General features: G+C 63.6%; 59 protein-coding genes and 1 tRNA gene (2 of these 60 running past the window's edge). 33 read left to right on the top strand and 27 right to left on the bottom strand.

The genetic code is table 11. The features are described from left to right. The 4 genes from VSR68_RS26965 to VSR68_RS26950 all read right to left on the bottom strand — a co-directional run. Positions 1 to 231, bottom strand: partial view of an acetoin dehydrogenase dihydrolipoyllysine-residue acetyltransferase subunit gene (locus VSR68_RS26965; protein ID WP_342942752.1) — the start only. Its footprint begins 882 nt before the window's first position; only the first 231 of its 1,113 coding nucleotides appear in the window; the start codon lies at positions 229 to 231; the stop codon falls past the left edge of the window. Between the two features lie 36 nt (positions 232 to 267). Next, positions 268 to 1,272, bottom strand: coding sequence for an alpha-ketoacid dehydrogenase subunit beta (locus VSR68_RS26960; protein WP_342942751.1), 1,005 nt, complete (start codon positions 1,270 to 1,272; stop codon positions 268 to 270). A 41-nt stretch (positions 1,273 to 1,313) separates the two neighbouring features. Then, a complete protein-coding gene (locus VSR68_RS26955; protein ID WP_342942750.1) occupies positions 1,314 to 2,288 on the bottom strand; it encodes a thiamine pyrophosphate-dependent dehydrogenase E1 component subunit alpha in 975 nt (324 codons plus the stop codon). 139 nt (positions 2,289 to 2,427) lie between these two features. After that, entirely contained in the window at positions 2,428 to 3,549 is a 1,122-nt protein-coding gene (locus VSR68_RS26950; RefSeq protein ID WP_342942749.1) for an ATP-NAD kinase family protein, read from the bottom strand. A gap of 458 nt (positions 3,550 to 4,007) precedes the next feature. Between VSR68_RS26950 and VSR68_RS26945 the strand changes: the two genes are divergently transcribed. Continuing rightward, positions 4,008 to 5,960 (top strand): sigma-54-dependent Fis family transcriptional regulator, encoded by a 1,953-nt coding sequence (locus tag VSR68_RS26945; RefSeq protein WP_342942748.1) that lies wholly within the window; start codon positions 4,008 to 4,010, stop codon positions 5,958 to 5,960. A gap of 132 nt (positions 5,961 to 6,092) precedes the next feature. Here VSR68_RS26945 and VSR68_RS26940 read toward each other — a convergent pair whose 3' ends face one another. Beyond that, complete coding sequence (locus tag VSR68_RS26940; RefSeq protein WP_342942747.1) at positions 6,093 to 7,064, bottom strand: YafY family protein; 972 nt, start codon at positions 7,062 to 7,064, stop codon at positions 6,093 to 6,095. A gap of 93 nt (positions 7,065 to 7,157) precedes the next feature. Between VSR68_RS26940 and VSR68_RS26935 the strand changes: the two genes are divergently transcribed. The 8 genes from VSR68_RS26935 (at position 7,158) to VSR68_RS26900 (ending at position 15,237) form a co-directional block, all read left to right on the top strand. Further along, entirely contained in the window at positions 7,158 to 7,544 is a 387-nt protein-coding gene (locus tag VSR68_RS26935) for a putative quinol monooxygenase (RefSeq protein WP_342942746.1), read from the top strand. After that, positions 7,541 to 8,818, top strand: coding sequence for an APC family permease (locus VSR68_RS26930; RefSeq protein WP_342942745.1), 1,278 nt, complete (start codon positions 7,541 to 7,543; stop codon positions 8,816 to 8,818). The genes VSR68_RS26935 and VSR68_RS26930 overlap by 4 nt, the downstream gene beginning before the upstream one ends. 273 nt (positions 8,819 to 9,091) lie before the next feature. Next, positions 9,092 to 9,478 (top strand): DUF2917 domain-containing protein, encoded by a 387-nt coding sequence (locus VSR68_RS26925; protein ID WP_342942814.1) that lies wholly within the window; start codon positions 9,092 to 9,094, stop codon positions 9,476 to 9,478. A gap of 167 nt (positions 9,479 to 9,645) precedes the next feature. Next, complete coding sequence (locus tag VSR68_RS26920) at positions 9,646 to 10,362, top strand: ABC transporter ATP-binding protein (protein WP_342942744.1); 717 nt, start codon at positions 9,646 to 9,648, stop codon at positions 10,360 to 10,362. After that, positions 10,355 to 12,985 (top strand): FtsX-like permease family protein, encoded by a 2,631-nt coding sequence (locus VSR68_RS26915; RefSeq protein WP_342942743.1) that lies wholly within the window; start codon positions 10,355 to 10,357, stop codon positions 12,983 to 12,985. The genes VSR68_RS26920 and VSR68_RS26915 overlap by 8 nt, the downstream gene beginning before the upstream one ends. After that, positions 12,985 to 14,118 (top strand): carotenoid 1,2-hydratase, encoded by a 1,134-nt coding sequence (locus VSR68_RS26910; RefSeq protein WP_342942742.1) that lies wholly within the window; start codon positions 12,985 to 12,987, stop codon positions 14,116 to 14,118. Before VSR68_RS26915 ends, VSR68_RS26910 begins: the two co-directional genes overlap by 1 nt. 156 nt (positions 14,119 to 14,274) lie before the next feature. Next, a complete protein-coding gene (locus VSR68_RS26905) occupies positions 14,275 to 14,586 on the top strand; it encodes a DUF4148 domain-containing protein (RefSeq protein ID WP_342942741.1) in 312 nt (103 codons plus the stop codon). A gap of 456 nt (positions 14,587 to 15,042) precedes the next feature. Further along, positions 15,043 to 15,237, top strand: a complete 195-nt coding sequence (locus tag VSR68_RS26900) for a hypothetical protein (RefSeq protein WP_342942740.1) — start codon at positions 15,043 to 15,045, stop codon at positions 15,235 to 15,237. Positions 15,238 to 15,452: 215 nt separating this feature from the next. Here the strand turns inward: VSR68_RS26900 and VSR68_RS26895 are convergent, their stop codons facing one another. After that, positions 15,453 to 16,808, bottom strand: coding sequence for a TAXI family TRAP transporter solute-binding subunit (locus VSR68_RS26895; RefSeq protein WP_342942739.1), 1,356 nt, complete (start codon positions 16,806 to 16,808; stop codon positions 15,453 to 15,455). A 198-nt stretch (positions 16,809 to 17,006) separates the two neighbouring features. On the opposite strand from VSR68_RS26895, the gene VSR68_RS26890 reads away from it, so the two are divergent. Further along, positions 17,007 to 17,083, top strand: a tRNA-Val gene (locus VSR68_RS26890). A 306-nt stretch (positions 17,084 to 17,389) separates the two neighbouring features. Here VSR68_RS26890 and cyoD read toward each other — a convergent pair. The 4 genes from cyoD to cyoA are packed head-to-tail and all read right to left on the bottom strand — an operon-like array spanning position 17,390 to position 21,261. Further along, positions 17,390 to 17,731, bottom strand: a complete 342-nt coding sequence (gene cyoD / locus VSR68_RS26885; RefSeq protein WP_342942738.1) for a cytochrome o ubiquinol oxidase subunit IV — start codon at positions 17,729 to 17,731, stop codon at positions 17,390 to 17,392. Beyond that, entirely contained in the window at positions 17,732 to 18,346 is a 615-nt protein-coding gene (gene cyoC, locus VSR68_RS26880; RefSeq protein WP_342942737.1) for a cytochrome o ubiquinol oxidase subunit III, read from the bottom strand. Next, on the bottom strand, positions 18,346 to 20,358 hold the full coding sequence (gene cyoB, locus VSR68_RS26875; protein ID WP_342942736.1) for a cytochrome o ubiquinol oxidase subunit I: 2,013 nt from the start codon (positions 20,356 to 20,358) through the stop codon (positions 18,346 to 18,348). Before cyoB ends, cyoC begins: the two co-directional genes overlap by 1 nt. Positions 20,359 to 20,361: 3 nt before the next feature. After that, positions 20,362 to 21,261, bottom strand: a complete 900-nt coding sequence (gene cyoA, locus VSR68_RS26870; RefSeq protein WP_342942735.1) for a ubiquinol oxidase subunit II — start codon at positions 21,259 to 21,261, stop codon at positions 20,362 to 20,364. 510 nt (positions 21,262 to 21,771) lie between these two features. Here cyoA and VSR68_RS26865 point away from each other — a divergent pair. From VSR68_RS26865 to VSR68_RS26855, 3 genes are all read left to right on the top strand, one after another. After that, a complete protein-coding gene (locus VSR68_RS26865) occupies positions 21,772 to 22,272 on the top strand; it encodes an OmpA family protein (protein ID WP_342942734.1) in 501 nt (166 codons plus the stop codon). A gap of 171 nt (positions 22,273 to 22,443) precedes the next feature. Then, positions 22,444 to 22,986: a septal ring lytic transglycosylase RlpA family protein gene (locus tag VSR68_RS26860; RefSeq protein ID WP_342942733.1), complete on the top strand. Its 543-nt coding sequence runs from the start codon at positions 22,444 to 22,446 to the stop codon at positions 22,984 to 22,986. 71 nt (positions 22,987 to 23,057) lie between these two features. Next, positions 23,058 to 23,453 carry a hypothetical protein gene (locus VSR68_RS26855; RefSeq protein ID WP_342942732.1) on the top strand — a complete coding sequence of 132 codons (396 nt, stop codon included), beginning with the start codon at positions 23,058 to 23,060 and terminating at the stop codon, positions 23,451 to 23,453. A 6-nt stretch (positions 23,454 to 23,459) separates the two neighbouring features. Here the strand turns inward: VSR68_RS26855 and VSR68_RS26850 are convergent, their stop codons facing one another. The 4 genes from VSR68_RS26850 to ahpC form a co-directional block, all read right to left on the bottom strand. Beyond that, the gene (locus VSR68_RS26850) at positions 23,460 to 24,659 is read right to left on the bottom strand and encodes a branched-chain amino acid ABC transporter substrate-binding protein (protein ID WP_428983592.1); all 1,200 of its coding nucleotides are present in this window, start codon (positions 24,657 to 24,659) and stop codon (positions 23,460 to 23,462) included. A gap of 290 nt (positions 24,660 to 24,949) precedes the next feature. Continuing rightward, entirely contained in the window at positions 24,950 to 25,162 is a 213-nt protein-coding gene (locus VSR68_RS26845; protein ID WP_342942731.1) for a DUF3079 domain-containing protein, read from the bottom strand. A 179-nt stretch (positions 25,163 to 25,341) separates the two neighbouring features. After that, on the bottom strand, positions 25,342 to 26,934 hold the full coding sequence (gene ahpF / locus VSR68_RS26840; protein ID WP_342942730.1) for an alkyl hydroperoxide reductase subunit F: 1,593 nt from the start codon (positions 26,932 to 26,934) through the stop codon (positions 25,342 to 25,344). Positions 26,935 to 27,130: 196 nt separating this feature from the next. Continuing rightward, entirely contained in the window at positions 27,131 to 27,694 is a 564-nt protein-coding gene (ahpC, locus tag VSR68_RS26835; protein ID WP_342942729.1) for an alkyl hydroperoxide reductase subunit C, read from the bottom strand. A gap of 228 nt (positions 27,695 to 27,922) precedes the next feature. Between ahpC and VSR68_RS26830 the strand changes: the two genes are divergently transcribed. Then, positions 27,923 to 30,292, top strand: a complete 2,370-nt coding sequence (locus VSR68_RS26830) for a DNA polymerase II (protein WP_342942728.1) — start codon at positions 27,923 to 27,925, stop codon at positions 30,290 to 30,292. A 55-nt stretch (positions 30,293 to 30,347) separates the two neighbouring features. Here VSR68_RS26830 and VSR68_RS26825 read toward each other — a convergent pair whose 3' ends face one another. From VSR68_RS26825 to VSR68_RS26815, 3 genes are all read right to left on the bottom strand, one after another. Continuing rightward, positions 30,348 to 31,373 carry a S1C family serine protease gene (locus tag VSR68_RS26825; protein WP_342942727.1) on the bottom strand — a complete coding sequence of 342 codons (1,026 nt, stop codon included), beginning with the start codon at positions 31,371 to 31,373 and terminating at the stop codon, positions 30,348 to 30,350. A 179-nt stretch (positions 31,374 to 31,552) separates the two neighbouring features. After that, positions 31,553 to 31,744, bottom strand: coding sequence for a hypothetical protein (locus VSR68_RS26820; protein WP_342942812.1), 192 nt, complete (start codon positions 31,742 to 31,744; stop codon positions 31,553 to 31,555). Between the two features lie 229 nt (positions 31,745 to 31,973). Then, positions 31,974 to 32,186 (bottom strand): hypothetical protein, encoded by a 213-nt coding sequence (locus VSR68_RS26815; protein WP_342942811.1) that lies wholly within the window; start codon positions 32,184 to 32,186, stop codon positions 31,974 to 31,976. A 398-nt stretch (positions 32,187 to 32,584) separates the two neighbouring features. Here VSR68_RS26815 and VSR68_RS26810 point away from each other — a divergent pair, with 398 nt between their 5' ends. From VSR68_RS26810 to VSR68_RS26800, 3 genes are all read left to right on the top strand, one after another. Then, positions 32,585 to 32,875 carry a hypothetical protein gene (locus tag VSR68_RS26810; protein ID WP_342942726.1) on the top strand — a complete coding sequence of 97 codons (291 nt, stop codon included), beginning with the start codon at positions 32,585 to 32,587 and terminating at the stop codon, positions 32,873 to 32,875. A 66-nt stretch (positions 32,876 to 32,941) separates the two neighbouring features. Further along, complete coding sequence (locus VSR68_RS26805) at positions 32,942 to 33,085, top strand: hypothetical protein (protein ID WP_342942725.1); 144 nt, start codon at positions 32,942 to 32,944, stop codon at positions 33,083 to 33,085. 129 nt (positions 33,086 to 33,214) lie between these two features. Next, on the top strand, positions 33,215 to 33,523 hold the full coding sequence (locus VSR68_RS26800; protein ID WP_342942724.1) for a hypothetical protein: 309 nt from the start codon (positions 33,215 to 33,217) through the stop codon (positions 33,521 to 33,523). Positions 33,524 to 33,556: 33 nt separating this feature from the next. On the opposite strand, the gene VSR68_RS26795 is transcribed toward VSR68_RS26800, so the two are convergent. Further along, complete coding sequence (locus VSR68_RS26795; RefSeq protein WP_342942723.1) at positions 33,557 to 33,934, bottom strand: DUF427 domain-containing protein; 378 nt, start codon at positions 33,932 to 33,934, stop codon at positions 33,557 to 33,559. 523 nt (positions 33,935 to 34,457) lie between these two features. Between VSR68_RS26795 and VSR68_RS26790 the strand changes: the two genes are divergently transcribed. The 3 genes from VSR68_RS26790 (at position 34,458) to VSR68_RS26780 (ending at position 35,912) form a co-directional block, all read left to right on the top strand. Continuing rightward, positions 34,458 to 35,045, top strand: a complete 588-nt coding sequence (locus tag VSR68_RS26790; protein ID WP_342942722.1) for a DUF3331 domain-containing protein — start codon at positions 34,458 to 34,460, stop codon at positions 35,043 to 35,045. Between the two features lie 187 nt (positions 35,046 to 35,232). Beyond that, positions 35,233 to 35,781, top strand: coding sequence for a YbaK/EbsC family protein (locus VSR68_RS26785; protein WP_342942721.1), 549 nt, complete (start codon positions 35,233 to 35,235; stop codon positions 35,779 to 35,781). Next, the gene (locus VSR68_RS26780) at positions 35,778 to 35,912 is read left to right on the top strand and encodes a hypothetical protein (RefSeq protein WP_342942720.1); all 135 of its coding nucleotides are present in this window, start codon (positions 35,778 to 35,780) and stop codon (positions 35,910 to 35,912) included. The genes VSR68_RS26785 and VSR68_RS26780 overlap by 4 nt, the downstream gene beginning before the upstream one ends. A 29-nt stretch (positions 35,913 to 35,941) precedes the next feature. On the opposite strand, the gene wrbA is transcribed toward VSR68_RS26780, so the two are convergent. Together wrbA and VSR68_RS26770 are read right to left on the bottom strand one after the other, a co-directional pair. After that, entirely contained in the window at positions 35,942 to 36,541 is a 600-nt protein-coding gene (wrbA, locus tag VSR68_RS26775; protein ID WP_342942719.1) for an NAD(P)H:quinone oxidoreductase, read from the bottom strand. Positions 36,542 to 36,715: 174 nt separating this feature from the next. Continuing rightward, positions 36,716 to 37,423 carry an MgtC/SapB family protein gene (locus tag VSR68_RS26770; RefSeq protein WP_342942718.1) on the bottom strand — a complete coding sequence of 236 codons (708 nt, stop codon included), beginning with the start codon at positions 37,421 to 37,423 and terminating at the stop codon, positions 36,716 to 36,718. Positions 37,424 to 37,805: 382 nt separating this feature from the next. Here VSR68_RS26770 and VSR68_RS26765 point away from each other — a divergent pair, with 382 nt between their 5' ends. From VSR68_RS26765 to VSR68_RS26755, 3 genes are read left to right on the top strand one after another with little or no spacing between them, the layout of a single operon-like run. Further along, positions 37,806 to 38,174 carry a hypothetical protein gene (locus tag VSR68_RS26765; RefSeq protein WP_342942810.1) on the top strand — a complete coding sequence of 123 codons (369 nt, stop codon included), beginning with the start codon at positions 37,806 to 37,808 and terminating at the stop codon, positions 38,172 to 38,174. Positions 38,175 to 38,188: 14 nt separating this feature from the next. Beyond that, positions 38,189 to 38,557: a hypothetical protein gene (locus VSR68_RS26760; protein ID WP_342942717.1), complete on the top strand. Its 369-nt coding sequence runs from the start codon at positions 38,189 to 38,191 to the stop codon at positions 38,555 to 38,557. A gap of 32 nt (positions 38,558 to 38,589) precedes the next feature. Then, a complete protein-coding gene (locus VSR68_RS26755; protein ID WP_428983595.1) occupies positions 38,590 to 39,084 on the top strand; it encodes a lytic transglycosylase domain-containing protein in 495 nt (164 codons plus the stop codon). Between the two features lie 28 nt (positions 39,085 to 39,112). Here the strand turns inward: VSR68_RS26755 and VSR68_RS26750 are convergent, their stop codons facing one another. After that, positions 39,113 to 39,517, bottom strand: a complete 405-nt coding sequence (locus VSR68_RS26750; protein WP_152755753.1) for a helix-turn-helix domain-containing protein — start codon at positions 39,515 to 39,517, stop codon at positions 39,113 to 39,115. Between the two features lie 643 nt (positions 39,518 to 40,160). Here VSR68_RS26750 and VSR68_RS26745 point away from each other — a divergent pair. The 3 genes from VSR68_RS26745 to VSR68_RS26735 all read left to right on the top strand — a co-directional run bounded on the left by VSR68_RS26745 (position 40,161) and on the right by VSR68_RS26735 (position 41,549). Next, on the top strand, positions 40,161 to 40,553 hold the full coding sequence (locus VSR68_RS26745; RefSeq protein WP_342942716.1) for a hypothetical protein: 393 nt from the start codon (positions 40,161 to 40,163) through the stop codon (positions 40,551 to 40,553). A 67-nt stretch (positions 40,554 to 40,620) separates the two neighbouring features. After that, positions 40,621 to 41,229 (top strand): hypothetical protein, encoded by a 609-nt coding sequence (locus tag VSR68_RS26740; RefSeq protein ID WP_342942715.1) that lies wholly within the window; start codon positions 40,621 to 40,623, stop codon positions 41,227 to 41,229. A 92-nt stretch (positions 41,230 to 41,321) separates the two neighbouring features. Further along, positions 41,322 to 41,549: a DUF2964 family protein gene (locus VSR68_RS26735; protein WP_087738636.1), complete on the top strand. Its 228-nt coding sequence runs from the start codon at positions 41,322 to 41,324 to the stop codon at positions 41,547 to 41,549. A gap of 35 nt (positions 41,550 to 41,584) precedes the next feature. On the opposite strand, the gene VSR68_RS26730 is transcribed toward VSR68_RS26735, so the two are convergent. The 3 genes from VSR68_RS26730 to VSR68_RS26720 all read right to left on the bottom strand — a co-directional run bounded on the left by VSR68_RS26730 (position 41,585) and on the right by VSR68_RS26720 (position 42,994). Beyond that, complete coding sequence (locus VSR68_RS26730) at positions 41,585 to 41,779, bottom strand: YqaE/Pmp3 family membrane protein (RefSeq protein ID WP_087738637.1); 195 nt, start codon at positions 41,777 to 41,779, stop codon at positions 41,585 to 41,587. A 64-nt stretch (positions 41,780 to 41,843) separates the two neighbouring features. Then, positions 41,844 to 42,179 (bottom strand): YbjQ family protein, encoded by a 336-nt coding sequence (locus VSR68_RS26725; RefSeq protein WP_342942714.1) that lies wholly within the window; start codon positions 42,177 to 42,179, stop codon positions 41,844 to 41,846. Between the two features lie 92 nt (positions 42,180 to 42,271). Continuing rightward, positions 42,272 to 42,994 carry a sulfite exporter TauE/SafE family protein gene (locus VSR68_RS26720; protein WP_342942713.1) on the bottom strand — a complete coding sequence of 241 codons (723 nt, stop codon included), beginning with the start codon at positions 42,992 to 42,994 and terminating at the stop codon, positions 42,272 to 42,274. Between the two features lie 212 nt (positions 42,995 to 43,206). On the opposite strand from VSR68_RS26720, the gene VSR68_RS26715 reads away from it, so the two are divergent. The 7 genes from VSR68_RS26715 to rpoD all read left to right on the top strand — a co-directional run bounded on the left by VSR68_RS26715 (position 43,207) and on the right by rpoD (position 52,925). Further along, positions 43,207 to 44,361 (top strand): acyl-CoA dehydrogenase family protein, encoded by a 1,155-nt coding sequence (locus tag VSR68_RS26715; protein ID WP_342942712.1) that lies wholly within the window; start codon positions 43,207 to 43,209, stop codon positions 44,359 to 44,361. Between the two features lie 475 nt (positions 44,362 to 44,836). Beyond that, a complete protein-coding gene (locus VSR68_RS26710; protein ID WP_342942808.1) occupies positions 44,837 to 47,068 on the top strand; it encodes a DUF3141 domain-containing protein in 2,232 nt (743 codons plus the stop codon). Between the two features lie 101 nt (positions 47,069 to 47,169). Further along, the gene (locus VSR68_RS26705) at positions 47,170 to 48,123 is read left to right on the top strand and encodes a phosphate acetyltransferase (protein WP_342942711.1); all 954 of its coding nucleotides are present in this window, start codon (positions 47,170 to 47,172) and stop codon (positions 48,121 to 48,123) included. Positions 48,124 to 48,142: 19 nt separating this feature from the next. Beyond that, positions 48,143 to 49,324 carry an acetate/propionate family kinase gene (locus tag VSR68_RS26700; protein WP_342942710.1) on the top strand — a complete coding sequence of 394 codons (1,182 nt, stop codon included), beginning with the start codon at positions 48,143 to 48,145 and terminating at the stop codon, positions 49,322 to 49,324. A gap of 2 nt (positions 49,325 to 49,326) precedes the next feature. Continuing rightward, positions 49,327 to 50,106: an enoyl-ACP reductase FabI gene (gene fabI / locus VSR68_RS26695; protein ID WP_342942709.1), complete on the top strand. Its 780-nt coding sequence runs from the start codon at positions 49,327 to 49,329 to the stop codon at positions 50,104 to 50,106. A 259-nt stretch (positions 50,107 to 50,365) separates the two neighbouring features. Then, a complete protein-coding gene (locus tag VSR68_RS26690; RefSeq protein WP_342942708.1) occupies positions 50,366 to 50,626 on the top strand; it encodes a hypothetical protein in 261 nt (86 codons plus the stop codon). A gap of 301 nt (positions 50,627 to 50,927) precedes the next feature. Further along, positions 50,928 to 52,925 carry an RNA polymerase sigma factor RpoD gene (gene rpoD / locus VSR68_RS26685; RefSeq protein ID WP_342942707.1) on the top strand — a complete coding sequence of 666 codons (1,998 nt, stop codon included), beginning with the start codon at positions 50,928 to 50,930 and terminating at the stop codon, positions 52,923 to 52,925. A gap of 119 nt (positions 52,926 to 53,044) precedes the next feature. Here rpoD and VSR68_RS26680 read toward each other — a convergent pair whose 3' ends face one another. From VSR68_RS26680 to VSR68_RS26670, 3 genes are all read right to left on the bottom strand, one after another. Beyond that, on the bottom strand, positions 53,045 to 53,485 hold the full coding sequence (locus VSR68_RS26680; protein WP_342942706.1) for a PRC-barrel domain-containing protein: 441 nt from the start codon (positions 53,483 to 53,485) through the stop codon (positions 53,045 to 53,047). Between the two features lie 117 nt (positions 53,486 to 53,602). Continuing rightward, the gene (locus tag VSR68_RS26675) at positions 53,603 to 54,433 is read right to left on the bottom strand and encodes a hypothetical protein (protein ID WP_342942705.1); all 831 of its coding nucleotides are present in this window, start codon (positions 54,431 to 54,433) and stop codon (positions 53,603 to 53,605) included. 418 nt (positions 54,434 to 54,851) lie between these two features. Next, positions 54,852 to 55,389: the final stretch of a fumarylacetoacetate hydrolase family protein gene (locus VSR68_RS26670; RefSeq protein WP_342942704.1), read on the bottom strand. The gene runs 656 nt beyond the window's last position; the window shows 538 of its 1,194 coding nt (coding positions 657-1,194); its start codon lies beyond the right edge, outside the window; it ends in the stop codon at positions 54,852 to 54,854.

The following is a 55,389-nucleotide window of genomic DNA, read 5'->3' as shown; positions in this document are numbered from 1 at the left end:
CACCACGCCCAGCAGCGCGCCGACGGGCAGCGTGTCGCCTTCCTGCGCGATCCGCCGCCGCAACGTGCCGTCGAACGCGCATTCGACACCCGACGCGATCTTGTCGCTCTCCACGTCGAGTACTTCGTCGCCCTTCGCCACCTTGTCGCCTTGCGATTTCCGCCAGCCGTTGACCAGCCCCTGCTCCATCGACAGGCCCCACTTGGGCATCGTGATCATGTGAATCGACATTGCTCAGTTCCTCGCTTGATGCATGTTGATACCGCGTCAATGCTGCGTCTGCTTGACGGCTGCGGCGATCTTGTCCGCCGACGGGATGTAGAGATCCTCGAGCACGCCCGAGAAAGGCGCGGGCGTATGCGGCGCCGTCACGAGCTCGATGGGCGCCTTCAGCGAGCGGAACGCCTTCTGCGCGACGAGCGCGGCGATGTCGGTCGCAACCGAGCAACGCGGATTCGCTTCGTCCACGACGACGACGCGGCCCGTGCGTTCCGCGCTCTCCAGAATCGTGTCCTCGTCGAGCGGCGACGTCGTGCGCAGATCGATCACTTCGGCCTTGATGCCGTCTTTCGCGAGCCTGTCGGCGGCGTCCGTCGCGTAATGCACCATGCGGCCATACGTGACGATGGTCGCGTCGTCGCCTTCGCGCACGACGTTCGCTTCGCCGAACGGAATCGAATACAGCTCTTCGGGCACGTCGCCTTCGCGGCTGTACAGCAGCTTGTGCTCGCAGAAGATGACGGGATCGTTGTCGCGGATCGCCTGGATCATCAGGCCCTTCGCGTCGTAAGGCGTCGACGGGCACACGACCTTGAGCCCCGGCACGTGTGTGAACAGCGACGTCAGCATCTGCGAGTGCTGCGCGGCCGCACGCAGGCCCGCGCCCTGCATCGTGCGGATCACGACGGGCGTCACGGCATTGCCGCCGAACATGTAGCGGAATTTCGCGGCCTGATTGAAGATCTGATCGAAGCACACGCCCATGAAGTCGATGAACATCAGCTCGGCGACGGGACGCATGCCCGCTGCCGCCGCACCCACGGCCGCGCCGATGAAGCCGCCTTCCGAGATCGGCGTGTCGAGCACGCGGCCCGGATACTTGTGGAAAAGCCCTTTCGTGACGCCGAGCACGCCGCCCCATGCGTCCTGTTCGCCGGGCGCGCCCGCGCCGCCCGCGTTGTCTTCACCCATCACGATGACGCTTTCGTCGCGCGCCATCTCCTGACTCAGTGCTTCGTTGATCGCCTGAGAAAACGTGATCTTGCGTGCCATGTCTGTCTCCAGATTCGTTTGAAGAGGGTGATCGCGTTCAATTACGGATACGACACGTACACGTCGGTCAGCAGATCGGCTTCCGTCGGCAGCGGCGCCGACTTCGCTTTCACGACGGAATCGTCGATCAGCGCTTTCACGTCCGCGTCGATCTTGCGCAGATCGTCGGACGTCAACATCTCCGCGCGCACGACGCGCTCTTCGAAACGCTTCAGGCAATCCTTTTCGTCACGCAGCTTCTGCACTTCGCCCGGTGCGCGATAGGTCTGCGCATCGCCTTCGAAGTGGCCAAAGTAGCGCGACAGCTTCACTTCGATGAGCGTCGGCCCGCCGCCGCCGCGCGCGCGTTCGATCGCTTCGCCTAGCGCTTCATGCACCGCGAAGAAATCGAAGCCGTCGACGATCACGCCCGGCATGCCGAAGCCGCTCGCGCGGTCCGCGATGTTGTCCGACGACACCGACCATGTCGACGACGTGGCCTCTGCATAGCCGTTGTTCTCCGCGACGAAAATCGCGGGCAGGCGCCACACGCTCGCGAGATTCATCGATTCGAAGATCACGCCCTGGTTCGACGCACCATCGCCAAAGAAGCACACGCCCACGCCGCCCGTCTTCTTCAGCTTCGCCGCGAGCGCCGCGCCGCACACGAGCGGCCCGCCCGCGCCGACGATGCCGTTCGCGCCCAGCATCCCCTTCGACAGATCGGCGATATGCATCGAGCCGCCCTTGCCTTTGCACACGCCCGTCTGCCGGCCGTAGATCTCCGCCATCATGCCGTGCACGTCGACACCCTTCGCGATGCAGTGACCGTGGCCGCGATGCGTCGTCGCCACATAGTCGCGGTCGTTCAGATGCAGCATCGTGCCCACGGCCGACGCCTCTTCGCCGGCGTACAGGTGTACGAAGCCGGGTATGTCGCCCGTCGCGAACTCGACGTGCAGACGCTCTTCGAACTCGCGAATGGTGCGCATCGACCGATACGCGTCCAGCAGTTTCTCCCTGCTCAACTGACTCATGATGTGTCTCCTTGATGATGTCGATCGTGACTGCAACGGTCGCGGAGTAGCCTCCGCTTGATTGAACGAACTCCCTTTATTTCGTGTGCGCTTGCGACTGCATTTGTGACTGCATTTGTGACTGCGCTTACGTCTGCGCTTATATCTGCGCTCGTGACTGCATGTGTGCATGTGCCCGAGCGATTGCCTGCATCGATGCGCCCGCCATCTCGCGCAACAACTGGCGCGACGCCGCGAAGCGCAGCGTGCGGCTCACGTCGACCGTCAACGGGCCGCTCCAGTCGAGCGAGATTTCATAGCGGTCGTCGCGTTCGATTTCGATTTCGCGCTCGCCGTCGAACGCAAGCGTGCCGCGGCACGCATCGACGGGCAGCCAGTCGCCGACCTCGAACCGCTCGCAGCTGCGCATCGTCACCTGATCGATGCGGCCCGGCGCGATCGGCGCGAAGATGGGCACGCCATCGCCGTTCATCGCGCCGTGCTCGCCGGGCTGCGCGAACGTCAGGTGCAAGCCATGCGGCGCGGTGCGTTCGACGGGCGCCCACGCGCCGCCGATCGACGACAGGCCGATGCCGTCGGGCGAAGCGAACGTGAGAAAGAGCGACTCGATGTCCGAAGGCTCGGACACGGCGCGCGCGCCCACGAAACGCTGACGGCTCACGCACACATCGACGAGCGCGATCTCTTCGCGGCCCCGGTTCGGACCCGCGACGCAACGCACGACGAGCCGCTTGTTGCGCGTCAGCGCGACATCGGGCGGCACGACGCCCGACGCGACGAGCGCGCCCGCAAGACCCGCGACCGTCGCTTCGCGCATGTCGGGAAACGCGTTGTTGGTGCCCGTCGAAAGCGTCAGCAGCGGCACGCCGCCGCTATGCGCGGCCACCGCGCGATGCGTGCCGTCGCCGCCCAGCACGGCGATCAGCTCGACACCTTCGCGCACCATGTGAGCCGTGCCCGCATGCGTATCGGCGACGGAATCGGTGATGGGCAGATCGACGAATTCGACTTCGGGCCAGCGCTCGGCTGAACCCGTCGCCGCATGCGTGTCGAGCGCGCGCAGCAGCAGCGAAGCGACACCCGTTCGATCGCGCAACGTGAGCACGCGATCGACGCCCAGCGCGCCGAGTCCCGCGAGCAGACGCACGACCATGTTGGCCTTCTCGGCTGTCGGGAATACGGACGCATGAGTCGTGAGACGGCGAATGTCGCGACCCGACGCGGGGTTCGCAATCACGCCGACAGTGATGGGCGATGCCACTGGCTTGTCTCCTTGTTGTGCCTGTCGATAGCGGCTCGCGTGTCGTGCGCAAGGGCCGCTTTGAGTGACGGGCATTACCGCAACACGTATGCCAACGTCCCGATGCGTTCGCGCGATGCGCTGAAAGCCTTGTACGGCGAGGGTTTCAGGCAATCGATACCACACCGGCGCAGGCGCGACAGCCGTCGCATGACGCGGCGCACATGACGCACATCGCACCTCCAGCGATGCGCATGTCGTCGCGATGGACCGCGCATGCGTTGCGCCATCGAACGATGCGCGTCTCACGACTGTCTCACGCACAGTTGAGACGTTCGTCTCAGGCGTCTCGTGTGTTGCGATGCAATGTGATCGCGCGGACGGGATGTGCTACAAGAAGGTCCGATCAGCACGATCGACCGATTCGACAGAAACCGTGGGGACGATCCAGAGCGCGTGCCGCTCGCCAGGAGCCGACCATGCCTTACGTCTCTCAAACGCAGCACATCGACCGCGTGCGCGGTGCGATCGAAGGACGCCTGCCCGCGCCCGCCAATTCGTCGCGCCTCGTCTCGTCGTGGCAGCGTTCGTATGAGCAATACCGGCTCGATCCGGGCTCCGTGATCGGGCCGCGCGTGTTGACGTCCGCCGAGCTGCGCGAAGTCCAGGGCAAGGAAGAAGCGTTCTTGCGCGCATCGGGCCAGTGCCTCACGCGCCTGCACGACATGATCCGCGTGGCCGACTACTGCGTGATGCTCACCGATGCGCACGGCGTCACGATCGAGTATCGGATCGACCGCGACCGGCGCGGCGATTTCAAGCATGCGGGCCTCTATATCGGCTCGTGCTGGTCGGAGCGCGAAGAAGGCACGTGCGGCGTCGCCAATGTGCTGACGGATCTCGCGCCCATCACCGTGCACAAGACCGATCACTTCCGCGCGGCCTTCACGACGCTCACGTGCAGCGCATCGCCGATCTTCTCGCCGTCGGGCGAACTGATCGGCGTGCTCGATGCGTCGGCCGTGCAGTCGCCCGACAACCGCGACAGCCAGCGGCTCGTGTTTCAGCTCGTGCGGCAAAGCGCGACGCTGATCGAAGACGGCTACTTCCTCAATCAGACCGCGCAGCATTGGGTGATCTTCGGGCACCAGAGCCGCAACTTCGTCGAAGCGCAACCCGAGGTGCTGATCGCCTTCGACGAATGCGGCAACATCGCCGCGTCGAACCGCAAGGCGCAGGAGTGCATCGCGGGGCTGAGCGGGCCGCGCCATGTCGACGAGATCTTCGATACGTCGGCCGTGCATCTGCACGACGTGGCGCGCACGGATACCATCGTGCCGCTGCGTCTGCGCGCGACGGGCGCGTTGCTCTATGCGCGCATTCGCGCGCCGTTGAAGCGCGCTTTGCGTGTCACGCCTGTCGCTTCTTCCGCGAGCGCCTTCAATGCATCATCATCCGATGCACGCGCGGACACGAATCTCGACGCGATCAGCCGCTTCCTGCACAGCCGCGATTCGCGCATCGCGCGCAACGCGGAAGTCGCGCTGCGGATCGCCGGCAAGCATCTGCCGATCCTGATTCTCGGCGAGACGGGCGTCGGCAAGGAAGTGTTCGCGCAGGCGCTGCATGGATCGGGCGCGCGGCGCGCGAAGCCGTTCGTCGCCGTGAATTGCGGCGCGATTCCCGATTCGCTGATCGAGAGCGAACTGTTCGGCTACGCGCCCGGCGCGTTCACGGGCGCGCGCAGCAGAGGCGCGCGCGGCAAGATTGCGCAGGCGAACGGCGGCACGCTGTTCCTCGATGAAATCGGCGACATGCCGCTCAATCTGCAGACACGTCTGTTGCGCGTGCTCGCCGAAGGCGAAGTGCTGCCGCTGGGCGGCGATGCGCCCGTGCGCGTCGATATCGACGTGGTCTGCGCGACGCATCGCGATCTTGCGCGCATGGTCGACGAAGGCACGTTCCGCGAAGACCTGTTCTACCGGCTGAGCGGCGCAACGCTGCATATGCCGCCGCTGCGCGAGCGTGCCGATATTCTCGATGTCGTGCATGCCGTCTTCGACGAGGAAGCGCAAAGCGCGGGACATGTGCTCACTCTGGATGCGCGTCTCGCCGGGCGCCTTGCGCGTTTCTCGTGGCCGGGCAACATCCGCCAGCTGCGCAACGTGTTGCGCTATGCGTGCGCGGTGTGCGATGCGACGCGCGTCGAACTGCGGCATGTGTCGCCGGATGTGGCGGCGCTGCTCGCGCCCGACGAAACGGCGCCGCGTCCTGCGCTCGCGTCTCTCGACGACGAGCGCGCGCGCATCGTCGATGCGCTCACGCGGCATCATTGGCGGCCGAATGCGGCCGCCGAAGCGCTGGGCATATCGCGCGCGACGCTGTATCGGCGGATTGCGAAGCTGGGGATCGTCGGGCCGCATCGGGTTTGATGCTTGCGTTTACGCGTGGGCGCGCGTTTGTGCGTTGTATGCATGCGTGGCGGCGTGTGAGTGCCGGCGTGTGAGTGCCGGCGTGCGGATGCCTGCGTGCGAGTGCCGTCGAAGTGCCTCGCGTCCGCGCGATCAGCCCGCATTGAGCGCCGCGATCCGCTCGCCGAGCTTGCACAAACGCTCGCGCAATTCCGGCGGATCGAGCACTTCGACATGGCCCGCGAAGCCGAGCAATTGCTCGGCCGCATAGCCGAACTGTTCGACGGGCAGCGTCACTTCCTGCCAGCCATCCCGCTCCGAAGGCGGCATGATCTGCGCCTGTTCGACAGCCGCCGCGCCGAGCCGATGCAGACGCGTCATGCCTTCCGGCGACAAACGCAAGCGCGCCGTGTGCTTGAGCAAACCCTTTTCGAATGCCGCGACAGTCGACGTCCATTCGTCGCGCAAGTCGAATCCGTCCGGACGTTCGAACGTTTCATCATGCACCGTCAACTGCGTGATGCTCGATACGCGATAGGTCCGCAACTGCGTGCGCACGCGCGCGACCAGATACCATTCGCCGCCCTTCAGCACGAGCCCGAGCGGGTCGCGCACGCGCACGCCTTCGTGCTCGTCGCGGCCGTTCCACGTGCGGTATTGCATCGAGATGCGCTTCTGCTCCCACACGGCGCCCGCGAGCATCGTGAGCCACGGCGTCGGCGACGGCCGCTGATACCAGCCGACGGGATCGATATGCAGGCGCGAGCCGATGCGCGAGGTGTCGGGCGCGGCATCGGGCAGCGCGGTGACGAGCTTGAGCTGCGCGGCCCTTAGCTGCTCGGACAGGCCGAGATCGGATGCCGCGCCCGTCAGGCCAGCGATCGACAGCGTTTCCGCTTCGGCCTTCGTGATGCCCGTCAGCTTCGCGCGATAGCCGTCGAGCAGCGCGAACCCGCCGCCCGGCCCGCGATCCGCATACACGGGCACGCCCGCCGCACTCAGCTGGTCGATGTCGCGATAGACGGTGCGGATCGACACGTCGAACTCGTCGGCGAGCGCCTGCGCGGTCACGCGGCCCTTGACCTGCAGCATCAACAGCATCGATACGAGACGGCTCGTCGCCAATTTTGAAGCCCTTCCTAATTCATGACATCGGTTGTCAGCTATTGAAGAGTATAACGGTTATCCATCACTGATGATTCAACGAGGATACGTAGTATGCGCGTGACGTATGTGGTCCGTTTCCAGGTGCGGCCCGACAAGCTCGAACGCTTTTTGACGCTGCTGAACGGCGTGCTCGACGCGATGCGCGACGAGCCGGATTTTCATGAAGCCGTGCTGCATCGCGACCCCGATTCACCCTGCCGTCTGATGCTCTACGAGACGTGGGAAAGCCACGAAGAAGCGAGCGACGAACAGATTCACCGGCCGTATCGGCGTGCGTATCACGAGGCGCTGGCCGATCTGCTCGTGCGTCCGCGCGAGGTCACGGAATGGCGCACGATGCGCGCGGATCGCGCCGAGCACGCCGATCTTCACGGCCGTCACAGCACGCCGTCGCTGCAATCGCGCGACGCAAACGAACCAGCCGAGGTTCACGCATGACTGGCTCGCCGCGCGCCGGAAGTCTGAGCGTGATGCAGGGCGCCGCGCTCTATGTGGGCGCGGTGCTCGGCACGGGCGTGATCGCGCTGCCCGCGCTCGCGGCGGAGGCCGCGGGCCCCGCGTCGCTCGTTGCGTGGCTCGCGCTCGTCGTGCTGTCGGTGCCGCTCGCGGCTACGTTCGCCGCGCTCGGCGCACGCTATCCGGACGCGGGCGGCGTGTCGACGTATGTGCGCAACGCGTTCGGGCCGCGCATCGCGGCCATCGTCGGCTGGTGCTTTTACTTTGCAGTGCCCGCGGGCGCACCGGCCGCGGCGATGTTCGGCGGCGCGTATGTCGCGGCGGCGTTCGGTGGCGGCGAATGGGCGGTGATCGGCACGGCCGCCGCGTTGATGCTGACCGTGACGCTCGCCAATGCGCTCGGGCTCACGGTATCGGGAAGGCTGCAACTGGTGCTCGCCGCGTTGCTCGTCGCGCTGCTGCTCGCGGCCGTGATCGCATCGGCGCCGCATGCGCAAACGGCCAACCTGCATCCGTTTGCGCCGCACGGCTGGCTCGCGGTTTTTCCTGCGGCGGCGCTGCTGGTCTGGAGCTTCGCGGGCTGGGAGGCCATCACGCATCTCGCCGCCGAGTTTCGCCGTCCCGCGCATGATCTGCCGATGGCGGCGGGCATTGCCGTCGTCGTGGTCGGCGTGCTGTACGTGGGCGTCGCGACGGCGAGCGTGATGGTGCTCGGGCCGAATGCGGGCGCATCGGGCGCGCCGCTTGCGGAACTGCTCGCGCGGGGACTCGGCGGCAAGGTGCAGATACTGGCCGCCGTCGCCGCGCTGCTGCTCACGCTCGGCACGATGAACGCCTATTTCGCGGGCGCCGCAAAGCTCGGCGCAGCACTGGGACGCGACGGCGCGCTGCCGGAATGGCTCGCACAAGGCAGCCGCGCCGGCGATGTGCCACGCCGCAGCCTGTTCGTGATCGCAGCGCTCGCCACGTTCGCGCTCATCGTCGTGGTCATCGCGGGTGTCGGTCCGAAGCCGCTCGTGCTGCTCACGACAGGTTCGTTCGTCACCGTGTATGCGCTCGGCACGGCGGCCGCGCTGCGGCTGTTGCCGCGCGGCAGCTGGGCGCATCGCTGCGCGCGCGTCGCGCTGGTCGCGGTGGCGGGATTGTGTTGCGCGACGGGCTGGTATCTGTTGTGGCCGCTCGTCATCACAGGCTGCGCATTGCTCTACCTGCGCGTGCGCCGTGTTTTCGTTTCGACTTCGAGAGCCATTCCATGATGATGCGACGCGCGCGAGAAAACTGGTTGACAATACATCGTCGTCACGACACACTCGAATACATGCTGACGCTCACCACCATCGCGAACGCGATTAATAAAAACCCAATGGAACGCCATCGCGGCGGGCCTATGGGAGCGTGCGTGCGTTAGATATCCGCAGCAGCAGTCAGCAGTAGTCAGCTGAACGATCCCAAGGCCCCGCCGGTGAACGGAAGGGGCCTTTTGTTTTAATGGTGCCTTCCGTCTTCCGGCTCATTTGACGGAGTGCATGATGGACAAGGTTTGCCAGCAGTTCACCGATGACGATTCGCTCTGCTTATCGCATTTGCAGGAAGAGCGATTACCGAGAGTCGTCGTCCACTTCGAAGTACAACCCGGCGCAACGATGTCATGGCGCGTCGAGGCGAACACCGAACTCCTGGTGCAAGGCGCACGCGTGTGGCTGACGCGCGCGGCATCACCGTATGACCACTGGTTGCAGATCGGCCACACGTTCCGCTTGCAGCGCGGGGAGCGTGTCTGGGTCAGCACGGATGGCGATACGGCTGCACGCCTTTCTCTGACCACCCATCTCGTGACATCGCGCGGCATGCTGGCGCGATTGATCGAGCGTTGCACTTCGCTGGGCGCCGATATCTTTGCGCCGTGGTCGCGATGAGCGTCTTGCGTTGCGGGGCGGTTGCCGCGTGTTGCTCTTGTCGGTTGCGCTCGTCGGTTGCTTGTGAGCTCTGCGCGGCCAACAGCATGCGCGGATCGCAGCGGCATGCTAAAAAGGCCAAATCCAAAGCCAGAATCAAAGCCGCCGCCCCACAAGCAAGGAGTTCCATGCAGCCTGCCGACAGCCCCGTCCTGCCCGCGCTCGAATGCCGTGAACTGAGCAAGGCATACGACGTGAAGCGCGTCGTGCTCGAGCGCCTCGATTTCGCGCTCGGCGCGGGCGAGTTCGTCGCGATCATGGGCGATTCGGGCGTCGGCAAGTCGACATTGCTGAATCTGATCGCGGGCCTCGATCGCGCGGATAGCGGCGACGTGCTGATCGACGGCACGCCCATCTCGACGCTCGACGACGACGCGGCCACGCGCCTGCGTCGTCAGAAGCTCGGCTTCGTGTTCCAGGCGTTTCATGTGCTGCCGCATCTGACGCTCGCGCAAAACGTCGCGCTGCCGCTGCTGCTGAACGGCATCGCGCCGGCGCGCGCGAACGAAATGCTCGCGGCCGTCGGACTCGAAGGACGCGGCGACGACCTGCCGCGCCAGCTTTCGGGCGGCGAACTGCAACGCGTCGCGATCGCGCGTGCGCTGGTGCACCGGCCCACGCTGATCCTCGCTGACGAGCCGACGGGCAATCTCGACCCCGACACCGCACACGAAGTGCTGGCGCTCTTACGCGAGGAAACGAAAGCGAACGGAGCGGCGGCGATGATGGTTACGCACTCGGAAGCGGCCGCGGCCTTCGCGGACCGCGTCCTCGTTTTGAGCGACGGCAAGCTGCACGCAACGCACGTCCGCTCGTCGCCCGCGCTGCGCCCGTCCGATGAATGACCCGGCATTCGAAGGCAACACGCGACGCAAGACCCACGGTCTGCGCACGCTCACGCGCTGGCTGCTCGCCGCCGAATGGCGCAGCCACAAAGGCCGCGCGCTGATCGCGATTGCGACGATCGCGCTGGGCGTCGCGCTCGGCTACGCGGTCCAGTTGATCAACAGCGCCGCGTTCAACGAGTTTTCGGCGGCCGCGCGCAGCCTGTCGGGCGAAGCGGACTTGCAGGTACGCGGCTCGCAGCCCACGTTCGACGAACGCGCGTATCCGCGGCTTGCAACACAGGCAGGCGTCGCGCTCGCGAGTCCCGTGCTCGAACTCGACGTGACGGTGCCGAGCCGCACCGCGCCGCTGAAAGTGCTCGGCATCGACGTATTCCGCGCAAGCCGCATCGCGCCCGATCTGACGGGCGTGACGGACAGCGATCATCCATTCGACTCGCTCGCCGACGACGCAATCTTCCTCTCGCCCGCCGCGCAGCAGTGGCTCGGCGTGCGCATCGGCGATACGGTGACGCTGCGCAGCGGCACATCGGACGTGCGCTTGCGCGTCGCGGGCGGCATCGTGCGTGCGCGGGCCGGGCAGCGCATCGGCGTGATGGATATCGCGGCCGCGCAGTGGCGCTTCGGGCGGCTCGGCAAGCTGTCGCGCGTCGATCTGCAACTGGAGCGCGGCGTCGATCGCGAACGTTTCCGGCGGGCGTTGCAGGCGCGGCTCGGCAACCGCTTCATGGTGACGGCGACACGCGATGTCGAAAGCCGCACCGACCGGCTCTCGCGCGCCTACCGGATCAACATGAACGTGCTCGCGCTCGTCGCGCTTTTCACCGGCGCGTTTCTCGTGTTCTCGACGCAGGCGCTCGGGGTCGTGCGCCGGCGCGCGCAATTCGCGATGCTGCGCGTGCTCGGCATTACGCGCGCGCAGTTGCTGCGGCAGATCCTGCTCGAAGGCGCGTTGCTCGGTACGTTCGGCGCGATCGGCGGCATTGCGCTCGGCTTCGCGCTTGCTTATGCCGTGCTGCGCTTTTTCGGCAGCGATCTGGGCGGCGGCTATTTTCCGGGCGTGCAGCCGAGTGTCGGCTTCGAGCCCATCGCCAGCGCGATATTTCTTACGCTCGGCATCGGCGTTGCGCTGCTCGGCAGTCTCGTGCCCGCGCTCGAAGCGGCGCGCGCGCATCCCGCGCCGGCCCTGAAGGCGGGCGGCGAAGAAACGGCGCTCGGCAAGCTCTCGACGCCGTGGCCGGCGCTCTGCTGCCTCGCGCTCGGCGCGGCGCTGACGCAGGCGCCGCCTGTCTTCGATATGCCCATCGCGGGCTATCTCGCCGTCGCGCTGCTGCTGATCGGCGGCATTGCGCTGATGCCGCGCGTCACGTCGCTGCTGTTCCGAGCGCTGAGCCGCGCGCGCAACGGACGGCAGCGCGCGCCCGTCACGGCGCTCGCGCTCGCGCGGCTCGCGAACGCGCCGGGGCAGGCGTCGATTGCGATGGGCGGCGTGCTGTCGAGCTTCACGCTGATCGTCGCGATGGCGATCATGGTGTCGAGCTTTCGCGTGTCGGTCGAGGAATGGCTCGCGCATCTGCTTTCCGCCGATGTCTACGTGCGCGTTGCGCCGAACGGCGACACGGGCGGCTTGAATCCGCAGCAGCAGGCGATGATCACCGCGACGCGCGGCATCCGGCACGCGGCGTTCGCGCGCACGTCGCAACTGGCGCTCGATCCGTCGCGGCCCGCCGTGGCGCTGCTTGCGCGGGAAATCGACGCCGCCGACCCGGGCGCGAACCTGCAGATCACGGGCGAGACACTTTCGCCGTCCGCGTTGAGAGCGGGCGAAACGCCTGTCTGGGCGTCCGAAGCGATGGTCGATCTGTATGGCTATCACGTCGGTCAACGGCTGACGCTGCCGATCGGAACATTTGGAACATTAAGCGCATCCGGCGCATCGAGCGCACCTGGCACGCACGGCGGGCACGGCTCGGTGTTCGTCGTCGCGGGCATCTGGCGCGATTACGTGCGGCAGACGGGTGCGCTCGAAATCCGTCTCGCCGACTATCGGCGCCTCACGGGCGACACCAGCGCCACCGACGCCGCCCTCACGCTCGATCGCGGCGTAAGCGCCGCGCAGGCGATCGCCGCGATGCGCGCGCTGCCGTTCGCAAGCGCGCTCGACTTCGCGCAACCCGGCGAGATCCGCGCGCGCACGTTGACGATCTTCGACCGCAGCTTCGCCGTCACGTATCTGCTGGAAGCCGTCGCCATCGTGATCGGGCTGTTCGGCGTCGCGGCGACCTTTTCCGCGCAGACGCTCTCCCGCTCGCGCGAGTTCGGCATGCTGCGCCACGTCGGCGTGACGCGCGGACAGATTCTCGCGCTGCTCGCGACGGAAGGCGGACTGCTCACTGCGCTCGGCATCGCGATGGGCTGCGCGCTCGGTTTCGCGATCAGTCTGATACTCGTGTTCGTCGTCAATCCGCAGTCGTTTCACTGGAGCATGTCGTTGCATGTGCCGTGGACGTTGCTGTCGGCGCTGGCCGTCGTGATGCTCGCGTCGTCGTGTACGACGGCAGTGGCGGCAGGCCGGCGGGCGGTGTCCGTCGATGCCGTGCGCGCCGTCAGGGAGGACTGGTGATGCGCGGCGTGCTTCTTCTGTCGTCCATGTTCGCTTGTGTGTTGTGCGCATCGTCGGCTGCGCTTGCAGGCGAACAGCCCGCCGACTCCCCATTCGCGAACGTGACACCCGACAAGCCCGTCGTGTTGCCGCAGGACACGGGCGCGCATCCCGCGTTTCGCACCGAATGGTGGTACGCGACGGGCTGGCTCGAAACACCCGACCATCAGCCGCTCGGCTTTCAGATCACGTTTTTCCGCTCGGCGACGGGCCATCCCGCGAGCGATCCGAGCGCCTTCGCGCCGACGCAGCTGATCATCGCGCATGCCGCGCTGAGCGACCCATCGTTCGGCCGCCTCGTGCACGATCAGAAGATCGCGCGGCAAGGTTTCGGCCTTGCCTATGCGAAGCCGGATAACACCGACGTGCGGCTCGACACGTGGCGCATGGTTCGCGCGCCCGACGGTCACTACGACGTCACGGCCGACGCCGCCGGCCTCGCGCTGCATCTCACTTTCACGCCAACGCAGGCGCCGCTCGTTCAGGGCGCGAACGGCTATTCGCGCAAAGGGCCGCTGCCGGAGCAGGCGAGCTACTACTACAGCGAGCCGCAACTGCGCGTGACGGGGAGCGTCACGCGCCCTGCCGCCAGCGGCACGAGCGGCGCGGCGGCCTCGACGCCCACGCCCGTGACGGGCAGCGCGTGGCTCGATCACGAATGGTCGAGCGCGCTGCTCGCCGCCGACGCGGCCGGCTGGGACTGGCTCGGCGCGAATCTGTCGGACGGCGCGGCGCTGATGGCGTTCAAGGTGCGTGGCGTCGACGGACACGCGGTCTGGGCCCATGCCGCGCTGCGTACCGCCGATGGGCGCGTCACGCAATACGGTCCCGGCGCCGTCGATTTCACGCCCGTCCGCCAATGGCGCTCGCCGCGCACGAATACGCTGTATCCCGTGGCGACCGTCGTCCGGACAGGCGACACGCGCTGGCAACTGACGCCGTTGCTCGACGATCAGGAACTCGATTCGCGCGATTCGACGGGCGCGCTGTATTGGGAAGGCGCCGTCACCGTCAGCCGTGACGGTCAGCCGGCCGGGCGTGGCTACCTCGAACTGACCGGCTACGGGAAAAAGTTGAAGCTGGAGCAACGCTGAGCCTCGTTGCAGCGCACTCATAGTGTTAACCCTTGATTTTGGAAGGATCACTTCCACCACGGAGCCTTAATCTTAAGCGCCTACTTACCTACACTTCCTTCCACACTGATTGCGAACAGGGCTGTTCGCAAAGTCATAGCAGAGTTGGAGGTTGTCATGAAGTCGCTGATCAAGGCTGTTGCCGTCGCCGTTGTTCTTGCTGTTCCTGCCGTGTCGTTCGCTCAGGCGAACCAGCCTGTCACCCGCGCCCAGGTCCGCGCGGAACTGGTTCAACTGGAGAAGGCCGGCTATCGTCCGGGCGCAGGCTCGGAAGCGCATTATCCGGATGAAGTGCTCGCCGCGCAGGCACGCGTGAACGCGCAAAACGGCGCGGCAAGCGGTTACGGCGGCGTTGCGAACGGCGTGTCGCAATCGGGTCGGCCGGGCGTGTCGGCTGCGGACTGGAACGCGATGTACGGCCGTCCGTAAGCCGTCGCAGGCTTGGCTGAATCAGAAGCCTGTTCCGATCATGTCGGGACAGGCTTTTTCACAAGTGCAGCACGTGACGCGTGCAACAGAATTTTCCGAAGCTATCGCGCGAACAGGACGCAGGGGAAACAGAAAATTTCATATTTTGCGGAAAGGTAGGAAAAAGCGAATCCCTTTCGATTCCAGTCGAAAAAACCGGCGCTAGACTGCGATTGGCCGTTGCGTGAGCTTCCTCGCGGCACGGCCATTTAATTTCGTCATGCTAATTTGTATCAGGAGATAGTGATGAGGAAGATTGGTCGCGCCGAACTCGCAAAGATGCAGAACCGGCGGCGGGTGGAACTTTCAAGCTCTTCGGTTGGCGAATCCAGCCGCCAAGCCGTCCGGTGACGTGACGCGCCTGAAAGGTTGTGCCTCTGGTCGCATATTGAATGTCACTTGATAACAGGAAACACAATGAAGAAGTTCATTGCCTTAGCCGCTTCAGCAATGGCGCTGCTGGCGGCCTCTCAATCCGCGTTGGCCGTTTATCCCTACACCTATGATCCAGATCCAGCTTGCAACGTCACGGAATGGTTGACGGTGTGCAACAGGAACGGATGCCAGCAGGTGCCCGCAAACGGCGACTGTAGCTACACGGCTGGCTGGTAACGGGTCCCTTCGATGCGTCGCAATGGCGAGCGGATCGCCCGCCATTGCCGTCGCGTTTGAATACAGGTGGAAACTTCGTCAAGTCTGTGACGTCATCTGATGGCGCCTTGTCCACAGATTCCGTGGGCAACCCTGTGGACAACGCCCGGACTCCGTACGCATCTGCTTGACGCACCACGACTTTTCACGTCGGAGCAAGCACACGGCACCCGCCGCTATTGATGCGCGCGCACCCGCTCCGGAACGCCCTCCAACCGCTGCCGCACGAACCGCACATGCTCGCGCAGCACATAGAAGCCGTCGGCGTAGGCAAGCGGCAGCCGCAACGTGTTCAACGAAGCGTCGATCTGATCGAGCTCCATCAGCAGCTTGCTGCGCTCCTCGGCGGATGCGTCGCGCATCGCCTCGCGCTCGATCGCGATCAGCGAGCCGTAGTAGCGATAGATGCGCGAGCGCACGCGCCAGGTGAACAGCGCCGGAATCAGCCGCAACGCGGGGAACAGCAGCACGGCGATCGGCAGCAGCAGCACGAGCAGCCGATCGACCACGGTCGCGAGCCAGAACGGCAGCGTCCGGTACAGGAAGCTCTTGCCTGACTTGTAGTAGCGCGTCGCGTCCTCGCTGATGCGGAACTCGCGCACCGTCGGATTCGGAAACTGCCCCGCCTTCTGCAACAGGCCCGCCATTCCGTGCACTTCCTGCGCCGCTTCGATCAACAGATCGGAGATAGCCGGATGAAGATGGTCGCGCGCGACGAGCTCGACGGTCGGGCTGATCAGATGCACCGTCTCCGGCGGAATCCGCCGGCGCAGATCGAGCACGCCAGGCGGCAGGTCGAGTTCGTCGAGATACGGAAAAATCCTCGTGTAGGCGCTCGCCTCGCCAAAGTCCATCACCGAAATGCCGGGAATGCCGAGCAGCCGCAACATCAGCACGCGCGTGGCCGAGTCGCCGCTCAGCAGCGCGGCGTCGACCTGGTTCGAGACGAGCGCCTTCGCGGCATCGAGCCCGTCGAGCGGCAGCAGCGTCGTATCGCCGCCCGGGTAGACGCCGTTCGCTTCGAGCAGATTCAGCGACAGCATCCGCGTCCCGCTGCCCTCGCGGCCGATCGCGATGCGCTTGCCCTCCAGATCCGACAGTTGCGTCAAACCCCGGCCGCGATAGAACACGATAATCGGCACATACGTGACGCTTCCGAGCGACATCAGCGACGTCGTATCCCGTCCGCCGGACACGCCGCCCTGCACGAGCGCGATGTCCACCTTCTGTTTCGGATCGAGCAGCCGGTCGAGGTTCTGCACCGAGCCGTCCGATGCCAGCACCTTGAGCGTCACGCCGTTGCGCGCGAGGATCTTTCGATACTCCTGCGCGATCTGCATAAACGAGCTGTCGTGCGGGCCGGCGCTGATCGTGATCGTGCGCGGCGGCGCCGGATCGACGAGCCACACGACGAGCCAGACGACGACGGCAAACAGCAGCACGAATGGCAATGACGTCCATGCCAGATCGCGCCATACGGTATGCGTGTGGTCGCGAACGAAGTGCGGAAAATGTGGACGAAATCCTTTCATGAACCGGCTCGCCTCCGATGTGCGTCATCGTCAATCGTAGCCGTCTCGCGCCGTTCTGGGGAGCACCCGAAACAGGAGCGGCGCGGCGTCCGCGTGCCGTTCGACGGCCCAGTACCCGCGCGAACACGTCCATCGGCACAAAATTACGCCGAGGACTTGCGCGATCGAAAGTGTGTCTCTATAATTCGCGCCTTCGCTAGGCTCGTAGCTCAGCTGGTTAGAGCACCACCTTGACATGGTGGGGGTCGTTGGTTCGAGTCCAATCGAGCCTACCAACGAATATATGAAGTACACGGAAGCGGCAAGCATCGGATGCTTGCCGCTTTTTTTCGTTCCGGCTCTGCGTGAGCTTCCTGCGTTGCCGCGCCCTGCCTGCTTTCATTTCCACGATTCGCACGCCGACTTGCGTCGCCTGATACGGCACTATGGCGCAATCGCTTCCGCTTCGCTTGCCTGACACGCGATAGCGGCGCACATCGGCCCGGGCCAATAAAAAAGCCGAAGAACATTGCTGTCCTTCGGCTTCGCATCCGCCTTCACCGCGCCTTACGACGCGATGCGCGGATGGATCGTCAACGCAATTAGCGCGACATCATGTTCATGCTGACGTTGTTCATCACCCATACCGTCCCGAACACGAGGAACATCGCAGCCAGCACCGTGTAAGCGAGCGCGAGGGTATTCCAGCGCTGGCCCGACGTCGACACGCTCATGTGCAGGAAAAACACCAGATGCACGACGATCTGCACGACGGCAAGCGCGGCAAGCGCGAGCGGCGCGGAACTGGACGGCAACCAGCCCTGCATCACGACGCCGAACGCGGCGGCCGTCAACACCACAGCCAGAACGAAACCGACCACATAGCTGCCGATACCGCCGTGGCCCGCTTCCGGATGAAGCGCATGTGAATTCGAGTGAGCCATTTAGACCACGCTCCCAAGATAGACAAAGGTAAACACGCCGATCCACACCACGTCGAGGAAGTGCCAGAAGAGGCTCAGGCACGTCAGACGCGTGATCTCGCGCTGCGTCAGTTGCGGCGCGCGCGCCACCTGAACGGCCAGCACGGCCATCCAGATCAGCCCCGTCGCGACGTGCAGGCCGTGCGTGCCGACCAGCGCGAAGAACGACGACAGGAACGCGCTGCGCGACGGACCGGCGCCTTCCGCGATCAGATGCGAGAACTCGGTCAACTCCAGTTTCAGGAACACGAGGCCGAGCACGAACGTGACGGCGAGCCACGTCAGCACGGCACGCGGGTTGTCGCGGCGTGCAGCGACCATCGCGAAGCCGTAGGTGATGCTGCTCAACAGCAGCGCAGCCGTTTCGAGGGCGACGCCGGGAATGTCGAACAGATCCTTGCCCGTCGGCCCGGCGTTGAACTGGTGCGCCATGACGGCGAAAACCGCAAACAACGACGCGAACAGCACGCAGTCGGTCATCAGGTACAGCCAGAAGCCGAACACCGAATGCGATTCGCCGTGATGGCCGTGGCCGTCGACCTCGTTCAAGGTTGCGGCAGAGACTTTTTGCAGCATCACTCGACCTCCGCGAGAGCCAGCGGCGCTTCAGCATGCTTCGGAAGCGGCGCGCGGCTTTTGTTTTCGATTGACCGCACCACGTCGGCCGGGATGTAGTAGCCCTCGTCGCGGCTGAAGCTGCGGCCGATCACGGTCGCCGCGATCGCCACCAGCGACACGATCGCGAGCCACCAGATATGCCACACGGCGGCGAAGCCGAGCGCGAGGCTGAACATGCCGATGAAGAAGCCAGCGCCCGTGTTCGACGGCATGTGGATGTCCTGATAGTCCGCCTGCACGCCGAGACCTCGGCCCGTTTCCTTCATATGCGCGAACGCATCCAGCTCCTCGACGACGGGGATCGTCGCGAAGTTATAGACGGGCGGCGGCGACGAGATCGACCATTCGAGCGTGCGCGCGCCCCACGGATCGCCCGTGACATCGCGATATTCCGGCTTGTTACGGTTGATGATGCTGACCACGACCTGCGTGACCTGGAACACGACGCCCGTGGCGATCAGCGCGACGCCGCATGCCGCGACGATCATGTACGGCTGCCATGCGGGATTGTCGTAGTGGTTCAGACGACGCGTCGCGCCCATGAAGCCGAGCACGTAAAGCGGCGTGAAGGCCACGAAGAAACCGACGAACCAGCACCAGAACGCGCACTTGCCGAGCCTGTCGTTCAGCTTGAAACCGAACACCTTCGGGAACCAGTAGCTGAAGCCGGCCAGATAGCCGAACACCACGCCGCCGATAATCGTGTTGTGGAAGTGCGCGACGAGGAACAGGCTGTTGTGCAGCACGAAGTCCGCGCCCGGAATCGCCAGCATCACGCCCGTCATGCCGCCGATCGTGAACGTGACCATGAAGCCGATCGTCCACAGCACGGGCGCCGTGAACTGGAGGCGGCCGCGATACATCGTGAACAGCCAGTTGAATATCTTCACGCCCGTCGGAATGGCGATAATCATCGTCGCGATGCCGAAGAATGCGTTGACGTCCGCGCCCGAACCCATCGTGAAGAAGTGGTGCGCCCACACGAGGAACGCCAGCACCATGATCGCGCACGATGCGTACACCATCGTCTTGTAGCCGAACAGCGGCTTCTTCGCGAACGTCGAGATCACTTCCGAATAGATGCCGAACGCGGGCAGAACCAGGATGTAAACCTCCGGGTGTCCCCAGGCCCAGATCAGGTTCAGATACAGCATTGCGTTGCCGCCGGCCTCGTTCGTGAAGAAGTGCATGTCCATGTAGCGGTCGAGACCGAGCAGCGCCAGCGCAACCGTCAGGATCGGGAACGTCGCCATGATCAGCACGTTCGAGCACAGCGCCGTCCACGTGAACACGGGCATCTTCATCAGCGTCATGCCGGGCGCGCGCATCCGGACGATCGTCACGAAGAAGTTGATCGCCGTGATCAGCGTGCCGACGCCGGACAGTTCCAGCGCCCAGATGTAATAGTCGACGCCTGCGCCCGGACTGAACTGCAACTCGGAGAGCGGCGGATACGCGAGCCAGCCGACCTGCGCGAACTCGCCGATCACGAGCGAAATGTTCATCAGGATCGCGCTGATCGCCGTCATCCAGAAACTCAGCGAGTTCAGGAACGGGAACGCGACGTCGCGCGCGCCGATCTGCAGCGGCACGACGATGTTGAACAGGCCCACCATCAACGCCATCGCCATGAAGAAAATCATGATGACGCCGTGCGCGGTGAAAATCTGGTCGTAGTGATGCGGCGGCAGATAGCCCGCCGCGCCGCCGCTCGCGAGCGCGAGTTGCAGACGCATCATCACCGCGTCAGCGAAGCCGCGCAGCAGCATCAGCACGGCCACGACGATGTACATCACGCCGATTCTCTTGTGATCGACGCTCGTGAGCCATTCGGTCCACAGCCAGCGCCACTTGTGCGCGCGCGTAAGAAACACAGCGACGGCCAGAACGATCAGCCCCATGAGCGCGCCCGCGCCCATGATGATCGGCTGATCGAACGGAATCGCCTCTAAAGTCAGATTGCCGAACATGCGTTACTCCTTCGAAGCGTTCGTGCCGCAGTTGGCGTCACGGAAATCGACGACATGGCCACTGTTGTATTTCGCAATGACGTTGTGGAACAGCTTCGGGTCCACCGACGAGAAATAGCGCACCGGCTCCTTCTCGCTCGGCTTCGCGACCACGCCGTAGTGGTCCATGTCGAGCCGGTCCGGCGACGCCTTGACCTTCTGCACCCAGCCGTTGAAATCGGCCTGGCTCACGGCGAGCGTGCGGAACTTCATGTCCGAGAAGCCCTTGCCGCTGAAATTCGCCGACACGCCCGCGTAGTCGCCCGGCGCGTCCGCGATCAGATGCACGCGCGTCTGCATGCCCGCCATCGCGTACACCTGCGTGCCGAGTTGCGGGATGAAGAACGAGTTCATCACGGAGTCGGACGTGATGTGGAAGTTGACGGGCGTGCCGACGGGCATCGCCAGCTGGTTCACCGAAGCAATGCCGAGGTCGGGATAGATGAAGAGCCACTTCCAGTCGAGCGCGACGACTTCGACGTCGATCGGCTTGACGTTCGATTCGAGCGGCTTGTACGGATCGAGCTCGTGCGTGGTTCTCCACGTCAGGATGCCAAGGAACAGAATGATCAGCGCGGGTATCGTCCACACGACCACTTCGATCGCCGTCGAATGCGACCACTTCGGTGCGTAGGCCGCGTTCCGGTTCGACGCCCGATAGCGCCACGCGAACAATAACGTCAACAGAATGACGGGAATGACGACGATCAGCATCGCCCAGGTCGCCGTCGCTATCAGCGACTTTTCAGCGACCCCGACGCTGCCTTTCGGGTCAAGCACTTCAAGTTGACATCCCGTGAGAAACGCAGTCAGACCGATGCTGACCGGTATGAGGCAACCTCTGAAGGTTCTTTTGGCTAACATATTTGCCCAATGATCGTTGAACCACGCTATGCACGTGTGGGGTTTGCAAGGCAAAGTGCACAAGGTCTTATGTGCTCGGCGATTCTAGGGACACGCCGGTTTTCAAATCGTGATCTCCATCAAGGACACAGCCGGGAAATTGGTGTTAGGCATGCGACCTGATGTCACACAGTCGATGATCAACGGGCGCCAGAGACTCGAAACCCACCTTTCACTTGCCGACAACGTCCGCAGCGCCGTTGTCGATTGACGTCGACGAATGTGGATTGTCGATTCGACACGGCGCCGCCGGCCGAAAGTTTCACGCTTGTTTGCAATCCGGCGCATGCATGCGACACCTTCTTGTCAAATTTCGAAAAAACTATGGATAACTGATCATGATCTTGTCTTTTCGGATAAAGAATTGAGGTTCGAAGCGCTTGCCTTCGCATCGCAGTGGTCGCGCGATGACCCGACTGTCGCCCGTAAAAGCGCCTGTCCGTTCCCAACTTCCGCAAAGACACCACGATCATGAGAAAACTGTTGCCTCTCGTCACCTGTGCCTTGTCCCTTTCGCTGCTGGCCGCCTGCTCGGGACTCGATCGTCAAAATGAAGAAGCGCTCAACCGGAAAGCCGGCATCGAAGTGACGCAGGTCAAGGACGGCGTGCAGGTGCGTCTGCCCGAGAAAGTCCTGTTCAACTTCAACGAGTCGAGCTTGCGCGCCGACGCCGAACCTGCCATCGCACGCGTCGTCGTCGTGCTGAACCGCACGAAAAAGCCGATGATCGTCGAAGGCCATACGGATAACGTCGGCACGCGCGAATACAACCAGCACTTGTCAGAAGCACGCGCAAAGACGGTGGCGGATGAGCTGGAGCGCCGCGGCATCGGCGCTTCGCGCGTTTCGCTGAAGGGCTACGCGTTCGACCGCCCCGTCTCGGACAACGACACACCCGAAGGCCGTGCACGCAATCGCCGCACAGAGATCGTCGTGACGGGCGAATCGCTCGAAGCCGTGATGGGCAAGTAACCGACAGCGGCTATGGCAGGCGTTTCCGGACGCCTGCTCTCCGTCGCTCACTCGTTCCCATTGCGATAACGGTAAACATCTGTCAAGAATTCGGCGCGACGCCGGCACTTCGTCAACGCGAACTTTTCGAGACCGTTAGATCCCGTTCCTCGTGACAATTCAGGGTCGAACGTGCCGTTTATCCGCTATTTTGGAATGCTATTAATTTCGGGTTTATGTGCCGCTTGTGCGCAAAATCCAACCGAGCACCAGGCATTCAGTGCGAACGTAATCACTTCCTCAGACTCGGCGCCGCGCATGTCGACCGCCACTCCCGTCGATATTTCAGCAAGCGAGCCAATCGCGCAGCCCTTGGACGTCGCGTTCAAATCTACGGCTGGTGCGCTGCAATCGGGCGATGCCTCGTGGTATGCATCGAAGTTTCATGGACGCCGGACCGCAAACGGAGAACGCTACGACCATCTGTCGATGACGGCCGCTCATCGCACGCTGCCGTTCGGTTCATACGTGCGTGTCACCTTGCTGGTGACGGAAAAGTCGGTCGTCGTGCGCATCAACGATCGCGGCCCGTTTGTGAAAGGCCGCATCATCGATCTCTCCTACGCCGCAGCGAAAGCGTTAGGACTGACACACGCGCGGTCGCGGCGCGTACAGATCGAACGGATCGGGAAGACAGCCGACAAATTCACGTCCGCCGACGGATCGAAATCTTGATCCGTCAGAAGCCTTATGCCCATGCTCGCGCGAGGCGGCATATCGAAAGATGTGACGAGTGGCGCGCACGCGTGCGCCTCGTCACCTTAGTCGGTCGGCTCGCGCTCGCGATAAGCGGGCTCGCACTGTGTGCCGCCGACGTGTTAGCGGTTCAACCCGGTCCCGAGTCGACGATCGTCGTGCTGCCGTTGGAAACTTTCGCTGGTGTGCCCGCGAAGCCCGCCGCCAAAGTTCATGCGCCGAAACCGATGCCCGCGCGCACCATACGACGCAAGCACCACGCGGGCCGCAGAACGGGCGCGCGTCGCCCGAACATTTACTACCGCTGGTCCTCCGAACAACTGATGCTAGGTGGCGTCAATCCATCCGGAATCGGCAAGGAAGCGGGCGGCGCGAGCGGAAAGCCGGCAACGGACAGCGCGGCTCGCGCCAGGCAGAAGCCGCGCCGGTTGCACCAGTCTTCTTGAGGCGACTCAGGTCGACGCACCGCCGAACTTCACGACATCGAGAAGTGTCTTCTTCTTGTCCTGATAGTGATACAGCGTGATCGCGCCTTCCTTCATGTCACCGTGCGCATCGAATGCGATGTGGCCGATGACACCGTTGTAATCGGTGGCAGGGATCGCGTTCAGCACCTTCGCGGCATCTGTTGTGTTGGCCCGCTTCATCGCGTCGGCGACGACGTATACGGCGTCGTAGGCGAACGGCGCGTTGAAGAGAATCGGCCCATTGAAGCGCGCTTCGAAGCGCTTTTCGAACTCAGCGCCCTTCGGCATACGCGACACGGCGAGACTCGCTTCAGAACAAACAAGATTGTTCACCGCGTCGCCCGCGAGTTCGGCCACTTTCTCTGTGCACGCGCCATCGCCGCTCAGCACCTTGGCGGTCAAGCCGAGTGCGGCCGCCTGGCGGATGAACGGGCCAACGGTCGAATCCATGCCGCCGAACATGATGACGTCGGGATGCGCGCTCTTGATCGTGGTGAGAATGGCGCGGAAATCGGTTGCCTTGTCGGTCGTGGCCTCTCGCGCGACGATGCGTCCGCCGCTCGCCTGCGCCGCTTTCGCAAACTCGTCGGCGAGACCCTTGCCGTACGCCGTCGCATCGTCGACGACGGCAATCGACTTCGCGTTCAGCGACTTGAGTGCATAGTCGCCGAGCGCGGGCCCCTGCTGCGCATCCGTCGCGACCACGCGATACGCGCTCTTGTAGCCTTGTTTCGTATAGTCCGGGTTGGTCGACGACGGCGAAATCTCGACGATATTCGCCTCGTTGTAGATGCGCGAGGCGGGAATCGAGACGCCGGAGTTCAAGTGGCCAATCACCGCGACGACGTGCTCGTCGACGAATTTCTGCGCGATCTGCGTTCCCGTCTTCGGATCGGCTGCGTCGTCCTCCCCGTCGAGTTCCAGACGCACCTTGCGCCCGCCGATCACGAGCCCCGTCTTGTTGATCTCTTCCACGGCGAGACGCGCGCCGTTCTCGTTGTCCTTGCCGAGGTGGCTGCTGCCGCCAGTCAGCGGCCCGACGTGGCCGATCTTCACCACTTCTTCGTCAGCCCCTCCAGCGCCTTGAGCGGCGGCCTGAGGCTGCGGCTCTTTCTTGCCGCAACCCGTCAGCGTCAAAGTGGTCGACGAGAGGCCGATCAACGTCAGTTTTGCGAGATTCTTCAACAGCTTTCTCCTCCATGAATTTTCGATAAAATTGCGATCTTGATGCTCTGACCGTTCGATTCGTATTCCAAACTGATATTCAAAAACGGTAGCACAGAGGATTGGTCTGCACTGTCAAGATTGGTCAATCGACCGATTGGCGATGCGCCTTCATGTCAGCGGCGCTCGATGGGAAAGGACGACAGGTTGACGACACGGACGCACAAAGCGGAGGTTGCTTCGCGGAGATATCGAGCGCGCTGGCTCGTGCGGGAGGAGATGGGTTTGCAACTGCTTCGACGACGCAAAGTCTACCGCATCACGCTACTCGATTCGTTCGCTTCTTCAGGAACCTCGATTCCCCAGTCGCCCACTGTGTACCAGTCGTCGCCGAGCAGTTCGATCGGGTGCTGCGTTCTGCTCGATCCGTTGCCGCACTGCATCGAATCTTTAGGGCAGTAATGATCGCATCCCCAGCAGATCCGTTCAGGATGTATCGGATGCAGTGGAAATTTTTTGGCCATTGTCGAATCGATGTGCGCAGGTCGGGAACACCATTGATGATAGTGCCCGCATGCGCGACAGCCATGCGACATGATTTCGCAGCAGACGACGGCAGCCTTTCCGGCGAGCACGCCCGCGCAAACAAAAACGGGCTAGCCGAAGCTAGCCCGCCCACCCGCATCGATTCGAGAACCGTCGATCAAGCCTCGGCCAGTTCCGCCGCCTGAGCGTCTTGCGTATCGTCGACGCTCGTACGGATCAGGTGATCGAACGCCGCCAGCGATGCCTTCGCGCCCTCGCCCACGGCGATCACGATCTGCTTGAACGGCACCGTCGTCACGTCGCCGGCGGCGAACACGCCGGGCACGGAAGTCGCGCCCTTTGCGTCGACGACGATCTCGCCGTGCTTCGACAGTTCGACCGTGCCTTTCAGCCATTCGGTGTTCGGCACGAGACCGATCTGCACGAACACGCCTTCGAGTTCGACATGCTTCGACTCGCCCGACGCGCGGTCCGTGTAGGTCAAGCCGTTGACCTTCTTGCCGTCGCCCGTGATTTCAGTCGTTTGCGCCTGCGTGACGACCGTCACGTTCGCGAGGCCGCGCAGCTTGCGTTGCAGCACTTCGTCGGCGCGCAGCGTTGCACCGAATTCGATCAGCGTCACCTGGCTCACGATACCCGCCAGATCGATCGCCGCTTCGACGCCCGAGTTGCCGCCGCCGATCACCGCGACGCGCTTGCCCTTGAAGAGCGGGCCGTCGCAGTGCGGGCAGTACGCGACACCGTGATTGCGATACTCGCGCTCGCCCGGCACGTTGATCTCGCGCCAGCGCGCGCCCGTCGCCAGCAAGATCGTCTTTGCCTTCAGCACTGCACCGCTCGCGAGCCGCACCTCGTTGATGCGCCCCGGAATCAGCGCTTCGGCGCGCTGCACGTCCATCACATCGACTTCATAGCTCGTCACGTGCTGTTCGAGCGCGGTGGCGAACTTCGGCCCTTCCGTTTCCTGCACCGAGACGAAGTTTTCGATCGCGAGCGTATCCAGCACCTGGCCGCCGAAGCGTTCCGCCACCACGCCCGTCTTGATGCCCTTGCGCGCCGAATAGATCGCAGCCGCCGCGCCCGCGGGACCGCCGCCCACGATCAGCACGTCGAACACCGGCTTCTTCTCCAGTTCCTTCGCGGCGCGCGCGCCGGCGTTGGTGTCGAGCTTCGCGAGAATTTCCTTCACGCCGCTGCGGCCCTGGCCGAACACTTCGCCGTTCAGGAACATCGTCGGCACGGCCATGATCTGACGCGACTCGACTTCGTTCTGGAACAGCGCGCCGTCGATCGCCGTGTGGCGGATGCGCGGATTGATCAGCGCCATGATGTTGAGCGCCTGCACGACTTCCGGGCAGTTCTGGCACGACAGCGAGAAGTACGTCTCGAACGCATAGTCGCCGTCGAGCTCGCGGATCTGCTGGATCACCGCATCGTCGAGCTTGATAGGATGGCCGCCCGTTTGCAGCAGCGCGAGCACCAGCGACGTGAACTCATGGCCCATCGGAATGCCGGCGAAGCGGATGCCGGCAGCCTTATCCGGCTCGCCGATCGAAAACGACGGCGTGCGCGCGTCGTCGTCGCGGCGCTCGATCACGCTCACGCGCTCCGACAGCGTTGCAATGTCGTTCAGCAGCGCGATCAATTCCTGCGATTTCGCGCTGTCGTCGAGCGAAGCGACGATCTCGATGGGACGGCTGACTTTCTCGAGGTAGGCTTTGAGTTGGGTCTTCAGATTCGCGTCGAGCATGGTGTTTCGGGTCCGTGGCGAGATGGGAATGGGTGTTTGAATGCCCTGCGCGTTTTTCGACGAAGCGGACGCGCGGCAGTAAAGCAGTTCGCAAGGCGTGACCTTGCGGACTGCTTCACGCGGCGCCACTTCATGCGTGGCGCCGCTTAAAGCAGAGGTACAGCGAAGAGCGTGTGGCTTCTAGCGGACGGGCGGCTTAGATCTTGCCGACGAGGTCCAGCGACGGCGTCAGCGTCTCGGCACCCGGCGTCCACTTCGCGGGGCAGACTTCGCCCGGATGCGCCGCGATGTATTGCGCAGCCTGCACCTTGCGCAGCAGTTCGCCTGCGTCACGGCCGATACCGTTGTCATGGATTTCGCACAGCTTGATGTCGCCTTCCGGGTTGATCACGAACGTGCCGCGCAGCGCCATGCCTTCTTCTTCGATCAGCACGTCGAAGTTGCGCGAGATCGCGAGCGTCGGGTCGGCGATCATCGGGTACTTGATCTTCTCGATCGTGTCCGACGTGTCGTGCCATGCCTTGTGCGTGAAGTGCGTATCCGTCGACACGCTGTAGATTTCAACGCCGATTTTCTTGAACTCTTCGTAGCGATCGGCCAGATCGCCCAGTTCGGTCGGGCACACGAAGGTGAAGTCGGCCGGATAGAACACGACGACGGACCACTTGCCCTTGAAGCTCTCGTCGGTGACGGTCACGAAATCGCCGTTGTGGTATGCGGTGGCCTTGAACGGTTTGACCTGGGTGTTGATGATCGGCATCTGATGCGTCCTCTTCGGTTGAGTTGAGTTGGGTGCTGCGTTGGATTGAAGTATGAAGAAGACGCCGAATTTAATAAATTTGATTGTTACGATACAATCAATTTAGATTTTCTATCAATCGGCCAAACCTGGCCCGAACGCCCGTCAGGTAAGGGAAAGCGGCCGGGGCGCGCGCCTTCTGTCGCGGGTAGAATGGCGGCAAAAAGTGTCCGCGCAGGGGTTTTCAGCTTGTCCGAGCTTCAACAGGGGTTTCTTCTCACCCGCCATTGGCGCGATACGGCCGCCGGGACGGAAATCGAGTTCTGGCTCGCCACCGACGACGGTCCGCGCCACGTCCGCCTGCGCCCGCAGCCATGCGTCGCGTTCATTCCCGCCGCGCAGCGCGAGCGCGCGCAAGCCGTGTTGCATCGTGAGAAGAACGTCGAATTGCGCGAACTCGACCTGTGCGATTTCAACCATCGGCCGGTGCTCGGGCTGTATTGCCCGCAATACCGGCAGCTCGTCGCGCTCGAAAAGCGGCTGAAGCAGGGCGGCGTCGACGTGTACGAAGCCGACGTCTTTCCGCACGAGCGGTACATGATGGAGCGGTTCATCACCGCGCCCGTGCTGTTCGGCGGCGAGCCGAATCCCGCCGGCGGCCCGCTGCTGAACGCCGACATGAAGGCCGCGAGCGGCTATCGTCCAAAGCTCAGGCTCGTGTCGCTCGACATCGAAACCAGCGCGCGCGCCGAGCTGTATTCGATTGCGCTCGAAGGCTGCGGGCAGCGTCAGGTGTATATGCTCGGCCCGCAGAACGCTGAGGGCTCAGACCTCGACTTCGCGCTCGAGTATTGCGACACCCGCGCGCAACTGATCAAGCGGATGATCGAATGGTTCGAGCGGCACGATCCCGATGCGATCATCGGCTGGAATCTCGTGCAGTTCGACCTGAAGGTGCTGCGCGATACCGCGGAAGAACACGGCGTGCCGCTGCGCATCGGACGCGGCGGCGCCGTAATGGAGTGGCGCGAGCACGGCCTCAAGCAGAACCATTTCTTCGCGGGTGCGGCGGGGCGGCTGATCATCGACGGCATCGAGGCGCTGCGTTCCGCGACGTGGAGCTTTCCGTCGTTCAGCCTCGAATACGTCGCGCAGGCAGTGCTCGGCGAAGGCAAGTCGATCGACAACCCGTATCAGCGGATGGACGAAATCCAGCGACGCTTCGACGAAGACAAGCCCGCGCTCGCCCGCTACAACCTGAAGGACTGCGAGCTCGTCACGCGCATCTTCGAGAAGACGGAGCTGCTGCCGTTCCTGCTCGAACGCGCGACCGTCACGGGACTGCCCGCCGATCGCAGCGGCGGATCGGTCGCCGCGTTCACGCACCTGTACATGCCGCGCATGCACCGGCTCGGCTACGTCGCGCCGAATCTCGGCGACGTCGCGGGCGCGGCGAGCCCAGGCGGCTTCGTGATGGATTCGAAGCCCGGCCTCTACGACTCCGTGCTCGTGCTCGACTACAAGAGCCTGTATCCGTCGATCATCCGCACGTTTCTGATCGATCCCGTCGGCCTCGTCGACGGCGTGCGCCATCCCGACGACGCGCATTCGGTGCCCGGCTTTCTCGGCGCGCGCTTTTCGCGCACGCGCCACTGCCTGCCGTCGATCGTCGCGCAAGTGTGGGAAGGACGCGAGGCCGCGAAGCGCGAGAAAAACAGGCCGCTGTCGCAGGCGCTGAAGATCATCATGAATGCGTTCTACGGCGTGCTCGGCTCGACGGGTTGCCGCTTCTTCGATCCGCGGCTCGCGTCGTCGATCACGATGCGCGGCCACGAGATCATGCATCGCACGCGCGAGCTGATCGAAGCGAGCGGCTACACAGTGATCTACGGCGATACCGATTCGACCTTCGTCTGGCTCAGGCACGCGCATGACGAAGAAGACGCTGCGCGCATCGGGCGCGAGCTGGTCGGCGAGATCAACGCGTGGTGGCGAGAGCACGTGCGCGAGCGATTCGGTCTGGAAAGCGCGCTCGAACTGCAATTCGAGCGGCACTACAAGCGCTTTTTCATGCCGACCGTGCGCGGCGCGGAAGAAGGCAGCAAGAAGCGCTACGCGGGCCTGACGGTATCCGCCGACGGCAGCGAGGAAGTCGTCTACAAGGGGCTCGAAACCGTGCGCACCGACTGGACGCCGCTCGCACAGCGCTTTCAACAGGAACTGTATCTGCGCATCTTCAAGCAGCAGCCGTATCGCGACTACGTGCGCGATTATGTGCGGCGCACGCTCGCGGGCGAGTTCGACGATCTGCTCGTCTATCGCAAGCGGCTGCGCCGGCCACTCTCCGACTACGAGCGCAACGTGCCGCCGCACGTGCGCGCCGCGCGCATCGCCGACGAATTCAACCGGCAGCGCGGCCGCCCATTGCAGTATCAGAACGGCGGCTGGATCAGCTACGTGATGACGAGCGGCGGTCCCGAACCGCTGGAGACGCTGCGCTCGGACATCGACTACGAGCACTACCTGACGCGCCAGCTCCAGCCCGTCGCCGATGCGATCCTGCCGTTGCTGCGCGACGATTTCACGACGCTCGCGTCAGGCCAGCGGCAGCTCTTTTAGGCCGCTGTTTAGACCGTTTTTAGCCCGCTTTTAGGCCATTTTTTTTGGCCGTTTTTTAGGCCGTCTGCTCGACAGGCGTCACCGTCAGTTCGACCCGCTGCGTGCCGCGCAGCACGCTCACGTTCACCGCGCGGCCGATCTTCGTGCCGTCGAGCGCGCGCTGCAACGTATCGACGCCATCGACGATCTGCCCGTCGATCGCAACGATCGTATCGTCGGTGCGCAAGCCGCCCGATGCGGCGGGACTGCCCTTGACGATCTCCATCACGCGCACGGCGCTGTCCGAAGTCAGATCGAAATAGCGCTGCACGCGGCGCGGCAGCGCCGTCGCCGTCCCGGCCACGCCGATGTACGCGCGCCGCACGCGGCCATGCGCGAAGATCTGCATGATGACCCACTTGGCCGTGTCGATGGCCGTCGCGAAGCTGATCGACTGCGCGCCCGGAATGATCGCCGTGTTCACGCCAATCACCTGCCCCGCCGAATTGATCAGCGGACCGCCCGAGTTGCCGGGATTGAGCGCGGCGTCCGTCTGGATCACGTCGTAGATCATGCGGCCTGAATTCGAGCGCAGCGAGCGGCCGAGCGCCGACACGACGCCCGCCGTGACCGTCTGCTCGAGCCCGAGCGGATTGCCGACGGCAATCGCGATCTGACCGACGCGCAGCTTGCCCGATTCGCCGAGCGCGACATGCGGCAGCGGCTCCGGCGAGCCGATGCGCAGCACGGCCAGATCGCTGTGCGGATCGTCGCCGACGAGATCGGCGTCGAACCTGGTGCCATCGGCGAGCTGCACGCGGATATGCGTCGCGCCGTGCACGACGTGGCTGTTGGTGAGCAGGTAGCCATCGGGCGTGAAGATGAAACCGGAGCCGGTGCCCGCGCGCGCGTGGCGCTCCGGCGCGCCCGGCACGCGGCGCTCGACGGTGATGAAGACGACGGCCGCCCGCACCCGTTCGAGCGCTTCGATGACGGTGCGCGAATAGGCGTCGAGGAGTGCGTCGTCGTCGGACGATCCGGGCGCGGCGGCGTTCAGCGCGGCACCCGACGGATCGTCGATAAAACGGGGACGGCTTCCCATGAGAAGGCTCCGGATTGGCGAGAGCCAGACATGCGGGGCAAGCAAGCCGTTTTCAAGCGGACGCGGCCAGCGTTGGAGGCCGGCCGCGAGAGTGGGAATGGCGAATTGGCGTCTGATGCGGGGCGTCTGATGCGGGGCGTCTGATGCGGGGCGTCTGATGCGGGGCGTCTGATGCAGCGTCAGATGAGCTTCAGATTGCGAATGCGGCCGATGCGCGGCGAGCGTTCGAGAATCAGCTTTTCGATGACTTCGGGCAGCAGCGCCCTGGGAATATTCGACGGCACATCCGACACCAGTTGCGCCGGCACATTCACGATGAAGTCGTCGGGGGCGGTGGCGAGGCTGTGCTCGTAGGTAACGCGGTAGTCCATGCTCGGTGTGAAAACGTAGGTGGCGTTGCGGAGTCGTTGCGTGGCGAGAGCCGGGTATGTCGGGCGTTCCCGGCCCCATGATCGTACCTCAGACACAGCGGCGCCGCCGTCATGCGCGCGCGCAACAGCGGCGCCGAATGCCCGATGCGCGCCGTTCACTGATGCTCTATCCGTTTGGCATTTCTCCCGTACAATCGCGCGCGGCGCATCAGCGCATGCAGCCCGCCGCTTAGCGATGCCAGCCGCCATGGCCCCATCCGCCGTGGCCCCAGCAGCAGCTATAGCCGACGCCGACGCTCACCGACGGTCCCGCGTAATATCCCGGCGCGTAGCCGTAGCCGTAGTCCGGTGCATACGCATAACCATAAGGCGGTGCGACGACGCAGCCCCCCAGCCCGATCGTCGCGGTGACGACGGCTGCCAGCGTCAGTAATTTTTTCATCATGGTTCTCCTTCTCCTTGTGACATTGGAGCAGACGCTGCAGAAACTGTTCGCAAACAGTTGTGACCGCACATTACGGCACGCCCACAGAGCGTGCGCGAGCCACACACTTATGACCCGCGCAATAACAGGCGCCGACGCAACCCAGGGCCAGCCCTTGCAGACCGCGCGATAACAGTTGCTTACTATTCGTCCGAAGTGCAAAAGAGAGCGTGTGTGTGCATAGCTGGATAATCGCAGCGCGCGATCACCGGCCTTTTCGCGGCCCGATTGCTCAGCGGAATGCGAGGTTGGCGCAGTCATGCCGGAATGGGTCGAAAACCGGCCTCTGTTCGACGAATTGAAAAGGAGTCCCGCGGCGCACACTTCAATCGTGCTGGTGCACCGAGGAGCCTGAGATGTCTTACCGATACAACAGAAATCCTGAGTTCGAGACCGGCTCGCCGGAAGCCTCGGTGCCGGAATGCAACAGCGGGACGGAATTCGCGGAGGAAGATCTGATGCGCGGCCTGCAACTAGCCTCGGACACCGTGCTGCGCCTTGCCACCCAGACGCACGCCGCCGTGTCGCGCGGCGACGCGGCAAGCGCGGAACTGGCGCGCATGTCGCTGGAAAAGCAGATCGAGCTGACCACGCGCCTGATCGACGAGCTTCTGTTCGACGGCGAGGATCATCACACCGTGCATTGACCGGCAGCTATCGCGGCCGGACGGGCAGTACGTAACCGCAGTCCTGTTTTACTGGAATGATCTGAAATGAGCGCTTTGACCGTTATTTTTTGCGTCTGGACCCTGGTGGCGTTGTGCGCGGTCTTCTTCATCCGCGGCGCGAGCGCGCGTATCGAACAGCCCGCCGAGGTGAGGCCGGCGCAGCCGTCGCGCTACTCGATCGCCGAGTAACGCTTGCATCGATTCGGCGCGGGCGCCCGTTGACGCCCTCGCCGCTCTTTTCGCTTTCCCACTTTCGCTAGCCGTCGCGCGCAGCGACGGCAGCAACGCCCGCCCTTCCCGCACAGCCGGCCCCGGCCAGTGCAAACGCTCGACGGTGATCTGCCGTCGCTACGCACAGCCCCAAAACGCATCGAGCATGTCGCGGATATCGCGGTCGGTGAAATCGGCACGCTCCGCGTCGATCAGCATGGTCGCGCGGGTCGGAAACATGTCGGCTGCCTGAATGCGCGCGACGATGCCGCGCATGCGTTCGTGCGCGCTTTATTTTTGTCATTTGTGTCACGCTTGATCGCGCTGTCGAACACACTTCAAACGCTGACGATGCGCGCCGGCATCGCGCCGCCGGGAACCCTCAGAACCAGAGCCCTTCGATCCGCAAGCGAATGAACCGCCGCGATAGCGGTCCATTCGCGAGTTCTTTTATTGCGCGCCGACCTCGAACGAATCCACGCGATCGCGATAGAACGCGACATGTTCCTTGATCGATGCAACGGCGTCGTAGGGACTCTCGTAAGTCCACACGGCATTGACCGAGCGCTCGCCGCCGATGGGAATGCTGTAGTAGCTGCACTCGCCCTTGTACGGGCAATACGTCGAATGATCGGTGCGTTCGAGCAGCGACATGTCGACGTCCTTGCGCGGAATGTAGAGCACCTCGGGATAAGACGCTTCGTGAAAGGAGAGCGCATCGTTGCTGTCGGCGATCTTGCGCCCCGCCACGGACACGACGACGCGCGAGCCACTCTTTGCAATCGTGATGGGATGATCGGGGCCGGGAACCTTCACTGTCTTGTCCATAACGGTCGTGTCCTTTGCGGTGAGATGAGCTCGTGGCGAACGCCAAAGCGTGGATCGAGTATGGACGCCCGCATTTCGAAGTCAAGGCAAGACCCTGCTCGGCGTAGCTGCTATGGCGCGCATCTGCGCGATTCACCCAGGATTCGTGTGCATATGCATCGACGGAATCGCACGACGGGCAAGCGATTGCACCTACCGCACATCAAAGCGCCCTCATTGTTTGAATTAAATAAATTGAGTGTTCAATTTCGCGGCATTTATCCCGTGATGGCAAGCCGTTAGCATGCTCGCCATATGACCGGCCATTTTTGCCGGCCGTGACAAGCTTATCGCTACGCTGTCTTGCAGCGTGCAGCCGCTCCGTTCGTTCGCCGTCAAGGCGCAACGACGCGCGGCGCATGCGTTTTCGCCCGCGCGCAAACGGCCGGTTTCGCGGCTGCGGGCGGCCGCCAGAAGCAGAACGTAAGGTTCTGTCTTTGCAAAATGGCCGCTTCGAAGGGCCTTGCTTTGAAGAGGAGTCGACGTGAGCAGGATTGGAACTGCAACTGGTACTACAGCCGAACCCAGGCGTCCCGCCCACGCAAACCGGCGCAACAGTACCGAAGTCGAACTGCGCCGCACACAGGCGCTTTATGCCGACGTAGGACGCGAGGCGGCGAGCGGCGGCTCGGCGCCCGCGAAGCCTGGTCTGCGCGACCCGTGGACGACGACCATCTCGCGGCTAGGCAAGTCGCCTTCGCAGGACAGCAGGGCCGCATCGTCCGACAAATGCGACAACGGCGCCTGCGCGGCGCGCGCGGCCCGGCGCAACGCGAATGCCGAGCGCGCGCGATCGCAAACGGCATCGGACGAGCACAGCGCCGCCGTCATCACATTCGTCGAACGTTTCGGCGCGAAGTCGGTTTCGATCACGTGGCGCGATTCGACGGCTGGGCGCTACACCGAGCAGTTGTGGGTGCGCCGCATCGCGCGCTCGCGCGGCGTGTGCGCGCTGACGGGCGCGGAGATCGTGCGCGGCGATGCCGTCTATGGACCGTTCAGCCGCCCTTCGAGCCGCCCGCGCAACATGTCGCAGATGATTCTCGCCACACTGCTCGACGATCTCGAGTGATGCGACGGCTTCTCTCTCTCGAAGAAAGAAGTCTGCCCTTCTGAACGTTGCGCACGCACCGGTCCGCAATCGGCTTGATCCGCGCATGAACAGCGATGCGCCACAGCGATGTGCGAATCGGCGGCACGCGGCGGGGAATCGTACAATGTGTGCGCCCTGTCTTCGTCCTCGATCGTTCACATCCATCATGCTTTCGCACGAACCGCTTCAGAAGCTCGACATCATCGCGCCCGATCAGATCGGCGCGCATCTTCCCGCGCACGTCGCCGCATCGATCACAAGCCGCGACATCATCGTGTTCTCCGTCACCGACGATGCATCGGATACCGCCGACTTCAGTTCCCGCTACGGCTTTCCGATGGAAGACTGCGCGAACACGATCGTCGTTCGCTACAAGAAGGATGGCGGCGAGCATCTCGCGGCGCTGGTGACGCTCGGCTCGCTGCGCCTCGACGTGAACGGCGCGGTGAAAGCGGCGCTCGGCGCGAAGCGCATTTCGTTCGCGCAGCGCGAGGTCGCGACGGAACAGAGCGCGATGGAGTTCGGCGGCATTACCGCATTCGGTTTGCCCGCGAGCTGGCGCATTCTCGTCGATGCCGCCGTGATGGAACGTCGGCAAGTAGTGATGGGCGCAGGCATTCGCAAGGCGAAACTGCTGCTCACGCCTGCCGTGCTCGAACAGCTCGACACGGTTGAAATCGCGCAATTGACACTGCCGCCCGGCGAGACTGCGTGACGCGCAATCAACCGGTTGAACTTGCAACGTTATCCCTGCAAGCACGCGTCAGCGGCTTTCGCGCACTGAACGACGCAACTGCATTTCGTGCGCTGCGCGTTCAGTCCACCAATCCATTTGCAATCGAATGACCGCAAATCGACCGCAATAAGAACGCCGCTCAGCCAAACAGCTTCGCCGCCGTCTTCGCGACGATCGCTCCCTGATGCCGTGCGCCTTCGAGATCGATCGCACTGGGTTGCCGCGAGCCGTCTCCCGATGCAATCGTCGTTGCGCCATACGGCGCGCCGCCGACGATCTCCGTCATGTTCATCATCCCCTGATGGCTGTACGGCAAGCCCACGATGATCAGCCCGAGGTGCATCAGGTTCGTGATGACCGAGAACAGCGTCGTTTCCTGCCCGCCGTGCTGCGTCGCCGTCGATGAAAACGCCGCGCCCACTTTGCCGTTCAGCGCGCCGCGCATCCACAGTCCGCCCGTCTGGTCGAGGAACGCGGCCATTTGCGACGAGATGCGTCCATAACGCGTCGGCGTGCCGACGACGATCGCATCGTATTGCTCGAGATCAGCCACCGTCGCGACGGGCGCCTGCTGATCGAGCTTGAAGTGCGCATTCTTCGCGACCTCTTCGGGAACGGTCTCGGGCACGCGCTTGATGTCGACCTGCGCGCCCGCAGCGCGCGCGCCTTCTGCCATTGCTTCGGCCATCTTTTCGATGTGCCCATACGACGAGTAATAGAGAACGAGAACCTTGGCCATTGTGATCTCCTGAGAAGAGGCGAAGCCGTCGCGCTTCGCGTTGAGAAGCAAGCATGTCATCTTGCCGTGCCGCTCACGATACTCCGGACGCGCAGCGCATGTCTCGCGAGGGTGCCGGTTGGTGCGTGCGCAACGCGTTACCGTGCTTCGCGCAACGCCTTGCAATGCGCTTTCTCACTCGGGCGTCGGCTCGGCCTCCTTCGCGGACCAACTGATGCTCGACACGCCCTTCTCCATGCTGATACGACTTGCCATCAGCTCGAGCTTCCCCTGGTCCTTTGGATGCATGCGCAACGTCGCCGTCACTTCGATACGCGTCGGATCGTCCTCGAAGTCCTGGCTCGTCAGGCTTTGAAACGACAATGGCTGCGAGTACATCGAATTCGACCGCAGCGTGCGAATGTGGATCTCATCCTGTTCGCGGCACACGACTGTCAGCACATATTCGCGCACGAGATCCGCGTTCGATACCGGCGTCGCGTTGATCGCGCGGCTCACTTCGCGCAGCAGCGTATTGGTCGCGAGCACGACGACGGTGCCCGCGAACGCCGGCCCGTAGTGACCCGCGCCGCACAGCACACCGACGGCGGCCGAGCACCACAGCGTCGCCGCCGTGTTGATGCCCTGGATCGAGCCCTTGTCGCGCATGATCACGCCGCCGCCCAGGAAGCCGACGCCCGACACCACATACGCAGCAATCTGCGTGACGCCCGCGACGCCGTTGCCCGTCAGCATGCCGAGCGTGACGAACAGGCACGCGCCGCTCGCCACCAGCGTGATCGTGCGCAGCCCGGCCGTGCGCTGGCGCATCTGGCGTTCCAGACCGATCGCGACGCCGAACGCAAACGCGGCGAGCAGCCGCCAGATGAAATCCGCTGCCATGTCGTTGTTCGCAAGCTGAAAGCCGTGAGGCCGGGATGATGGGGACGCTATCGTGACGCCGCCGTGTTTCACTACTGTGTTACACGAATGTGTTCGGCGGCTGTGTCGCGAATCTGTCACATGGCATCGCGCGCGCAAGGCGGTGAAGCCGCTGTGCGTCTAAGGCGCGCGCCCGCCAACCGCTGAAGAGGCGCGAGACAACCTCACCGTTTTTCCGCGCCCTCGACGGTCAGAGTTTCCTGACGACGACCGTTCCTGAGTCAAGTTTCCCGATTTGCCAAACGTTTGCGGATCGCATATCAAGTTCGCCGCAGCCGTGCCGACAAACCGATGTAGCGTCAACGACTTCTGGGAGCGGTTCGTGAAGCAGCTTGCGTTTTGTATGGTTCTCGTCGCGATGGCCGGTTGCGCGCAATTGCCCACGAACACGGCATCGCAGGCGGACAAGCCGCCCGTGTCGACCGACCTCATCAGCTTCACGATTCCGCCCGACGCGCTCGGCGCCCGTGATCCGCAACTGTCGGCCGTGCTCGCCAAAGCGGGCGCGCTGGCCGCCTCGCAAAAGCAGCCGACGACGATCCTCGTCACCGCCCTCGGCCAGGACCTGCCGTATCTGAATCAGGCCATCTGGCGAGGCGTGCCGTCACAGCATCCGGCGAAGATCAGCCTGGAGAACCTGACGGCGGGCGCGAACCAGCCGTATAGCGTGTCGATCAGGCCAACCGCCGCGACACTCTCCGCGACACCATGAAGGGAAGCCTCGCCATGTTCAGGATCGCTCTCCTCGCGGCGAGCCTCGTGCTCGCCGGCCTAAGCCAGGCCGCTTACGCGGGCCAGCCGGCCGTCGCCGGCACGCTGTCGGCAGGCAGCGCGAACGTTGCGCCGGGCATCTCCGGGCTGCCCGCTGCCGACAAGGTGTATCCGCCGCTGCCGACCCTCTCGATGCTGCCGCCCGTATCCGACGACGATGACGAGCCGGTCGTCGTGCCGAAGCACACGTCGAAAAAGCGCAAGCCGCGCGTCGTCGCCGACGTGAGGCCCACGGCACCCGTCGCGCGCCTCGTCGTCTCCGACGCTTCGCGCATCTACCTGCGCTCGGTCGAAAAGCAGCTCGAACTCGCGATGGCGAAATAACCGCAACGGAGCGTCATACCGTGTCCACTCATGTGTCCGCTCATCGGCTTCCTGCGACGCGCCGTTCGCGCCATCTGCTCAAATGCGCACTCGCCGCGCTCGCGTTGTCCGTGTCGTCGCTGACATGCGACCTCGCGCGCGCCGACGACTGCTTCGAACAGGCAGCCTCCTATCAGGGCGTCAATCCGCTGATTCTGCGCGCGGTCGCGTGGCACGAATCGAAGGGCGACGCGAACGCGATCAATCGCAACGCGAACGGCTCGATCGACGTCGGGCAATTGCAGATCAACTCCGTGCATTTCAGCGACCTGAAACGCCTCGGCATTCCGCATCGCGCGCTCACCGATGCATGCGTGAACATCTATGTCGCCGCATGGCTGATCAAGCAGAAGATGGTCAAGTACGGCAACACGTGGCGCGCGATCGGCGCCTATCACTCGGAGTCGCCGAAAGAGCGCGACTCCTACGCGCGCAGCATCCAGAAGATTCTCGTCGCGTGGGGCGAGCTGTTGCCCGCCGCGCGCTGAAGGCCGCGTCAAGCGGCCTGTCACACGACTATTTGCGTGACTTCGTGAGCCGGTGCCCGAGACCCAGATTGGTCGCAATCTGCCACGTATAGACGCGCGAGTAGCTGACGCCGAACCGCGCGCGTATCAGTTCGCGCAGACGGTTGCTGGTCCACGCGTCGGACGGGAAACCGTGAACGCTCGCGGGGCCGCTCAACGCGGACGCGATCCATTGCATCGCCGCTTCGTCGAGCACCGACGAACGGCCGCCCACGCTCATCTGCCTCAACGAATCCAGCCCGCCTTCGTTCAGCAGCGCGCGATACTTGCGCACGGTGTTTTCGGAGATGTGCAACTGCGCGGCGACGTCGCTGATCGACGCGCCTTCCATCAGCATCCTGCCCGCGGCGAGTCTGCGCATGACGGTCGGCAATTCTTCGTTTCGTGAAGGCATGAGCGACCTCGTCGATGGTCAGAACACGAGCGCCCGGATTGCCGGATGACGCACATGGCGCAGCAAATGCCAAGCATAAAAAAGACCGATATATGTTTACAGAGCCACTGTGTCTCTCGCCCATGAAATTTCATGAGCATTGAAAAATCATTTAGGGATTTTATTGCGGAATATCCAACAAAAGAAAAGTCATGCGCGTTTCGGTAAACAATAAATCATGGTCATACCTTTCGGGGCGTCCGGATGATTTCTTGAACTTACCGAAATCGTTTGCTAGCATGCTGTAACCATTACTGCATCGCATTGATTCAAGCCTCACGGCCCACACACGGTAGTGTGCCTGCTCCGTTTTCATAAGAAGAACGTTGTGCGGCAATGCGTTTATTTCAGCACGTAATACGTTAGCCGGCGGTCTGTTTTCGGCCAGCCGGCATGATCCGTCACGCCTGTTTTATTTGCTGTTTGTACAGCGATGAGCGCTTGCTTTAAAAAACAAAATACCTGGCGGGCAATTTAATTACATCAGGTCTATTGGCAAAAAAATAGTTTCACTGATAAACGTCATAACAGACTATTTGCAACATGCCATCGTGCGGCATTCGATTCCGTACGCGACGGCGCATTTTCACGCGTGGAGGGCAACATGGAAGTGGAACGGGTTGAACGTATCGTCGTGGCGTTGCGACGCGCCGCCGAGCACGAGCGGCTCCTTACCTATCAGCGCTTTCACGCGATGTTCGGCGCGAGCGATCCGCTCACTGCGCGCTATGACGCACTGGAGCGAGCCGTTGCGTCGCTCGGGGAAGTCTCGACGATCGACTACGGCGTGCTGCTTGCGCTCAGCAACGGCCTGCCCGGCCCCGACTTTTTCCGCCGTTTCCAGAAGCATCGCTACAACGACTACGTGGCCGTGATGGGACCGCCCATTCATCGGCAGTCGATCAAGCGCAAGCGGATGCTGGTGGAAGCCGAACGGCGCCGCGTATACGACGACGCGAGACAGAAGGCAGCAACCCACGCCGCCGAAACAGCATGACCGCTAAAACCGCCACGGCCCCGCACAGGACGATTGGCACACTCAACGCACAAAAGAGGAGTCTCACATGCAACGTGTAGTTCGCGGCTCGATTCGCATCATGGCCATTGCAGCGGCTTGCGCGACGCTGGCCGCGCCCGCCATCGACGCACGCGCGCAGGACAATCCGGCATCTTCGCCCGCTGCGAACGCGGTCGGCACGGCTGCCGTCGCGGAAGTGACCGCGCGCGTCACGCATATCGACACCGACAGGAACGAGGTGACGATCCGCGGCCCGCGCGGCAATTCGATGATCGTCGAAGTCGATCCCGATGTCGGCGACGTGACGAAGCTGAAGGTCGGCGATCAGGTCCACATCTCGTACAAGGGCGCGCTGCTGCTGTCGGCAGACAAGGTCGCCTCGAAGGGCGTGCGCTCGCGCATCGAATCGCAATCGACCACGCCCGTGGAAAGCGGCGCGTCGACGCAAAAGCAGAACATCGAAGTAGTCGCGACCGTGCAGAAGATCGACCACAAGAAGCGCGAGGTGACGCTGCGTGGACCCAACCGCAGCGTGATCCTGCAAGTCGCGCCCGACGTGCCGCTCGACAAGATCAAGGTCGGCGACAGCGTCCGCGCGAACTACGTGTCGGCGACGGCCATCCAGATCACGCGCGACGGCACGCCCATTCAATAACGACCGCTCGGCTTCGACAGCCGGCCCGTTTCGCCCTCGCAGCGAGACGGGCCGGCTCCGGCAGCCAATGCGCTCGCATCATGGTCACTGCGATGCCCATCGAACCCTGGAACTCTCCGAAGCGCCAAGCACGCCGCAAGATGATCTGGAGCAAGGCGCACGTCGTGCTGGCGGCGATCGGCACGCTGTCGGCCGTCGTCGGCATCGCCGTTGCGATCAACGGCGGGCTCGAATTCAACCGCACGAAAGTATTCGTCGGCGTCGGCATCATCGTCGTGTCGACAATTCTTTATGTGTCGATGCTGTTCGTCGACGACTAGCGCCATCGCGGCTCGATGCATGCGCGTGGCGCGGCTTACGTGCGTCGCCCGAGCGCTTCTTCTATCTTCCTGTCGGTCTTGTACTGGCTCAGCGCATACACCGACCAGATTGCGGCGGGCAGCCAGCCGATGATCGTCAGTTGCAGCACGAGGCAGATGATGCCCGCGATCGGACGGCCAATCGTGAAGAACTGGAACCACGGCAAGATCAGGGCAAGCAACAGGCGCATGACATTTCCTTCGGCATCGACTTCGGGTTGAACGTTGGGTTGAACGTTGGATTGAACACTTCGATCACACGTTGCGGCGCACGCGCACTGCCGTGCCGTAACAGAGCACTTCCGTGACGCCCGATGCGATCTCGGTCGCATCGTAACGCATGCCGATGACAGCGTTCGCGCCGAGCTTCTCGGCTTCCGCAAGCATGCGCTCGTATGCATCCAGACGCGCCCGCTCGCACAGCGATGTATAGAGCGAGATGTTGCCGCCGAAGATCGTTTGCAGCCCCGCGCCGATCGCGCCCACCACCGAACGCGAGCGCACGATGATGCCGCGCACGATGCCAAGCGAGCCGTCGACGGTGTAGCCGGGCAAATCGAAAGTCGTGGAGACCATGTTTCGTTCGATCATGTCGTTCCTTTCGTGTCGAGTGATTGCATCGGGTTCAATGGGAACATGCGCGACGTCATGCACGCGTGGCCCCGGCAAGCAAGGCGCGCGGATCAGCGCCCGGCCGCCCACAACAGCGACAGTCCCGACGACAGCATCAGCCCATCGACGACCAGTCTGAACGTGCCGGGACTCATGCGCACGACGATGCGGCGCGCGCAGAACGCGCCCGCCATCAGCGCGGAGCCGACGATCAGCCCGTCCAGCACGACGTGAACGGGCAGCGCGCCGAAGCGGCCGAACGTCATCACCTTGGCCACATACACGCCGACCGAGCCGGCCGCTTCCGTCGCGAGGAACGCGCCCTTCACGAGACCATAACCCATGAACACGGGCACCGTGATCGGACCCGTCGATACGACGATGCCCGTCAGAAAGCCAATGGGCCCGCCGATCAGCGCCAGATGCCACAGCTTGAGACCGATCGAGCGGCGCGTGAGCCAGCGGCGCACCGGCACCATTGCGACGAAGAACACGCCGAGTGCGATCTCGACGGCATGCGGCGGCAGCGCGAGCAGCGTGCGCACGCCGAGCGCCGCGCCCGGCACGGCCGTCGCGCAATACGCGCCGCAAGCGCGCCAGTCGATTTCACGCCACCACGCGAGCACCTTGCCGATGTTGCCCATGATCGCCGCGATCGCCATGACGGGCACGGCCTGCTGCGGGCCGAACATCATCACGAGCACGGGCATCAGCAACATCGACGAGCCCGTGCCGATCACGCCGCTCAACGTCCCCGCCGCCAGGCCGACGGCCAGTACCAACAGATAACCCACGCGTATCCCCGGAAAATGCGCTGGCGCCATGCTACGCGAAAACGGCGGCATCGCAACCGCGTCAAGGACAACGGCAGATAACGGGAAGCAGAAGCGGAAAGCAGAACCGGGAAACAGAACTCGCGCATCGGCAACGAAGCCTGTCCACATGACGAACCGTCGACGGTGCAGGCACAATTGCGACATGACATTGCACACAGGTACTACGAACGATGATCCGCGATCAGGAAACACTGTCCATTCTTCTCGATTCGCTGTCGCGCTTCGTGCGCGAGCGTCTCGTGCCCGCCGAAAACGAAGTCGCCGAAACGGATGAGATTCCCGCGGCCATCGTCAGCGAGATGCGTGAACTGGGTCTCTTCGGTCTGTCGATTCCCGAGGAATACGGCGGCCTCGGCCTGACGATGGAAGAAGAAGTGCTCGCCGCATTCGAGATCGCGAGGACGTCGCCCGCGTTCCGCTCGCTGATCGGCACGAACAACGGCATCGGCTCGCAAGGGCTCATCATCGACGGCACCGACGAACAGAAGCGCCACTATCTGCCGAAGCTCGCATCGGGCGAACTGATCGCATCGTTCGCGTTGACCGAGCCGAATTCAGGTTCCGACGCCGCATCGCTGCGCACGACGGCCGTGCGCGACGGCGATCATTACGTGATCAATGGCACCAAGCGCTTCATTACCAACGCACCGGAAGCGGGCATCTACACGGTGATGGCGCGCACGAACCCGGACGTCAAGGGCGCAAGCGGCATCTCGGCATTCATCGTCGAGAAGGGCACGCCGGGCCTGTCGCTCGGCAAGATCGACAGGAAGATGGGCCAGAAAGGCGCACATACCTGCGACGTGATCTTCGAGAACTGCCGCGTGAGCGCCGCGAACATCATCGGCGGCAAGGAAGGCGTCGGGTTTAGGACCGCAATGAAAGTGCTCGACAAAGGACGCCTGCACATCTCGGCGATCTGCGTCGGCGCGGCCGAACGCATGCTCGACGACGCGCTGCGCTACGCGATGGAGCGCAAGCAGTTCGGCCAGCCGATCGCCGAATTCCAGCTCGTGCAGGCGATGCTCGCCGACAGCCGCGCGGAAATCTACGCCGCGCGCTCGATGGTGCTCGATGCCGCGCGCCGCCGCGACAACAAGGAGGACGTGTCGACGGAAGCGTCGTGCTGCAAGCTCTTTGCATCGGAGATGTGCGGACGTGTCGCGGATCGCGCGGTGCAGATCCACGGCGGCGCGGGTTATGTTTCCGACTATGCCGTCGAGCGCTTCTATCGCGACGTGCGCCTCTTCCGCATTTACGAAGGCACGTCGCAGATCCAGCAGCTCGTGATCGCGCGCAACATGATTCGCGACGCAAGCCGTTGATGCATCGATCGCGCACAGCTCAGCGCATACAAAGTGGACGGCGCATGTCGTCCACTCTTTGCACTGTTTCCACGCTTTCCACGCTTTCATTCCGCCCCTTCAGGCAGGCATCGCTTTTTGATTGCCAGAAAAAACATCCCGACCTAAACTGCTTTGATGACGCAACGCAACAAGCCTCTTCGCGCGCGTATCGCGCGTCCGATGGTCGCGTTCACACTCGCGTCATGCTACTGCCATCTTTATCGCTGATCTTGATCGAAGCCGCGCCTCGATGAGGCGTGTTGAAGTCTCGCCCTGGTTTCAGGCGCGTGACCCAGTGCAACGATGCACGCCTGGTGTACGAGTTCGATGTACATGTGATGCGTGCAAGGCGCGCGTCGCATGGGACCGTGGCACCGACTCTTTGAGGGAGTTCGAAGCGACCATGAATCAGTCTCTCCCGACATCCGTTTCGTCCAGCTTTTCCATTCCGCCGATGCCCTTCGCGTCGATGCCGGGCAATCTGCTGACGCAAGCCTCCGCCTATGCAGTCGATGCATGGCAGCGCAGCGTGCTGTTTGCCGACGTGATGCGCGAGCGCGGCAATCAATATCAGTCGCACTTGCAGGAACGCGTGCCCAACGTGCTCGACTTCGACAGGGAACTGATCGTCGACGGGCGGCAGTTGCCGCGCCCCGTCAACTACGGCCTCGTTCGCATCGTGCCGCCCGATGACATGAAGCCCGACCGCGAACTCGCGGACGGACACGATCCCGGCCGTCTGCGTCCGTTCGTCGTCGTCGACCCGCGCGCGGGACACGGCCCGGGCATTGGCGGCTTCAAGCGCGAAAGCGAAATCGGCGCGGCGCTGCGCGCGGGGCATCCGTGCTATTTCATCGGCTTTTTGCCCGACCCCGTGCCGGGACAAACAGTCGAAGACGTGATGCATGCAGAAGCGGCGTTCCTCGAAAAAGTGATCGAGCGGCACCCCAACAGTCCCGGCAAGCCCGCCGTGATCGGTAATTGCCAGGCAGGCTGGCAAGTGCTGATGACAGCCGCGATGCGCCCCGATCTGTTCGGCCCGATCATTGTCGCGGGCGCGCCCGTGTCGTATTGGGCCGGCTGGCGCGGCAAGAATCCGATGCGCTATTCGGGCGGCATGCTGGGCGGCTCGTGGCTCACGGCACTGACGGGCGATATCGGCGATGGCCGCTTCGACGGCGCGTGGCTCGTGGAGAACTTCGAGAACCTGAATCCCGCCAATACGCTGTGGACGAAGCAGTACAACCTCTACGCGAACATCGACACGGAAGGGCCGCGCTATCTCGGCTTCGAAAAGTACTGGGGCGGCCACGTGTTCCTGAACGCGGGCGAAATGCAGTACATCGTCGACAACCTGTTCGTCGGCAACCGGCTCGTCAAGGGCGAGATCGTGACAGCGGACGGCGTGCGGCTCGATCTGCGCAATATCCGTTCGCCGATCGTCGTGTTCTGCTCGTATGGCGACAACATCACGCCGCCGCCGCAGGCGCTCGGCTGGATCACCGATCTCTATCGCGACGACGCCGATCTGCTCGGCCACGATCAGACCATCGTCTACGCGACGCACGACAGCATCGGCCACCTGGGCATCTTCGTGTCGAGCAGCACGGGACGCAAGGAGCATCGCGAATTCGTCAGCAATATCGACCTGATCGACCTGCTGCCGTCCGGCCTCTATGAAGCGCACATCGGCGCGAAGACGGACGCGACCGAACACACGGACCTCGTGATCGGCGACAACGTGCTGTCGATTTCGCCGCGCACGGTCGCCGATGTCCGCGAGATCGTGCAGCCCGATCCGGAGAGCGACCGGCGCTTCGCAACGGCCGCGTATCTGTCGCGCTTCAATCTCGGGCTGTACCGCAGCATCATGCAGCCGTGGGTGCACGCAGGCGTGATGCCATGGATGGCCGATTTCGCGAGCAAGCTGCATCCGCTGCGCGTGACCTACGAGCTGTGGTCCGATCGCAATCCGCTGGCCTCGTCGGTTGCGCAGGCCGCGCAAAGCGTGAAGGAAGCCCGCGCGCCCATCGAGGCCGACAATCCGTTCCTGCAGATGCAGACGTTCATGTCGAACGCGATCGAAGCATCGCTCGACTACTACCGCGACATGCGCGACGCCGCCGTCGAGCAGATGTTCGAAACGGTGTACGGCGCGCCCTGGCTGCAGGCGTTTGCGGGTCTTCCGCCCCGCACGGATGGCGCGAAAGCGGCGGCACTGACGGAACCCGGCGACACGGAAGAGCGCGAAGCATCGATCGTCGCCGAGCACGCGCGTCTGCGCAACGACATGACGGAAGGCGGCCTTCTCGAAGCGAGCGTGCGTGCACTGCTCTACGTCAAGCGCACGCACGGCGAAGCGGACGAGCGCCGCTTCAACCTCGCGCGCGAAATGCTCAGCACGCTATCGGATCAGGGCATCCTGGCGTTCAAGCACGTCGTACGCGAGCAGGCCGCGTTGCTGCGCCTCGACACGGAAGCGGCAATCGAAGCGCTGCCCGGCTTGCTGGCCGACGCGTCCGCCACGCACATCCGCAACGCCGCGCGCGACATCGACAAGATCAGCACGGCACTGCCGCTCGACGACAACGAACGCGCCGATCTCGCCCGCGTGCTGACGATTTTCGAATCGGCGTCGAAGAAGAAAACGGCGCGGCGCACGGAAGCGGGCCAACAGGTCGAATGAACGAAGCATCGGCGCAGCGCGAGCGGGCAGCCACAGCCCGCCGCGCGCATCGACGATGCGGGATCGCTTTTCACACGATGGCACATGCGAGGGCACACACGATGGAACCCCAGCGCGAACACAAGCGCGAAAAGTACGAGCGTCTCGTCGACTTTGCCGCAAGCCTTCCGCCGACGCCGACAGCCGTCGCGCATCCTTGCGATCACGATTCGCTGTCGGCCGTGGTCGAAGCCGCGCGCCTCAAGCTGATCGCGCCGATTCTCGTCGGACCGCGCGCGAAGATCGAGGCGGCCGCGAAGGAAGGCGATCTCGATCTCGGCGACCTGCCCATCGTCGATGCGCCGCACAGTCACGCGGCCGCCGAATGCGCGGTGCGCCTCGTGCACGAAGGCAAGGCACAGGCGCTAATGAAAGGGTCGCTGCACACGGACGAGCTGATGGCCGCCGTGGTCGCGCGCGATACGGGCCTGCGCACGGAGCGGCGCGTGAGCCACTGCTTCATCATGGACGTGCCGGGCCGCGAAGATGCCCTCATCATCACGGACGCCGCCGTCAACATCTCGCCGACGCTCGACGAAAAGCGCGACATCGTGCAGAACGCAATCGACCTCGCGCATGCGCTGCGTTTTCCGGAGGCGCGCGTGGCGATCCTGTCGGCGATGGAAACGGTCAACTCGAAAGTACCGTCGACGCTCGAAGCCGCCGCGCTCTGCAAGATGGCCGACCGCGGACAGATCACGGGCGGCGTTCTCGACGGCCCGCTCGCGCTCGACAACGCGATCAGTGAAGAGGCCGCGAAGATCAAAGGCATCGTGTCGCCCGTCGCGGGCCATGCGAACGTGCTCGTCGTCCCCGATCTCGAAGCGGGCAACATGCTCGCGAAGAGCCTCACGTTTCTCGCGGGCGCGGACGCGGCCGGCATCGTGCTCGGCGCGAAGGTGCCCATCATCCTGACGAGCCGCGCCGACTCGGTGATCACGCGGCTCGCTTCGTGCGCGGTCGCGTCGATGGTCGCGCTCGCACGGCGCGAGCAGCCTGCGGCCGCCATCGTCTGAGAACGTTTGAGGAACCGGCATGGAAGTCATCCTCGTCATCAACGCGGGTTCGTCGAGCATCAAGTTTCATGCGTTCGCCGTGAACGGCGCGCAGCTCGATCCCATTGCGGGCGGCAAGATCGAAGAGATCTACTCGAATCCGCATTTCATCGCGAAGCGGCAAAGCGGCGAAGTACTCGAAGACAAGAGCTGGCCGGAGGGCGAGCAGCTTGGGCACGACAACGCGATCGCGTTTCTGCTCGACTGGCTGCGCAGCCACGGCCAGGGCCGCGCGACGTTGCGAGCGGTCGGCCATCGCGTCGTGCATGGCGGCGAGCGCTATTCGGAGCCCGTGCGCGTCGATGCGCACGTGATGGAAGAACTCGAAGCGCTGGTGCCGCTCGCGCCGCTGCATCAGCCGCACAATCTCGCTGCGATCCGCTCGATCATGGCGCGCAATGAACATGTGCCGCAGATCGCGTGCTTCGACACCGCGTTTCATCACACGCAGCCCACCGTCGCGACACGCTTCGCGCTGCCGCCCGACATCACGAGCCGGGGCGTCAGGCGTTACGGCTTTCATGGGCTGTCATACGAATACATCGCGAGCGTGCTGCCGGAGCGCGACGAGCGCGCGGCGCAAGGCAAGACGGTCGTGCTGCACCTTGGCAACGGCGCGAGCATGACGGCCTTCGACCGCTGCAAGAGCATCGCGAGCACGATGGGCTTCACGGCCGTCGAAGGGCTCGTGATGGGCACGCGCTCCGGCAGTCTCGATCCCGGCGTCGTGCTGTGGATGCTCGAAGAAGCGAACATGGATGCGCGCGCAATCGAATCGCTGCTGTACAAGCGCTCGGGCCTGCTCGGCGTATCCGGCATTTCCAGCGACATGCGCGAGCTGCTCGCGAGCGACGACCCGAGAGCCGCCGTTGCCGTCGAGCTGTTCTGCTACCGCATCTCGCGCGAGCTCGGCTCGCTCGCGGCCGCGCTCGGCGGACTCGACGCGATCGTGTTCACGGCGGGCATCGGCGAATACGCGGACGCCGTGCGCAAGCGCGTCTGCGAGCTGGCGTCATGGCTCGGCGTCTCGCTCGACGAAGAGGCCAACGCGCGTCACGGACCGCTCATCAGCGATGCGAAAAGCGCCGTCGACGTCTGGGTCATTCCCACCAACGAAGAACTGATGATCGCCCGGCATGCGCTCAGCCGGCTGGAGGGTTAAGCATGGACAAGCCAACGGGTCAGCCGCTCGCGCAGTACAAGGTGCTGATCATCGGGATCGCCAATGAGCACTCCATCGCGTATGGCTGCGCGCGCGCGTTTCGCGAACTCGGCGCGGAGCTGGCCATCACGTATCTGAACGACAAGGCGAAAGCCTATGTCGAGCCGCTCGCGCAGGAACTCGGCGCGTCGATGCTGCTGCCGCTCGACGTGTCGAAGCCCGGCGAGCTCGAAGCCGTATTCGACGCAGTCCGCAACGAATGGGGACGGCTCGACGTCGCTGTGCATTCGATCGCGTTCGCACCGAAAGCCGATCTGCAAGGCGGCTTGCTGAACAGTTCGCCGGAAGGCTTTTCGGTGGCGATGGACATCTCGTGCCATTCGTTCATCCGCATGGCGCGCCTCGCCGCGCCGCTGATGGACGACGGCGGCTCGATGTTCGCGATGAGCTACCTGGGCGCGACGCGCGTCGTGCCGAACTACGATCTGATGGGCCCCGTGAAAGCGGCGCTCGAAGCGTCGTGCCGCTACCTCGCGCACGAACTCGGGCCGAAGCGAATCCGCGTGCATCCGATTTCGCCAGGGCCGCTGAAGACACGCGCCGCGTCCGGTCTCAAGGACTTCGATCTGCTGCTCAACGAAGCGGCCGAGCGCGCGCCCATAGGCGAACTCGTCGACATCATGGACGTCGGGTACACGTGCGCGTTCCTTGCGACGCCCTACGCGCGGCGCGTGACGGGCAACACGGTGTTCGTCGACGGCGGGGTCAATATCATCGGCTGAATGCGGGGCGTCGTTCGATAAGGGCGCCCCGCTTCCGTATGTAAACCATTCGCGCCCGACAGGCGTTGTACTTCTGCACGCAGCCGCTTCCCTCTGCTGACGCCGGCAAGAACATCTCATAACATGATGGATCGTGCGCGGCCGTCCGCAGCGGCCCACGTGCGCGATCCAGTCAACGATCCGAAAGCAACACGTAGTCGAAATGAACGATGCGTCGCATAAGATAACTTCCATCTCTTCTTCGTCGAAAACTCACGCCGTGCCCACGCCTTCCATCATTCCGGACCAGGACAACGCGCGCGACGCAGCCCCCGCCGCGCGCGAAGACAAGGTCGCGCATGGCGGCACGCCGTGGGCGATGTTCGCGCTGTCGGCGATCGGGCTGCTGGTCGGCACGTTTGCGGTGATCGGGCCAGAACATGTGTCGATGGCCGTCGCCAAGACGCTGCTGACGGTCGGCTGCGTGGTGGTCGCGGCGCTCGCGGGCATCGTCGCGGCAGACCTTTCGAGAAGGCAATGACAGCCCGCCGCACCAGCACGGCGCATTTCATGCTACATAAGGTGGTGCACTGCACCACTTTTCTGCTATACTCACAGATTCACTTTTTCCGCACGCGTCGAATTGCGTCCTAACTGGAAGGCACTGCGCGGAAGGACCAGCGAACGCACGGGCATTTCAGTGCGCTTCGGCGGCCTCCACCGCATCGTTCCGCGTCAATCGATTCGTGCAACACCCCGCCCTCCCTCACGATCCGACAGGTCACGCTGCCTGCCGCGCGCGTGCGCGCGGGGAAGCGAAACAGCCTGCCGAGGAGAACGTATTGGCAAAGCCTGACCGGGACAGCTCCCAGTTCGAAACCACCGCATCGAAGGCGCCGAAGCGCGCCGCAAAGGCGAAGGCCCAGCCCGCATCCGTGCCGCAAGACGCGGCCCTGCTGGAATCCCTCGCTGAAGAACGTCAACGTCAGATGCGCGCGCTGATCGCGCTAGGCCGCGAGCGCGGCTATTTGACGCACTCCGACATCAACGACCACCTCCCCGACAATTTCACCGAAACCGCCGCGATGGAAACCATCGTCAGCACGTTCGGCGAAATGGGCGTCGCCGTGTACGAAACGGCGCCCGACGCGGAAACGCTGTTGTTGAACGACGGCCCGTCGGCTGCCGCATCGGACGATCAGGCCGATGAAGAAGCCGAAGTCGCGTTGTCCACCGTCGATTCCGAATTCGGCCGCACGACCGACCCCGTCCGCATGTACATGCGCGAAATGGGTGCCAGCGAGCTGCTCACGCGCGCCGGCGAAATCGAAATCGCGAAGCGCATCGAAGGCGGCCTGCAGGACATGGTGCAAGCCATCGCCATGTGCCCGTCCATCATCTCGACGATTCTCGCGGACGTGGACCGAGTCGTCGCGGGTGAAATCCGTATCGACGAACTGGTCGACGGCATCAGCGACACCAGCGAAGCCGCCGAGATGGACGACGAAGCAGCCGACGCCGCCGCGGAAGAAGAACTGGAAGCGAGCGCATCGGACGAAGACTCGGATGACGAAGACGGCGATCTCTCCGACGACGGCGGCGAAAAAGCCAACGCCGCGCGCCTCGAACAGCTGACGGCGGACAGCCTCGCGATTTTCGAGCGCGTGCGCGCGCTGTTCGCGAGCGTGCCCGACATGCCCGTCACGGACAAGCGCCGCGCGACGGCCATCGCGAACCTGCGCGAGTCGATCCAGCAGGAACTCACGCCGATCCGCTTCACCGCGAAGACCATCGACCGCCTGTGCGCGGACGTGCAGGCGCAGGTCGCGCAGGTTCGCGCGATCGAACGCAACATCCTGTCGATCGCCGTCGACCGTTGCGACATGCCGCGCGAAGCGTTCGTCGAATCGTTCCCGGGCAACGAGACCGATCTCGAATGGACGACGCGCACGGCCGCGAAGTCGAAGGCGTATGGTCCGGCGCTCGAGCGTCACCTGCCCGCGATTCAGTCCGAGCAGCAGAAGCTCGTCGATATCGAAGCCGCGATCGCGCTGCCGCTGCAACAGCTCAAGCAGATCAACAAGCAGCTGAACTCGGCGGAATCGAAGATGCGCCAGGCCAAGCGCGAGATGATCGAAGCGAACTTGCGTCTCGTCATTTCGATCGCGAAGAAGTACGTCAATCGCGGCATGCACTTCCTCGATCTGATCCAGGAAGGCAACATCGGCCTGATGAAGGCCGTGGACAAGTTCGAATACCGTCGTGGCTGGAAGTTCTCGACGTACGCGACGTGGTGGGTCCGTCAGGCCATCACGCGCGCGATCGCGGACCAGGCGCGCACCATCCGCGTGCCTGTCCACATGATCGAATCGATCAACAAGCTGAACCGCATTCAGCGCGAGATCGTCCAGCAGACGGGCCAGGAGCCGCATCCGTCCGTACTCGCCGAGCGCATGGACATGCCCGAGGCGAAGATCCGCAGCATCCTGAAGATCGCGAAGAATCCGGCGTCGCTCGATTCGCCCGTCGGCGAAGATGCCGACACGACGCTCGGAGACATGATCGAAGACACGTCCGCGACGTCGCCCGCCGATGCCGCCGTGCACGCGAACATGCGCCGCGCGATCGACGAAGCGCTCGACGCGCTCACGCCGCGCGAAGCGAAGGTGCTGCGCATGCGCTACGGCATCGACACGGCATCGGAACTGACGCTCGAAGAAGTGGGCCGCCAGTTCGACGTGACGCGCGAGCGTATCCGCCAGATCGAAGGCAAGGCGATTCGCAAGCTCAATCACCCGAGCCGCGCGGACAAGCTGCGCCCGTTCCTCGAACGCGGCTAACGGCTCGAAGCCGGGCGTCGCCTTGACGCTCGGCACGCGATAACAAAACGCGCGACAGCTCAGGCTCCCGCGCGTTTTTTATTGCATTCGTTGTTTGCGGCCGACGAATGCGATGACGCTCAGTGATGCTCGCCGTATTCCTTGCGAGCCATCGGCGTCGCACGCACCTTCGCATACTGGAACGCGGGAATCGCCTTCACCGCGTCTTTCGTCGCGCCGGCCCATACGAGCTTGCCGCCCGTATAGTCGAGTTGCGACATCGGGATCGCGACATCGTGCTGCGACACGCCAAGGAACTGATGCGCAGCGACGACCGCAAACGAAGCGGCATTGTCTGGCGAAATGATGATGTCGTGCAGCACGCCGACCTTCTGGCCCTGCTCGTTGTAGATCGGCTTGCCAAGCAGGCTCTTCTTCGCGCTCCAGCCGTTGATGATGATCGACTCCTGCTCGACGCTCACGCCGATGGTCTGCGCGCCCGCCACCTGTGCGCTCGCCTGAACCGAAAACACGCCGGCCGTCGATGCCGCGATCAGAACCGCTGCCCACTTTGCCTTCATAGCTTATTCTCCGATGTGAAATGTTGCGAGGGACTGCCGCTGCTGTGAGAAGCGACATACCTTACCGCATCGGAAATAAACCGTCGCAGAAGGGTACACGGGGCGCTTTTCGTCACGCTACTTCGCGAGGCTCAGCCCTTTGCCCAGCACGGAGCCGTCCTTCTGGTTCACGAGCCAGACAGCCTGAACGCTTGCGTGAAGCGTGGAGGTTCGACGGGTGATGTCGGTGGGCTCTTCGTCGGTTGGATCGCTGTGCTCGCTCGTCTGCGTCAGATACGGCGGCTCCAGCGTGCAGACGAGCACGATCGCGAAGTTGTCGCCGGCGCTTTCGAATGCCTCTTGCGAAAGCATAAGGCGGCCGCGCGCGACGGTCTTCGTTGCGCCTTCTGTCTTTAGCTGGATCAGGTCGATGTTCTGGATGTAGCCCTTGGCCTTGGCGTCGGGCGCGATCACGAGTCCGCGCCCTCTCGGGCCGACGATGTTCAGATAGAGCTGGATCGCTTCAGGATGCTCGTCGCTGGCGAGCGGCACGTTCACGCTCAGCCGATGCGTCGCCGAGCGGTACAGAATGCCGTGCGGCGCGGGAATCATGAACAGGAACGTGCGTTGTCCGTTCTCGGTGGTCGCCGCATGGCCGTGAAAGATGCGGTCGAACGGCTGACGCGCGAGATTGCGAATGCGCTCGCCGAGCGATTGCGTCGCGGCAGCGGGCATCTGGCCAGCGAGCGCATCGCGCACCTTGACGGGATCGTCGGCAGTAACGTGTTCCGGCGTTGACGTCGTGCTCGACACTTCCTGCCCGGCGGCTTTGGAGGCTGCATTCGCCGATGCACTCGTCGATGCATTCTTCGCCCCATAAGCAGCCGCGCTCATGCACAGTGCCGCCGCGATGCACAGCTTGAGCCCGGCTCCATTTGCCCCGGCAACCGCGCGATTCAGAAAATGCACCACATCCTCTCCGTTGATGATGACGCTATCGGTGCGTCTTGTTCTTCACGGTTCGTCTCGACGGGTCGAACGCGCTATCTGTTTGCATTCTAAGCGCATTCGATGAACGGGATGCGGCAAGCGGGCTGCCGCTCTGGCTGGCGTTCCGGCAAGTGCTCTGGAAAAGAAAAAACGCCAGGCACCGAAGTACCTGGCGTGCAGTTCGACTACACAGGCGCTCGACGCGCCTTTTATTCTTGCCTTTATATCGACTGCGAATCGCGGATCTTTAGGCCTTTGCGCAACCATTTAATCAGGGAAAGATTGAAGGCCGTGCGGCTAACCTGGCCATCCTGAGCACATCGAAGCTTGCTTGCCTAAGGAGTGGGACTCGCAAACGTTTCGTCCGTTCCCCTTCATACCATTTGACATGCGCCAACTATCGCGAGCCCGCGCCGAGCAACCCGCGCGCGGCGAGATTCGCGTACAGCGCGCGCACGCCGAACGTCCACGGCGTGATTTCCGTGCACAGCTGCACGGTATTGCGCAACGCGCCGAGTTGCGGCGTCGAGATCGTCACGATATCGCCGAGGTGATGTGTGAAGCCGCCGCCCTCTGCGTCGCGATCCTTGATCGGCGAGAACATCGTGCCGAGAAACAGCATGAAGCCATCGGGATACTGATGATGCCGGCCGCACGTCTGCGCGACGAGATCGGCGGGATCGCGGCTGATCTCCGACATGTGGCTCACGCCTTCGAGCAGAAAGCCGTCGTCGATGCCTTCGACGCGCAGCGCCACGCTCGCTCGCCGCACGGAATCGAGCGTGAATTCGCCGTCGAAGAGCCGCACGAACGGCCCGATCGCACACGAGCCGTTGTTGTCCTTGCACTTGCCGAGCAGCAGCGCCGAGCGCCCTTCGATATCGCGCAGGTTCACGTCGTTGCCGAGCGTCGCGCCCACGATCGTCCCCTTGCTG

This window comes from Paraburkholderia phymatum, assembly GCF_038900715.1.
GTDB lineage: Bacteria > Pseudomonadota > Gammaproteobacteria > Burkholderiales > Burkholderiaceae > Paraburkholderia > Paraburkholderia phymatum_A.
Note: the sequence above shows the minus strand (reverse complement) of the source record. Positions and strands in the feature narration are given on the sequence as shown.

Excerpts from the sequence above, each read along its gene's own strand:
- VSR68_RS26960 (WP_342942751.1), bottom strand. The coding sequence starts at position 1,272 with ATGGCACGCAAGATCACGTTTTCTCAGGCGATCAACGAAGCACTGAGT.
- VSR68_RS26955 (WP_342942750.1), bottom strand. The coding sequence starts at position 2,288 with ATGAGTCAGTTGAGCAGGGAGAAACTGCTGGACGCGTATCGGTCGATG.
- VSR68_RS26945 (WP_342942748.1), top strand. The coding sequence starts at position 4,008 with ATGCCTTACGTCTCTCAAACGCAGCACATCGACCGCGTGCGCGGTGCG.
- VSR68_RS26935 (WP_342942746.1), top strand. The coding sequence starts at position 7,158 with ATGCGCGTGACGTATGTGGTCCGTTTCCAGGTGCGGCCCGACAAGCTC.
- VSR68_RS26930 (WP_342942745.1), top strand. The coding sequence starts at position 7,541 with ATGACTGGCTCGCCGCGCGCCGGAAGTCTGAGCGTGATGCAGGGCGCC.
- VSR68_RS26925 (WP_342942814.1), top strand. The coding sequence starts at position 9,092 with ATGGACAAGGTTTGCCAGCAGTTCACCGATGACGATTCGCTCTGCTTA.
- VSR68_RS26920 (WP_342942744.1), top strand. The coding sequence starts at position 9,646 with ATGCAGCCTGCCGACAGCCCCGTCCTGCCCGCGCTCGAATGCCGTGAA.
- VSR68_RS26915 (WP_342942743.1), top strand. The coding sequence starts at position 10,355 with ATGAATGACCCGGCATTCGAAGGCAACACGCGACGCAAGACCCACGGT.
- VSR68_RS26910 (WP_342942742.1), top strand. The coding sequence starts at position 12,985 with ATGCGCGGCGTGCTTCTTCTGTCGTCCATGTTCGCTTGTGTGTTGTGC.
- VSR68_RS26905 (WP_342942741.1), top strand. The coding sequence starts at position 14,275 with ATGAAGTCGCTGATCAAGGCTGTTGCCGTCGCCGTTGTTCTTGCTGTT.
- VSR68_RS26900 (WP_342942740.1), top strand. The coding sequence starts at position 15,043 with ATGAAGAAGTTCATTGCCTTAGCCGCTTCAGCAATGGCGCTGCTGGCG.
- VSR68_RS26895 (WP_342942739.1), bottom strand. The coding sequence starts at position 16,808 with ATGAAAGGATTTCGTCCACATTTTCCGCACTTCGTTCGCGACCACACG.
- cyoD (WP_342942738.1), bottom strand. The coding sequence starts at position 17,731 with ATGGCTCACTCGAATTCACATGCGCTTCATCCGGAAGCGGGCCACGGC.
- cyoC (WP_342942737.1), bottom strand. The coding sequence starts at position 18,346 with ATGCTGCAAAAAGTCTCTGCCGCAACCTTGAACGAGGTCGACGGCCAC.
- cyoB (WP_342942736.1), bottom strand. The coding sequence starts at position 20,358 with ATGTTCGGCAATCTGACTTTAGAGGCGATTCCGTTCGATCAGCCGATC.
- cyoA (WP_342942735.1), bottom strand. The coding sequence starts at position 21,261 with ATGTTAGCCAAAAGAACCTTCAGAGGTTGCCTCATACCGGTCAGCATC.
- VSR68_RS26865 (WP_342942734.1), top strand. The coding sequence starts at position 21,772 with ATGAGAAAACTGTTGCCTCTCGTCACCTGTGCCTTGTCCCTTTCGCTG.
- VSR68_RS26845 (WP_342942731.1), bottom strand. The coding sequence starts at position 25,162 with ATGGCCAAAAAATTTCCACTGCATCCGATACATCCTGAACGGATCTGC.
- ahpF (WP_342942730.1), bottom strand. The coding sequence starts at position 26,934 with ATGCTCGACGCGAATCTGAAGACCCAACTCAAAGCCTACCTCGAGAAA.
- ahpC (WP_342942729.1), bottom strand. The coding sequence starts at position 27,694 with ATGCCGATCATCAACACCCAGGTCAAACCGTTCAAGGCCACCGCATAC.
- VSR68_RS26825 (WP_342942727.1), bottom strand. The coding sequence starts at position 31,373 with ATGGGAAGCCGTCCCCGTTTTATCGACGATCCGTCGGGTGCCGCGCTG.
- VSR68_RS26820 (WP_342942812.1), bottom strand. The coding sequence starts at position 31,744 with ATGGACTACCGCGTTACCTACGAGCACAGCCTCGCCACCGCCCCCGAC.
- VSR68_RS26815 (WP_342942811.1), bottom strand. The coding sequence starts at position 32,186 with ATGAAAAAATTACTGACGCTGGCAGCCGTCGTCACCGCGACGATCGGG.
- VSR68_RS26810 (WP_342942726.1), top strand. The coding sequence starts at position 32,585 with ATGTCTTACCGATACAACAGAAATCCTGAGTTCGAGACCGGCTCGCCG.
- VSR68_RS26805 (WP_342942725.1), top strand. The coding sequence starts at position 32,942 with ATGAGCGCTTTGACCGTTATTTTTTGCGTCTGGACCCTGGTGGCGTTG.
- VSR68_RS26795 (WP_342942723.1), bottom strand. The coding sequence starts at position 33,934 with ATGGACAAGACAGTGAAGGTTCCCGGCCCCGATCATCCCATCACGATT.
- VSR68_RS26785 (WP_342942721.1), top strand. The coding sequence starts at position 35,233 with ATGCTTTCGCACGAACCGCTTCAGAAGCTCGACATCATCGCGCCCGAT.
- wrbA (WP_342942719.1), bottom strand. The coding sequence starts at position 36,541 with ATGGCCAAGGTTCTCGTTCTCTATTACTCGTCGTATGGGCACATCGAA.
- VSR68_RS26770 (WP_342942718.1), bottom strand. The coding sequence starts at position 37,423 with ATGGCAGCGGATTTCATCTGGCGGCTGCTCGCCGCGTTTGCGTTCGGC.
- VSR68_RS26765 (WP_342942810.1), top strand. The coding sequence starts at position 37,806 with ATGGTTCTCGTCGCGATGGCCGGTTGCGCGCAATTGCCCACGAACACG.
- VSR68_RS26760 (WP_342942717.1), top strand. The coding sequence starts at position 38,189 with ATGTTCAGGATCGCTCTCCTCGCGGCGAGCCTCGTGCTCGCCGGCCTA.
- VSR68_RS26750 (WP_152755753.1), bottom strand. The coding sequence starts at position 39,517 with ATGCCTTCACGAAACGAAGAATTGCCGACCGTCATGCGCAGACTCGCC.
- VSR68_RS26745 (WP_342942716.1), top strand. The coding sequence starts at position 40,161 with ATGGAAGTGGAACGGGTTGAACGTATCGTCGTGGCGTTGCGACGCGCC.
- VSR68_RS26740 (WP_342942715.1), top strand. The coding sequence starts at position 40,621 with ATGCAACGTGTAGTTCGCGGCTCGATTCGCATCATGGCCATTGCAGCG.
- VSR68_RS26735 (WP_087738636.1), top strand. The coding sequence starts at position 41,322 with ATGCCCATCGAACCCTGGAACTCTCCGAAGCGCCAAGCACGCCGCAAG.
- VSR68_RS26730 (WP_087738637.1), bottom strand. The coding sequence starts at position 41,779 with ATGCGCCTGTTGCTTGCCCTGATCTTGCCGTGGTTCCAGTTCTTCACG.
- VSR68_RS26725 (WP_342942714.1), bottom strand. The coding sequence starts at position 42,179 with ATGATCGAACGAAACATGGTCTCCACGACTTTCGATTTGCCCGGCTAC.
- VSR68_RS26715 (WP_342942712.1), top strand. The coding sequence starts at position 43,207 with ATGATCCGCGATCAGGAAACACTGTCCATTCTTCTCGATTCGCTGTCG.
- VSR68_RS26710 (WP_342942808.1), top strand. The coding sequence starts at position 44,837 with ATGCCCTTCGCGTCGATGCCGGGCAATCTGCTGACGCAAGCCTCCGCC.
- VSR68_RS26705 (WP_342942711.1), top strand. The coding sequence starts at position 47,170 with ATGGAACCCCAGCGCGAACACAAGCGCGAAAAGTACGAGCGTCTCGTC.
- VSR68_RS26700 (WP_342942710.1), top strand. The coding sequence starts at position 48,143 with ATGGAAGTCATCCTCGTCATCAACGCGGGTTCGTCGAGCATCAAGTTT.
- fabI (WP_342942709.1), top strand. The coding sequence starts at position 49,327 with ATGGACAAGCCAACGGGTCAGCCGCTCGCGCAGTACAAGGTGCTGATC.
- VSR68_RS26680 (WP_342942706.1), bottom strand. The coding sequence starts at position 53,485 with ATGAAGGCAAAGTGGGCAGCGGTTCTGATCGCGGCATCGACGGCCGGC.